The organism is Streptomyces sp. NPDC042100 (assembly GCF_055582325.1).
In genome coordinates this window covers 112,283-168,967 of sequence record NZ_JBVJDK010000007.1, presented here as the reverse complement: position 1 = coordinate 168,967, position 56,685 = coordinate 112,283, and the positions used below count along the sequence as shown (strand labels likewise).

Here is a 56,685-nt window from a genome sequence, read left to right as displayed (position 1 = left end):
TGAGGCCGCGCTGGGCCAGCACCACCTTCGCGGTCATGATCTTCGTGGTGGAGCCGGTCGAGCGGCGGGTGTCCGCGGCCTTCCCGTAGAGCGCGGCGCCCGTCCCGTTGTTCATCACGAAGCCGCCCGCGGCGGTGATGGACGGGGCGGGCGGCGTCGCGGCGTGCGCCTGGCCGGCGAACAGGCCGCCGGTCAGCACGGCCGACGCGGTGACCGCGACGGTCATGGCACGACGCACGCCCAAAGTGGTAGATATCAAAATGTTCTGCCCTTGGTAGAAGTCGGTCTCGCGCGAGGTCCGCGCGGACCTCGCGCACACAAGATGCACGAAGGGATCCCATGGATGTGCCGCGGGGGACGTGAGCTGCCTCACCCGCCCGTTTTACGGCGGAACGTGCGGACCGAGCACAATCCGGGCGGCGTTGGCCGCACCGACATCTCACGGCCGCGACCCGTACACCGGCCGTCCCTAGCCTCGCAGCGCCTGGGGACCCGGGTGCGCCCGCGGACCGGTGGGGAAGGTCCGCGCGCGGTCGACGGAATGCCCGAGGAGGCATCTCATATGCGCAGAGGTACGAGGACCCTGCTGGTGCTCGGCGTGACGGGAGCGGTGACGGCGGCCGCCGCCGTGACCGCGAGCTCGGCGCCGCGCCACGAGGACCGGCACCCGGAGATCCGCAACGTCATCTACCTGCTCGGCGACGGCATGGGGCGCACCCATGTCACCGCCGCCCGCGAGCGGTACTACGGGGCGGCGGGCCGGCTGAACATGGAGCGGCTGCCGGAGTACGGCGCCGTCTCCACGTACGCCGTCGAGAAGGGCACCGACCGGCCCGCGCTGGTCACCGACTCGGCGAGCTCCGCCACCGCCTGGTCGTCGGGGGTGAAGACGTACAACGCCGCGCTCGGCGTCGACGCGTACGAGAAGCGGGTCGCGACCCTGATGGAGCAGGCCCACCGGGCGGGCTTCGCCACCGGCAACGTCTCCACCGCCGAGATCACCGACGCCACCCCGGCCGCGCAGTTCAGCCACGCGCTGCTGCGCGGCTGCCAGGGGCCGGTCTACTCGGACGCCGCCTGCCTGCCCAGGAAGGCCGACGGCACGTACGAGGACAAGCCCGCCGACCCGACCCTGATCACGCCGATCGCCGAGCAGATCGCCCGCAACGGCACCGCCGACGTCATCCTCGGCGGCGGTCTGGCCCGCTTCGAGCCGGACGACCAGCGGGCGCTGCGGGCCCAGGGCTACCAGGTCCTCGGCAGTTTCGGCGATCCGGCGCTGCCCGCGCAGACCGCCGCCAGCCAGCGGGTCGCCACCCGCGCCGACCTCGCGGGGGTCACGCGCGGCAAGGTCGTCGGCCTGTTCAACCGGGGCAACCTGACGGTCGAGCGGGCGAAGGCGGGCCTGTCGGCCGACGCGCCGCAGCGCCAGGAGCCGACGCTGGCGGAGATGACGCGGAAGTCGCTGTCCCTGCTGGACGGGCGGTCGAAGAAGGGCTTCCTGCTCCAGGTCGAGGGCGCCCAGATCGACAAGCGCTCGCACGCCAACGACGCGGCGCAGACGCTCGCCGAGGTCAAGGCCTTCGACGACGCGGTGAAGACGGCCGTCGACTTCGCCCGGAAGGACGGGCACACCCTGGTGATCGTGACGGCCGACCACGAGTGCGCCGGCTTCAACATCGTCGAGAAGGGCTCGTACACCAACGCCGAGGCCCTCGCCCCGCCGGCCAACACCGACCCGGGCAACCCGGCGAACAACTCCCTGCCCTCGCGCGCCGCCTCCGGCGCCAAGGACCCGGCCCGCTCCACCGGCCCCGTCAACGGCGCCGGCGCGGCCGACCCGAGGAACTTCGCCCCGGCCACCTTCCGCACCCCGGACGACCCGGCGGGCGTCCAGGACGGCAGCCCCGAGGCGAGCCTGTGGCTGACCTACCTCTCCGGCAACCACACCGGCGCCGACGTGCCGATCTACGCCTACGGCCCGGGCGGGCGGCAGTTCGCCACCAGCCAGGACAACGTCGAACTGTACGGCAAGATGTACCGCTCGCTCTTCGGCACCGCGCCCCGCGGCCACTGACCCCGACCGCCCGCGCGGGGGGCCGGAACCGCTTCCGGCCCCCCGCGCGGCCCGCCCCTTGGGAGAACCGCCCGATGAGATCGCGTACCCCGGCCGTGACCCTCGCCCTGATCGCCGCGCTCGCCGCCCTCGGCCCGCTCACCGGCTGCGCCCGCTCCGGGGACGCGGGCCCGGCCGCCGGGCCGGAAGCCGCCGAGGCGACGACCGCGCCGCCGGTCACGGCCTTCCCCGCCCCGCGCGCGGCCCCGGCGCCCGCGCCGAGCCTCGCCGCCGCGCCGCGCGCCGGTGACGTGCGGGTGGAGGACGGCCCGTTCACCGACCGGGTGCGCTTCGCCCGGCTCACCCTCACCGACCGGCGCACCGTGACCGGCCGGCTCACCGTGACCTCGGACGTCAGCGACGTCATCGCCCTGGAGCTGCGCGCCGCCTTCTACGACGCCCGGGGCCGCCTCGCCGGGACCGGCACCTTCACGTACGGCGAGGAGCACGAGGGCGGGGCGCACGGGGCCGGGGCGGACGGGAGCCAGGGGGAGCGGCGGGCGGAGGGCGCGGGCATCGACTTCACCGTGTCCCTGCCCGCGTCGGCCCCGGCGCCCGCCGCGGCGGTGCTGTCCGTGCCCGTGCTCGTCAACGAGTAGGGCCGGGACCGGCCGCCGGTCCGGTCCCGGCGGCGGGTCCGGTCCCCGCGGCCTCGGTGGACGCGGCGCCCGGGGCGCCGTCGGCACCGCCGTCGCCCTCGGCGCGCATGGCCCGCGTCTCGCTCTTGAGGATGCGCAGCGACTTGCCGAGGGACCTCGCGGTGTCCGGCAGCCGCTTCGATCCGAAGAGCACGATGAACGCGATCGCCACGAGCAGCAGATGCCACGGTTCCAGTGCGTTGCGGAGCACGGGTCACTCTCCCTCTAGGACTGACGTTTGCCTTATTGCGCAACTGTACAACTGGCTGGATCCGCACGCACCGGCCCCCGGCCTTCGACGCGTGATGGAGCTCACGACGCTTAAGGAGTTGCGCAACCTTTAAAGTTGCCCCATGGGGACGACGAGTGACATGACGGCGGCTCTGCGGAGCGCGGTGCTTCAGGGAGGTCCCGCGGACGGGACCCGTCTGACCGTGTCCGGCCGGCCGGCCGTGCTCCAGGTGACCTTCCCGTGCGCGGTCGCGGACGCGGCCCCCGGGGTCCGGGTCGAAGCGCTGCACGTCTACCGGCTCCACAGCGGCTCCGGGGAGGGGATCCTGCGCTACGGGTACGACCCGGCCAGCCCCTGACGGCTTCCCGCCCCGGGCCTCAGCCCTCCTTCCGGGGCCCGCCCAGGCTCTCGCGCAGGACGGCCGCCTCCTCGTCGAGATGGTGCAGCAGCGCCTGGAGGGCGGGGCTGCGGGTGCGGTGGGCGACCTCCGTGGTGCCGACGGTGCGGCCCACCGAGGGGAGTTCGACCGGGAGCGCGGCGAGCTGCTCGTCGTCGCGCAGGACCAGCTCGGGGAGCAGGGCGACCATGTCGGTCTGGAGCAGCAGGGCCCGCATGGTGAGGATGGACGTGCACTCGACCCGGTCGCCGGGGAGCGCGAGCCCCAGGTCGGCGAAGTGCGCGCCGAGCTCCTGGCGCAGCGCCGTCTGCTCCACGGGCAGGATCCACGGGTGGCCTAGGGTGTCGGTCAGGGTGACGCCGGGGGCGTCGAGCAGCGGGTGGCCGGAGCGCACGGCGAGCCGGATGCGCTCCCGGTAGAGCCGGCGCTGGCGCAGCCCGTCGCCCTCCTTCGGAGCCGGGCCCACCCGGCCGACGATGACGTCGAGTTCGCCCGCGAGGAGTGCCGGGTGGAGGACGTCCGGGGTGCCCTCGCGGACGACGACGGTGAGCCGGGGCCGCTCCCGCTTCAGCCGCGCGACGGCCCGGGGCAGCAGCACGTTCGTCCCGGCGAGGAGGGCACCCACGGTGACCGTGCCGTCCTGGCCCTCGCGCAGTCCGGTCAGGTGCTCGGCGGCGCGCCGCAGCTCGGCGAGGACGGCGCGGGCGTGTTCGGTGAGGGCCCGCCCGTAGACCGTGGGCCGCATCCCCCGGGGGATCCGGACGAAGAGCGGCAGTTCGGCGATGCCCTCCAGCTCGCGCAGGGTGCGGGTGGCGGCGGGCTGGGTCAGGTGCAGGGTCTCGGCGGCCCGCGCCACGCTGCCGTGGTCGACGATCGCGACCAGCAAGGTCAGGTGACGGAACTTCAGTCGGCCGTCCAGGAGGTCCATCGGCGGGGCTCCTCGCGGGAGGGGGTCCGGGGGCCCGCCCCCCTGCCATACCGAACTCGGTAGGGGAAGCGTGCCTTTTGGCATTGGCTCGGCATAGCTCGGTGGGCGCATGATACCGGCACACGCCGGGACACCAGTTCCGAGAGCCCGGCCTGGTCACGCAACGGAGGTCTGCAAGGTGCGCTCACCTGTGCGGCATTACGTAGGGGGCGGCTTCGACGCCACGGGCGAGCCGCTGCCGCTCGTCGACCCCGTCCGGGGCACCGTCGCGGGTGCGCTGCCCTCGGCCCCCCGGGAGCTGGTCGACCGCGCTGTCGGCGCCGCCCGGGCCGCCCTGCGCGGGCCCTGGGCCCGCTGGAGCCCGGCCGAGCGGGCCCGGGTGCTGCACCGGATCGCCGACGGTATCGAGGCACGGTTCGAGGAGTTCGTCGACGCCGAGTGCGCCGACACGGGCAAGCCCCGGGAGCTGGCCTCGACGGTCGACATCCCGCGCGCCGTCGCCAACTTCCGCGCCTACGCCGAGCTGCTGGCCGGCCGCGCCGAGCGGTCCTGGCACACCCCCACGCCGGACGGGCGCGGCGCCCTCAACTACACGGTGCACAAGCCGCTCGGCGTGGTCGCGGTGATCTCGCCGTGGAACCTGCCGCTGCTCCTGCTGACGTGGAAGGTGGCCCCGGCGCTCGCCACCGGCAACACGGTCGTCGCCAAGCCCTCCGAGCTCACCCCCGGCACCGCCTGCCTGCTGGCCGAGGTGATCGCCGGGACGGACCTGCCGCCGGGCGTCTTCAACCTCGTGCACGGCGCGGGCGCGGACGCCGCCGGGCAGTGGCTCACCGAGCACCCGGACGTGGACGCCGTCGCGTTCACCGGGGAGTCCCGCACCGGTTCGACGATCATGCGGGCCGCCGCCGGCCGGCTGGCCCCGGTCTCCTTCGAACTGGGCGGCAAGAACGCCGGTCTCGTCTTCGCCGACGCGGACCTGGAGCGGGCGGTGGAGGGCACCCTGCGCTCGGCGTTCACCCACAGCGGGCAGGTCTGCCTGTGCACCGAGCGGGTGTACGTGGAGCGGCCGGTGTTCGACGCCTTCGCCGAGGCGCTGGCGGCCGGGGCGCGGGAGCTCTCCGGCTACGGCCCGATGGTCTCCGCCGCCCACCGCGACAAGGTGCTCGGCTACCTCGGGAAGGCGGCGGCCGACGGCCGGGTCCTGGCGGGCGGCGGAGTGCCGCGCTTCGGGGACGACCGGGACGGCGGCTTCTGGGTCGAGCCGACGGTGCTGGCCGGGCTGCCCGAGGACCACCCGGCGGTACGGGAGGAGATCTTCGGACCCGTCGTGCACCTGGCCCCCTTCGACACCGAGGAGGAGGCGCTGGCCCTCGCCAACGCGGGCCCCTACGGCCTGGCCGCCACGGTGTGGACCGGCGACGTGAGCCGGGCGCACCGGGTCGCCCCGGCCCTCGACGTCGGCATCGCCTGGGTCAACACCTGGAACCTGCGCGATCTGCGCACCCCCTTCGGCGGCGTCAAGGCGTCCGGCATCGGCCGCGAGGGCGGCGACCACTCCCTCGACTTCTTCTCCGAGCCCATGAATGTGTGCGTGAAGCTGTGAACACCGCCGCCGCGAACACCCGCGAGGCGCCCCCGGCCGGCCGGGCCGTCGACCCGGCCGTCGAGCGGGCCGCCGGACTCCTCGCCGCCGCCCGTCGCACGGGCGTGCCCTGCGCCCCGGTCCGCGAGCTGCTGCCGGACGGGGACCTGGACGCCGCCTACGCCGTCCAGAGCCTGCTCGCCGACCGGCAGCTCGCCGGGGGCCGCCGGATCACCGGCTGGAAGATCGGCCTCACCTCACCGGCGGTGCAGGCGCAACTCGGCGTGGACACGCCGGACTTCGGCCCGCTGTTCGACGACACGGCCGTCCCGGACGGCGCCGAGATCCCCTGGGACGCCGTCCTCCAGCCCCGGGCCGAGGCCGAGGTCGCGCTGGTCCTCGACCGCGACCTCCCGCACGAGCGGCACACCGTGGCCGACGTGATCCGGGCGACGGCCTTCGCGCTGCCCGCCGTCGAGGTCGTCGGCAGCCGGATCCGCGACTGGGACATCACGGCCGTGGACACCATCGCCGACAACGCCTCCAGCGGCGTGTACGTCCTGGGCACCCGCCCCGTGCCGCTGCGGGAACTCGACCTGCGGACCGCCGGGATGGTCCTCGAACGGCGCGGCGAACCGGTCTCCACCGGCGCCGGCGCGGCCTGCCTGGGCAACCCGCTGAACGCGGCCGTCTGGCTCGCCGACACGCTCGCCCGGCTCGGCCGCCCGCTGCGGGCCGGGGACACCGTGCTCACCGGCGCGCTCGGCCCCATGGTCGCCGTCGCGCCCGGGGACGTCCTCGAAGCCCGTATCGACGGTCTCGGCTCGGTCCGCGCGGCCTTCGGCCACCCGGCCACGGAAGGGGACGCCCGATGAACCCCGGCGCACTGGCCGAGGCCCTCGACGGCGCGGCACGGGACGGGCGTCCGCTCGCGGGCGGCGGCAGCGGGCTGACGGACCCGGCCGAGGCGTACGTGGTCCAGGACGCCCTGGTCGCCCGGCGGCTGGCCCGGGGCGAGCGGCTCACCGGCTTCAAGCTCGGCTTCACCAGCGTCGCCAAGATGCGGCAGATGGGGGTCGCCGACCTGATCCACGGACGGCTCACGGACCGGATGGAGGTCCCGGACGGCGGGCGGCTCGACGTCTCCGGCCTCATCCACCCCCGGGTCGAGCCCGAGGTGGCCTTCCTGCTCGGCGACGTCCTGCGGCCCGGCGGTGACCCGATGGCGGCGGTCACGGCCGTGGCCCCGGCCCTGGAGGTCATCGACTCCCGCTACGACGGCTTCCGCTTCTCGCTGCCCGAGGTCATCGCCGACAACACCTCGGCGGCCCACTACGCCGTGGGCGCCTGGCGCACCCCGCGCGCGCTGGGCGACCTCGGCGGACTCGGGGTCCTCCTGGAGCTCGACGGGCGCACCGCCGAGACCGGCTCGACCGCCGCGATCCTCGGCCACCCGCTGCGCGCGCTGGCCGCCGCGGCCCGGCTCGGCGGCCCGCTGGAGCCCGGCACGGTGATCCTCGCGGGCGCCGCGACGGCCGCCGTGCCGCTGCCGCCGGGGACCCATGTGCGGGCCACCGTCGCCGGACTGGGCACGGTCGCCCTCACGACGGAGCCCGCCACGGCCTCCGAGACCGCCGAGACCGCCGAGGAGGACGCGTGATCGTGCCCGGCGCCGCGCCCCCGCGCGGCCGCTTCCCGCACCTGCGGCGGGCCGGCGACCTCGTGTACGTCTCCGGCACCAGCTCCCGGCTGCCCGACGGCAGCTTCGTGGGCGCGAGCGCCGACCCCATGGGGGTCACCGACCTCGACATCCGGGCCCAGACCCGGGCCGTGATCGAGACCATCGGCCGGCTGCTCGGCGCCGCCGGCGGCAGCCTCGCGGACCTGGTCTCCGTCACGACGTACCTGGTCAGCATGAACGACTTCGGCGGCTACAACGAGGTCTACGCCGAGTACTTCGACGAGACCGGACCGGCCCGCACCACCGTCGCCGTCCACCAGCTCCCCCACCCCCACCTGCTGATCGAGATCAGCGCCGTCGCCCACATACCGCAGGACCAGGACAAGGAACCACCCCGATGACCATGAGACCGTTCAACCTCCAGGCCTGGATCGAGGAGCACCGCCACCTCCTCAAGCCCCCGGTCGGCAACGTCCAGATCTGGCAGGACGCCGATCTGATGGTGACGGTCGTCGGCGGCCCCAACCGCCGCACCGACTTCCACGACGACCCGATCGAGGAGTTCTTCTACCAGCTCAAGGGCGACATGGTGCTCCGCGTCATGGACGCCGAGGGGCAGCCGCCGCGCGACATCCACATCCGCGAGGGCGACGTCTTCCTGCTCCCGCCGCACGTCCGGCACTCCCCGCAGCGCCCGGAGGAGGACAGCGTCGGCCTGGTCGTCGAGTTCGCCCGGCCCGAGGGGCAGCGCGACGCCTTCGAGTGGTACTGCGTCGACTGCCACCACCTGGTGCACCGCAGCGAGGTCCAGCTCACCTCGATCGTCGAGGACCTGCCGCCGGTGTTCGAGGCGTTCTACGGCGACGAGGCCGCCCGCACCTGCCGCCACTGCGGCGCCGTGCACCCGGGCAAGGACTGGCCCGAGGAGCTGCGGCCGCGCACCCGCCGCGACGAGGCGGGCCCGGCATGACCGTCGTCGACATCCACGCGCACGTCTTCCCCGAGCTCGGCCGCGCCGAGGCCGAGCGGCTCACCGGCTCCGCGGACGCCCCCTGGCTGCGCACCACGGACGGCCCGGACGCCGGGATGATGATGGCCGGGTCCACCGAGTACCGGCCGGTCCGGCGCACCCTGTGGGACCCGGCGGAGCGCGTCGCCGACCTGGACCGGCTCGGCGTCGACGTCCAGGTGGTGTCCAGCACCCCGCTGCTCTTCGGCTACCAGCTGGAGGCCCGGCGGGCCGCCGACTGGTGCCGCACCGTCAACTCCCACCTCCTCGCGTACGGCGCGCACGCCCCGCACCGGCTGGCCCCGCTGTGCCAGGTGCCGCTCCAGGACACCGAGGCGGCCTGCGCGATGGTCACCGAGGCCATGGCGGAGGGCTTCCACGGCGTCCACATCGGCAACCACCTCGGCGACCGGGACCTCGACCACGGGGCGCTCGTCGAATTCCTCGCGCACTGCGCCGAGCAGGACGCCGCCGTCCTGGTCCACCCCTGGGACCTGCCGGCCGGGCCCCGCTACCGCCGCTACATGCTGGCCTGGCTCGCGGGCATGGCCGGCGAGACCCACCTGACGATCCTGTCGCTCATCCTCTCCGGCGCCTTCGAACGGCTCCCCGCCTCGCTGCGGCTGCTCTTCGCGCACGGCGGCGGCAGCTTCCCGTACCTGCTGGGCCGCGCCGACAACGCCTGGCACCGCCGCGACCTGGTCCGCGCGGACAGCCCGCACCCGCCCTCGCACTACACCGACCGCTTCGCCGTCGACTCCGCGGTCTTCGACCCGGGCGCGCTGCGGCTGCTCGTGGACGTGATGGGCGCCGAGCGGGTGCTGCTCGGCTCCGACCACCCCTTCCCGCTCGGCGAGGAGGAGATCGGCAGGCTGGTCCGCGAGAGCGGGCTCACCCCGGCCGAGCGGGACGCGGTCCTCGGCGGCAACGCCGTCCGCTTCTTCAACCTCGCACCCGCCCACGCCACGAAGGAGGCCGTCCGATGAGGGCCGCCGTGATCGGGTCGGGCAACATCGGCACCGACCTCCTCATCAAGATGATCCGGGGCTCCGGCGCGGTCACCGCCGCCGCGATGATCGGCATCGACCCGGAGTCCGACGGGCTCGCCCGCGCCCGCAGGCTGTCCGTCGCGACCAGCGCCGGGGGCGTCGAAGGGCTCATCGCCCTGGACGAGTTCGACTCCATCGACCTCGTCTTCGACGCCACCTCCGCCGCCGCCCACCACCGCAACGCCGCCGCGCTCGCCCCGTACGGCAAGCGGATCGTCGACCTGACCCCGGCCGCCATCGGCCCCTACGTCGTGCCGCCCGTCAACCTCGACGAGCACCTCGACGCCCCCAACCTCAACATGGTCACCTGCGGCGGCCAGGCCACCGTCCCGATCGTCGCCGCCGTCTCCGCGGTGGCCCCCGTGCACTACGCGGAGATCGTCGCCTCGATCGCCTCCCGCTCGGCGGGCCCCGGCACCCGGGCCAACATCGACGAGTTCACCGAGACCACCTCCCGCGCCCTGGAGCGGGTCGGCGGCGCCGCCCGGGGCAAGGCGATCATCATCCTCAACCCGGCGGAGCCCGCGCTGCTCATGCGGGACACCGTGCACTGCGTCGTCGACGACTGCGACACCGGGCGGGTGGCCGCCTCCGTGCACGCGATGGCCGCGTCCGTCGCCGCGTACGTCCCCGGCTACCGGCTCAAGCAGGAACCGCAGTTCCGCCGCCTCGCCGCCGACGACCCGCTCGCCCGCCTCGCCGGGAGCGCACCGCCCGCCGGCGGGTCCCGGCTCCTCGTCTCCGTGTACCTGGAGGTCGAGGGCGCCGCCCACTACCTCCCCGCCTACGCCGGGAACCTCGACATCATGACCTCCGCCGCGCTGCGCACCGCCGAGCGCCTGGCCGAACGGAGCCCGGCCCGATGACCTCCGTCTACGTCCAGGACGTCACCCTGCGCGACGGGATGCACGCCGTCTCGCACCGCTACACCCTCGACCAGGTCCGGGCCATCGCCGCCGCCCTGGAGGCGGCGGGTGTCGACGCCGTCGAGGTCGCCCACGGCGACGGCCTCTCCGGCTCCTCCGTCACCTACGGCCCCGGCGCGCACACCGACTGGGAGTGGCTGGAGGCGGCGGCCGAGGTGCTCGACCGCGCCCGGCTCACCACCCTGCTGCTGCCCGGCGTCGGCACCGCCGAGGACCTGCGCCGCGCGCACTCCCTCGGGGTCACCTCGATCCGGATCGCGACGCACTGCACCGAGGCCGACATCGCCGCCCAGCACATCGGCCTGGCCCGCGAGCTCGGCATGGACGTGTCCGGCTTCCTGATGATGTCCCACATGGCCCCGCCGGCCGAACTGGCCGCCCAGGCCAAGCTCATGGAGTCGTACGGCGCGCACTGCGTGTACGTCACCGACTCCGGCGGCCGGCTCACCATGGACGGCGTACGGGACCGGGTCCGCGCCTACCGCGACGTGCTCGACCCGGCCACCGAGATCGGCATCCACGCCCACCACAACCTGGGCCTCGGGGTCGCCAACAGCGTCACCGCCGTCGAGGCGGGCGCCCGCCGCGTCGACGCCTCCCTCGCGGGCCAGGGCGCCGGAGCGGGCAACGCCCCGCTGGAGCCGACCATCGCCGTCTTCGACCTGATGGGCTGGGAGCACGGCTGCGCGCTGTTCCCGCTGATGGACGCGGCCGAGGAGCTCGTCCGCCCCACCCAGGACCGGCCCGTGCGGGTCGACCGGGAGACGCTGACCCTCGGCTACGCCGGGGTGTACTCCAGCTTCCTGCGGCACGCCGAGGCCACCGCCCGGCGCTACGGCCTCGACACCCGCGACCTGCTGGTCGAGGCCGGCCGGCGCGGGCTGGTCGGCGGGCAGGAGGACCTGCTCGCGGACATCGCCCTGGACCTCACGGGGAAGTCCCCGGCCACCGCCGCCTCCGCTTACGCTTCGCCCGCCCCATCCACCCCATCCACCTCATTCACCACATCCGCCACCCCCGTCACAACGGAGTGACCGCAATGCCGACCGCAGACACGCCCACGACCCCGGGCACCGGCCCGGACACGACGCTCGCCGACCGCGCCGCCGCCCTCGACGCCGCCGACGCCCTCGCCCACGTACGGGACCGCTTCCTGCTCCCCGAGGGGGTCGTCTACCTCGACGGGAACTCCCTCGGCGTCCTGCCCGCCGCCGTGCCCGCCGCCGTCGAGGACGCCGTGCACCGCCAGTGGGGCACCGACCTCATCCGCTCCTGGAACGCCAACGGCTGGTGGGAGGCGCCCACCCGGACCGGCGACACGATCGGCCGGCTCGTCGGCGCCGCCCCCGGGCAGGTCGTCGCCGGGGACTCCACCAGCGTCCAGCTCTTCAACACCCTGCTCGCCGCCGCCCGGCTGCGCCCCGGCCGCCGGGTGCTGCTGACCGACCCCGACCACTTCCCCACCGACCAGTACATCGCCGACTCGGTGGGCCGGCTGCTCGGCCTCGACGTGCGCCGGGTGCCCGCCCGCGAGGCCGCCGCCGTGCTCGCCGCCGAGGGCGGGGACGTCGCCGTCGCCGCGTACGCCCCGGTGGACTACCGCACCGGCGAGCTGTACGACATGGCCGCGCTCACCGAGGCCGCGCACGCCGCCGGGGCGCTGGTCCACTGGGACCTGTGCCACGCGGCGGGCGCCCTGCCCGTCCGACTGGACAAGATCGGCGCGGACTTCGCGATCGGCTGCGGCTACAAGTACCTCTCCGGCGGCCCCGGCGCCCCCGCCTTCGGCTATGTCGCCCACCGCCACCAGGAGGGCTTCGACCACCCGCTGACCGGCTGGCACGGGCACGCCGAGCCGTTCGCGATGTCCGGCACGTACACCCCCGCCCCGGGGGTCGCCCGCGCCCGGATCGGCACTCCGCCGCTGCTCTCCCTGATCGCCCTGGAGGCCGCGCTGACGGCGTACGAGGGCGTCGACATGGAGGCGCTGCGGGCCAAGAGCCTGTCCCTGACCGGCTTCTTCCAGGAGTGCGCCGACTCCCTCCTCGACGGCCTGGGCTTCACCATGGCCACCCCGCGCGAGCCCGCCCGCCGGGGCAGCCAGGTCGCGCTGCGCCACCCGGAGGCGTACCCGCTGGTGGCCGCGCTCACCGCGCGCGGCGTCATCGGCGACATGCGCGCCCCCGACCTGCTGCGCTTCGGCTTCAACGCCCTCTACCTCAGCCACGCGGACGTCCTGGCGGCGGTGGCCGAGCTGCGGTCCGTCGTGACCTCCGGCGCCCACCTGGCCGCCGAGTACCAGCAGCGTCCGACCGTCACCTGAGGTCCCGGCACACCCACCCACGGCCGGTCCGCGCGATCCCCCAGCCGCCGCCCCCAGGGGCGTCGGCCGCCGCGCGGACCGGACCCCTCGCACGTCCCTCGCACGTCCCTCCCACCGTCTCCACCGCCGAGCACCCCGAGGACCCCCATGCGATCACTGCGTACGAAGACGGCCCTGGCCACGGCGGTCGCCGCCGCCACCGCCGCGACCCTGCTCGTGCCCGGCGGCTCCGGCGCGGGCTCCGCGTCCGCCGCCCCCCGCGCGAGCGACCCGAACATCCCGGAGGTCTGCGCCGACCGGCGCCCCGGCCCGGCGGACCCCGGCGCGTACGGGATGCAGCTGGACGGCGGCTTCCGGCACCCCGCGCTCACCCCGCTGGACGAGGAGAACGAGCACTCCTTCCCCGGCCGCAACGCGGCGTACGACACCCGCTCGTACATCAAGAACATGAAGGTCGAAGCCGCCTACGAGGGAGCGGACTTCACCCCCGACTACTTCCACACCTGGCAGAACATCGTCGACTTCGACGGCCGGCGGTACATGTTCCAGTACGACCGCTCCGAGGGCCGGGTCTACGACATCACCGACGTCAGGAAGGTGAAGGTCGTCGAGCGGGTCAGCCGCGAGGACGTCGGCGGCGACGAGACGAAGGCCAACGGCGACTGGGCCGCCAACGACTACTGGGGCGCCTCCACCATCCAGTGGAACAAGAAGCTCGGCGCGTACGTCATGGTGCAGAGCTTCGAGAACAAGCGGCAGATCCACGAGCTCACCGACGACCCGGCCGAGGACAAGTACGGCAACCCGGAGGGCGTCCGCCAGGTGCGCGCCAAGCCGGGGCTGAAGGGCTTCAAGGTCTTCCGGCTGGACGGCCCCCGCAAGAAGGACTGGAAGCTGCTCGCCACGGTGTCCACCGACGCCACCCAGAAGGACCCGCTGCGCAGCGACCCGAACAGCGCCCAGCAGGGCTCCGGTTCGCTCGACACGCCGTACTGGACGGGCGAGCGGTACATGTTCCTCGCGACGGCGCCGGACGACACGTACTCCCGCACCGAGTACCCGACCAACCTCCACTCGGCCGGCTACCAGTCCTGGGACATGGCCGACCCGGCCCACCCGAAGCTGCTCGACACCTGGCACCTGCCCGGCCAGCGCACCGGCGAGGACGCGGAGTACCGGAAGAACCCGCGCTGCGGCAACCGCACGAGCTGGATGGGCGCGCGGATGCCGCTGTTCGTGCCCAAGCCGGTCGAGAAGGGCGGGCGTTACGCCTTCGCCGCGATGGGCGGCTACGGGCTGACCGTGCTCGACATCTCGGACCCGGCGAACCTGCGGACCGTCAGCCACCTGGACCTGCCGCCGTCCGTCGCGGGCACCGAGGGCGACAACATCGACGTGTCCCAGTACGAGCGGACCGGCATCATCTACTACTCGGGCTACCCGCTGACCGAGGACTGTTACGAGCCCTACAAGGACGTCTACCAGATCGACGCCAAGGACCCGAAGAACCCCCGCGTCGTCGGCGCCCTGCCCCGCCCGGTGCCGCCGAAGGCGTCCGGCATGACCGACTTCTGCCAGCGGCGCGGCAGCTTCGGCCCCAAGCGCACCGGCTCCTACACCAACCCGGGCCGGCACACCCCCGGCGTGCTGGGCTACGGCTTCTACAACGCGGGCGTGCAGTTCTTCGACGTCTCCAACCCGGCCGCGCCGAAGATCGACGCCTACTTCGTCCCCAAGGCGTACGGCACGGAGACCCCCGACTACGCCTACGGCAACCAGACCCACGGCGTGTACGTGGAGTGGGACCGGAACATCGCCTGGGTGCTGACCAACCACGGCATCTACGCGCTGTCCTCGCCGAAGGTCCTCGGCAAGCCGGACCTCGACCGTCCGGCCAAGCCGTTCCGCACCAGCGAGTTCTGACCCTCCCTCCCCGCTCCGCGCAGCCACGCACAGAAGGACACCTGCCATGGCCACTCAGGAAAGACCCGTCCCGGTCGCCGACTCCGCCACCGACGGCGGCGGCCTCGTCCGCTCCCTGACCCCCCGCCAGACCACCATGATCGGACTGGGCTCCGCGCTCGGCACCGGTCTGTTCCTCGGCTCCGGATCGGCGATATCCGCCGCCGGGCCCGCCGTGATCGTCTCGTACGCGATCGGGGCCGTGCTGGTCGCCATCATCGCGGTCCTGCTCGGCGAGATGTCCGCCGCGCACCCGGTGCAGGGCTCCTTCGGCGCCATCGCGCAGACGTACCTCGGGCCGTGGGCCGGCTTCGTGACCCGCTGGATGTACTGGTTCAGCGCCGTCGTCGTCATCGGCACCGAGGTCGTCGCCTCGGCGCTGTACATCCGCTGGTGGTGGCCCGGGGTGCCGATGTCGGCGGCGATCCTCGCCGTCGCGGCGGTGGTCCTCGCGGTGAACGTCATCAACGTGAAGTCCTTCGGGACCACGGAGTTCTGGCTCTCCACGATCAAGGTGACCGCGCTGTGCGCCTTCATCCTGTGCGCGGCGCTGCTGGTCTTCTTCGGCCTCCCGGACACCGAGGCCACCGGCTTCGCGCACCTCACCGACGACGGCGGGTTCATGCCGCACGGCGTCAAGTCGGTCTGGATCGCGATGTCGGTGGTGATGTTCGCGTACGCCGGCTTCGAGGTCGTCGCGATCGCCTCGGCCGAGGCCACCGACCCGCAGCGGTCGATCCGGACCGCGATGCGCCAGCTCGCCTGGCGGCTCAGCGTCTTCTACGTCCTCGCCATCACCCTGGTCGTGGCGCTGATCCCGTGGCAGCGGCTCGCGAAGAGCGACGGCAGCGTCGAGGCGAGCCCCTTCGTGCGGGTCTTCTCCGACGTCGGCGTCCCGGCGGCGGCGACCCTCACCAACCTGGTGGTGCTGATCGCGGCCGTCTCCGCCGCCAACGCCCACCTGTACGGCGCCTCCCGGCTGCTGCACTCGCTCGGCCACGACGGGCTCGCCCCGGCGCCGCTGGCCCGGCTCACCGCGCGCGGCGTCCCGGCGGCGGCGCTGGCCGCCTCCACCCTGGGCATCGCGGCGGCGGCGCTGCTCGCCTTCTACGACGTCGGCGGCATCTTCGGGATCCTCATGTCGATCGCCCTCTTCGCCGTGCTGCTCGTCTGGCTGCTGATCCTCGCCTCGTACGTGGCCTTCCGCCGCCACCGGGACGCGCACCCGGCGGACTTCACCGGCTTCAGCATCCCGGGCGGCAGCAAGCTGGCGCTGGTGGCCGGGGCCGGGGTGCTGGCCGTCGCCGCCACCGCGGTCGAGGTCCCGGACATGCGGCAGGCGGCGGGCATCGGCCTCGCCTTCACCGCGGTGCTCCTCGTCTGCTACGCCCTGACGGTCCTGCGCCGCCGGAGCCGCCAGGGCTGACCTGAGCCCCGCCGGAGGGGGCCGGCGGAGGGGGGCGGCGGCGCCGTGTCACGGTCGAGGGTCCGTGACACGGCGCCGCCGTGCGTCCGGGGGCACCGGGCCTCGGGCACCGGGCGGAGCCCGGCGGTCCCGTCCCCGCGCCCGTACCCTGGCACCATGCGTACCCGCCCCACGCTCACCTGGACCCCGCCCGCCGGTCTGCCGCCGGGCACCACCGACCCGCGGCCGGTCGCCGAGGCGCTGGAGCGGGGCGGGGCGCTGGTGCTGAGCGGGGCGGGCATCTCCACCGAGTCGGGCATCCCCGACTACCGGGGCGAGGGCGGCAGCCTGACCCGGCACACCCCGATGACCTACCAGGACTTCGTCGGCGGTCCGCACGCCCGCCGCCGCTACTGGGCGCGCGGCCACCTCGGCTGGCGCACCTTCGGGCGGGCCCGGCCGAACGCCGGGCACCGGGCGGTCGCCGCGTTCGGGCGGCACGGCCTGCTGTCGGGCGTCATCACGCAGAACGTGGACGGCCTGCACCAGGCCGCGGGCAGCGACGGCGTCGTGGAGCTGCACGGCGGCCTGGACCGGGTCGTCTGTCTCGGCTGCGGCGCGGTCAGCCCGCGCGCCGAGCTGGCCCGCCGGCTGGAGGAGGCGAATCCGGGCTTCGCGCCGGTGCCGGCCGCGACCAACCCCGACGGGGACGCCGACCTCACCGACGAGCAGGTCGGGGACTTCCGGGTGCTGCCCTGCGAGCGCTGCGGCGGGATCCTCAAGCCGGACGTGGTGTTCTTCGGCGAGAACGTGCCGCCGGCCCGCGTCGAGCGGTGCCGCGAGCTGGTCCGCGAGGCCCGGTCGCTGCTGGTCCTCGGCTCCTCGCTGACGGTGATGTCGGGGCTCCGCTTCGTCCGCCAGACGGCCGAGGCGGGCAAGCCCGTGGTGATCGTCAACCGGGACCCGACGCGCGGGGACGCGTACGCGGTGACCCGGGTCGCGCTGCCCCTGGGGAAGACCCTCACGGGGGTGGCGCAGCGGCTCGGCGTCCCGGTGCCGGAGGACCCGTCTCCCTGAAGGGCCACGGGCGCCCGGCGCCGTCCCGGCCGCGCCACCGCCTGACAGCGGCCCGGCCGGCCCGACGCGGGTCCGGGGCCCGACGCGGGTCCGGGGCCCGACGCGGGTCCGGGGCCCGGCCGGCCCGCTGACGCGTACGGGCCCGGTCGCCCCGGGGTCCGGTGACGCGCCTCGCCTCGCGTCTTATGCCCGCCCCGGGGGAAGTGCTATGGCCCTCCCGCGGTGGCCGCCGAGGCCGGGCCGGTAGCGCCCGTCCACCCTCTGAGCAGTCCGTTCGTGCTCCATGACGGCTCAGCGTCGGCACCGTGTCCACCCGTCGGCCATCCCGTGTTCGTCCCGGCGGCTTCCCTGTGCCATGTCACCTGTGCAATGGTCCGGCACACAGGGCGTGGTCATGCCAAGCCTGGCAGTCCCTCCGCGATCCGTCCCGCCGGCCGCACGGTCTCCCCGCTGCCCACGCCCTCTCCCCCACCCCTCGGCCGCGCCCCCCGCGGCCGGATCCCCTCACGGGAGGCGAAGTGAGAATGTCACTTGTCCGACGAAGTCTGGGCGCGGCACTGCCGTTGGCCCTGTCCCTCGCCATGGGCATCGGGCTGCCGGCCCAGCCGGCCGGCGCGACCGGGCACGCCGAGCGGGCCGGACGCGTCACGGCGGGCGGACCGGACCGGACCGGACCGGCGCCTGTCGGGCAGCACACCGCGGCCGAGGCCGAGCACGTGGCGAAAGGCCGCCTGAAGGCATCCCAGCTGCCGCCCCTGGCCGCGAGCAAGGACGCTCTCAAGGCGGACTACGACCAGCCCGCCCCACCGCCCATACCCTCCTCCACGGCGGAGAAGGCACTCGGAGGGACCGTCGGGGACAGGAGCGCCGCGGCGTGCAGCGTGTCCGACTTCACGAGCCGCACCGGCGGCGCGCTGGTCCAGCAGATCAAGGCGTCGACGGTCGACTGCGTCAACACGCTGTTCAACCTGACCGGGAACGACGCCTACAGCGCCTTCCGCGAGGCGCAGATGAGCACCGTCGCCTACGCCCTGCGTGACGGTTCGGCGTCCTACCCCGGCGACCCCAGCACCGGAATGCCGCAGCTCGTGCTCTACCTGCGCGCCGGCTACTACGTCCACTACTACAACGCCGGCGCGGTCGGCTCCTACGGCAGCGGCCTGCAGACCGCCATCCGCGCGGGGCTCGACGCCTTCTTCGCCAGCGCTCGCTCCCGCGACGTCACGGACGCCAACGGAGAGACGCTCTCCGAGGCCGTCACGCTGATCGACAGCGCGGAGGAGAACGCCCGCTACCTCTACGTCGTCAAGCGGCTGCTGGCGGACTACGACTCCTCCTGGAACGCCTCATGGGGGATGCTCAACGCGGTCAACAACGTCTACACCGTGACCTTCCGCGGCCACCAGGTGCCCGCGTTCGTGACCGCGGTCCAGTCCGACCCCAGCCTGATCGACGCGCTGTACGGCTTCGCCTCCGGCCACCTGTCTCTGCTGGGGACGGACCAGTCCTACCTGGCGTCCAACGCCGGCCGGGAGCTCGGCAGGTTCCTGCAGCACGCCCCGCTGCTGCCCAAGGTCCGCCCCTTGGCCAAGGGCCTACTGAACGCCAGCTCGATCCGGGGCGCCACCGCACCGCTCTGGGTCGGCGTGGCCGAGATGACGGACTACTACGACAAGGCCAACTGCTCCTCCTACGGCACCTGCGACCTGCGGTCGCAGCTGATGAACGCCGTCCTGACGGTGACCTACTCCTGCGGCGACGGCATCACCGTCAAGGCCCAGCAGATGACCTCGGGCGAGCTGTCGACGAGCTGCGCCAGCCTGCGCGGCCAGGACGCCTACTTCCACGGCGTCGTCCGTGACAACGGCCCGGTCGCCAACGACAACAACAGCACCATCGAGGTCGTGGTCTTCGACTCCAGCACCGACTACCAGACCTACGCCGGCGCCATCTACGGGATCGACACCAACAACGGCGGCATGTACCTGGAAGGAGATCCGGCGGCGGCCGGCAACCAGCCGCGGTTCATCGCCTACGAGGCCGAGTGGATGCGCCCGAGCTTCCAGATCTGGAACCTCAACCACGAGTACACGCACTACCTCGACGGCCGCTTCGACATGTACGGCGACTTCACCGCCAACATCACCACCCCGACCATCTGGTGGGTCGAGGGCTTCGCGGAGTACGTCTCCTACTCCTACCGCGGTGTCCCCTACACCGAGGCGATGACGGAGGCGGGCCGTCGCACCTACGCCCTGAGCACCCTGTTCGGCACCACGTACGACAACGACACCACACGGATCTACCGCTGGGGCTACCTCGCCACCCGGTACATGCTCGAAAACCACCGCGCGGACATGGACGCGGTCCTCGCCTCCTACCGTTCCGGCAACTGGAACGCCGCCCGGACCTATCTGACCGGCACCATCGGCACCCGCTACGACAACGACTGGTACACCTGGCTGGCGGGCTGCGCGGCCGGCGACTGCGGCGGAGGCACCAACCCGCCCGGCAACCAGGCACCCACCGCCGCGTTCACCACGGCCGTCCAGGGCCTGAACGTCACCTTCACCGACCAGTCCACGGACCCGGACGGCACCGTCGCCGCCAGGTCCTGGGACTTCGGCGACGGCACCGCCTCCACCGCCACCAGCCCCGCCAAGAGCTACGGCGCCGCCGGAACGTACACGGTGAAGCTGACGGTCACCGACGACAAGGGGGCCACCGGCACCGCCACGAGGACCGTCACCGTCAGCGGCGGCGGCACCGTCACCGAGTGCACGGGCACCGACGCCAGGGAACTGGGCCGGAACTGCCGGCGCGGCAACCAGTCCGCCCCCACCGGCGACTACGCCTACCTCTACCTCTACGTCCCGGCCGGCACCACCCAGCTGAAGATCACCAGCAGCGGCGGCACGGGCAACGCGGACCTCTACTACAGCCCTGACGGCTGGGCCGGCACCAACCGCTACACGCAGCGTTCCACGGGAGCCGGCAACAGCCACACCCTGACCATCACCAACCCCCCGGCCGGCGCGAACTACATCAGCCTGTACGCCGTGAGCGGCTTCGGCGGCGTCACCGTCACCACGGCCTACTGACCCACGGCACCACGGGACTCCGCGACTCCACCCCCAGCCCGGGACGGCTCCTTCCGTCCCGGGCGTTCGCCCGTGACGGCGCTCCGGACCCGGCGTCAGGCCCCGCCGGGAAGCGTCCTCCCGGTGCCGTCCGCCGGACGGGGAGGGGCGTACGTACGGGCCACCCACTTCTGGAAGTGCGGGGCCTGGGCCAGCAGCTGGCGGTGCGTCCGCACGGCGCGATGGTGCACCGCCTCCACGATCGACGCGTCGACCAGATCGCGCCGCCACACCAGCAGATGCCGCTGCCACAGCGGATCCCCCGCCAGGGGTTTGATCAGCACCCCGTCCACGGGGCACACGGTGGGCTGCACGGCAGCCACTCCGAGACCCTTGGCGATCATCGACTGCAATTGGTCGAGCACATGGAATTCGTGCGTGACCGCCGGACTGAAACCCGCGGCACGACAGGCGTCGTAAAAGGCACCTGGCCATCCCACACCATCATTGGAGGAAACGAACCAGGCGTCCTCGGAAAGGCCTTCCAAGGGAATTTCGAAGCGATTCCCCAGCGGGTGGTCGGCAGGCGTGGCCACGAAGACCGGAACCGTTCTGATCGCGCGGTGCTCCAAATTCGCCGAATGCTGGATCGGCAGTCCGGGATAGTCGCATCCGAGACCGGCGTCCAATGCGCCGTTCTCCAGCAGACCCAGGAGTTCCCCGGTGGCGTACACGCTGCTGACCGAGACCGTGAGATCGGGGAAGGCGTCACGAAGGGAGTCCAGGAGCAGCGGCACCACGGGCGTGTTGATGGCGCCCAGGCGAAGCCGACGCGCGGTCGCGGGCGTCCGCGCGTGCCGAAGCCGGGTGAGATTGTCCGCGAGCACCAGGATCTCACGGGCCTGACCGACGACCTGCGCACCGTAGGGCGTGAGCTCCATACCGGTGTTGCTGCGAATGAACACGCCCTCGCCAAGCATCCCCTCGATGCGCCGCAATTGCGTGCTCATGGCCGGCTGGGTGAATCCGAGTGCGACAGCCGCCCGGCCGACACCCCCCAAATCCGCTATCGCACACAATACGCGCAAGTGGCGCAACTCAAGCTCCACGAGGGCACCTCACTCCGGATGATCAGAGTTTCATTATGCGCACGCGAGAAGGGAAGGGAATCCCCGGCGCCGCCGCCACCGCGGACCCTAGCCGTCGGCGGGGGCCCCCGCCGTCGTCCTCGGGGCCCCGTGGCGGGAGCGCGCCACGCGGAGGGCGAGGGCGTAGGGGACCAGGACGGCGGCGAGCAGCGCGTAGTAGAGCGGCGGCAGCGGGGCCATCGCGAGCGGCGGGCCGAGCGGGGACAGCGGCAGCAGCAGTCCGATCGCGGCCAGGGCGAGGGCCGCGTACCGGACCGGGCCCGGCGCGATGCCGGGGCGGGCGCCCCGTAGCAGGAGCATGACCAGGGCCTGGGTGAGCAGGTTCTCGGTGAACCAGCCGGCGTGGAAGACGCCCTGGGGGTCGGCCGCGTGCCGGGTGGTGGCGAGGAGCACGGCGAAGGTGGCCACGTCGGCGACGGCGTTGAGCAGGCCGAAGCCGGTGATGAGCCGGAGGAAGCCGCGCGGGCGCAGCCGGGTGGGCGCGTCGGGGGCGGCCGGGTCGGGCCGGTCGTACGCGAAGGCGAGCTGGGCCGCGTCGAAGCACAGGTTCTGCACCAGGACCTGTGCCGGGAGCATCGGCAGGAAGGGCAGCAGGAGCGCGGCGGCCAGCATGGCGATGACGTTGCCGAGGTTGGAGGAGAGCGTGATGCGGAGGTAGGCGGCGATGCCGCCGCCCGCGTACCGGCCGGCGGTGACGGCGTGGTCGACGGCCGCCAGGTCCTTCTCGGCGAGGACGAGGTCGGCGGTGTCGCGGACGACGGCGACGGCGTCCTTGGGGCAGATGCCGACGTCGGCCGCGCGCAGGGCGGGCACGTCGTTGACGCCGTCGCCGAGGAAGCCGGTGACGTGGCCGTCGGCGCGCAGGGCGGCGACGACGCGGGCCTTGTGCTCGGGGGCGCAGCGGGCGAAGACGGTGGTGCTGCGGGCGGCCTCGGCGAGCGCGGTGTCGTCGAGCCGGTCGAGGTCGGCGGCGGTGAGCACGGTGCCGGGGTCGAGGCCGAGGGCGCGGCAGGTGTGGGCGGCGGTGCCGGGGTGGTCGCCGGTGAGCACGCGGACGGCGACGCCGCGCGCGGCGAGGGCGCCGAGGGCGCGGGCGGCGGTGGGGGCGAGGGCGTCGCGCAGGACGACGAAGCCGAGGAAGCCGAGTCCGCGTTCGTCGGCGGGGGTGTAGGGGCGGTGCCGGGCGGGGCGGTCGGCGAGGGCGACGGCGAGGAGGCGGGCGCCGGTGCCCGCCTCGCGCGCGGCGAGGGCGAGGAGGCGCTCCCGGTCGTCGGGGTCGAGGGCGCAGCGTTCCAGGACGCTCTCGACGGCGCCCTTGACGACGAGGGTGTCGGTGCCGAGCCGGCCGGGGCGGCGGACGACGGCGGTGGCGAGGCGGCGGACCGGGTCGAAGGGCAGGGCGGCGACGCCCTCGCAGTCGAGGGGGCCGGCCCGCTCGGCGGCGTCGAGGACGGCGTCCTCCAGGAGCGGCGCGTCGAGGGCGTCGGGGGTGGGCAGCTCGGCGAGCTGGAGCGTCCACCAGGCGTTGACGGCGGCCCAGTGCAGGACCTCGGGGTCGTCCCGGCCGTCGGCGCCGATCGCGCGGGCGACGACGGGCCGGTCCTGGGTGAGGGTGCCGGTCTTGTCCAGGCACAGCACGTCGACGGCGCCGAGGTCGTGGAGCGCGGGCAGCCGCCGGACGATGACCTTGTGCTCGCGGGCGAGCCGGGCGGCGGCGCGGGCGAGGACGGTGGTGACGACGACGGGCAGCATCTCGGGCGTGAGGCCGACGGCCACGGCGACCGCGAAGGGCAGCGTCTCCAGGCCCCGCCCGTGGAGCGCGGCCCCGGCCATGAGGACCAGCGGCGGGGTGAGCAGCATGAAGCGGACGAGGGTCCAGGAGATGCCGTGCACCGCCTGGTCGAAGGCTCCGGCGGGGCGCCGCCCGGGGGCCCGGTGGGCGGCGGCGAAGCGGGTGCGGGCGCCGGTGGCGACGACCACGGCGGTCGCGCTGCCGTAGGCGACGCTGCTGCCGAGGAAGCAGGTGCCGTCGTGGGGGTCGGCGTTCGGACCGTCGTGCGGGCCGTCGACGGGCTGTTTCGGGACGGGCTCGGACTCGCCGGTCAGGGCCGCCTCGTGCAGCCGCAGCCCGCCGGAGCGCAGCAGGCGCACGTCGGCGGGGACGAGGTCGCCGGGACCGAGCCGGATCACGTCGCCGGGGACGAGCTCGGCGGCGGGGACCTCGCGGGGGCGGGGCTCCGCGGCTCCGGGTCCGGGGCGGCGCAGGACGGTCGCGGTGCCGGCGACCGAGGCGCGGAGCCCGGCGGCGGCGCGGTCGGCCCGGTGCTCGCCGGAGGAGCGGAGCAGGCAGCTGACCGTGACGAGGAGCAGGATGACGGCGCCCGTGCCCCAGGCGGCGACGGCGACCGAGACGAGCCCGAGGCAGAGCAGGACGGCCGTGAAGGGGTCGCGGAGGCTGCGCAGGAACCGCCGCGAGCGGGCGACGGGGCGCAGGGCGGGCGGCACGTTCTCCCCGTACCGGGCGAGCCGCCGCTCGGCCTCGGCGTCGGTGAGGCCGCGCGGGCCGGTGCCGAGCTGCCGCAGCACCTGGAGCGTGGTGGGCGGTACGGCCGGGGCGGCCGTCTCAGGCACCGGTTCCGCTGCGCCGGGCGAGGGTGGGGGTCCGGTCGGTGCGGGCGGTGAGCTGCCCGACCATGACGCGGACCACGGTCACGACCTCGGGGTCGTCCACGAAGTAGACCTGCCGCCGGCCCTCGCGGCGGGAGCGCACCAGACCGGCGAGCTTGAGCTTGGTCAGGTGCTGGCTGACGGCGGGCAGGGCGCCGCCCACCCGCTCGGCGAGCCCGGTGACGTCGCTCTCGCCCTGGGCCAGCGCCCAGACGATGTGGAGCCGGGAGGGCGAGGAGAGCAGCCCGAACGCGGCGGCGGCCTCGGCCAGCACCTCGGCGGAGGGATCCGCGAAACCACCCGCGCCTGCCGCCACCGCCACGCTCCCTGTCCCCGTGCGTCCGAGTCCGTCCGCGTCCATCCGCGTCCATCCGAAGGTTCCCAGTCTAGGGCGGGGCCGGAGCCCCGGCCCCACCCCCGGCGCCGCGGGCCGCCGGGGCTCAGCCCTCGTCGCCGCCGTCGTCCTCCTCGTCCCCCTCGAAGAAGTCCCCGATCTCGTCGACGACCTCGGCGGCGACCATGCCGCCGACGACGCCGACGGCGAGTCCGGCGGCGCCGGCCGCGACGGCGGTGCCGATGCCGGGTCCGGAGCGGTGTCCGTGGTCGTCGTGCTTGTCGTGGCCGCCGTGGCCGCCGTAGGACCCCTCGTAGCCGTGCTGCCGCCCGTACGGGTCGTGGGTGCCGTACGCGCCGTGCGAGCCGTGGCCGCCGCGGCTCTCGACGAGGCGGCGGATCCAGCCGTCGACCTCGGTGTTCCAGTCGGGGCGGCCGGCCTCGTGGTGTCCGACGGTGTACCGGGTGAGTACGTCCTGGCCGCCGGAGAAGAGCCCGCCGCGCTTGTCGGCCTCCAGGACCACCTCGACGCCGGCCGGCCCGGCCAGGAAGGTCAGCTCGATCTCGTTCACCTCGTGGGCGTAGCGCGGCGACGGGGTGAGCTCGATCTCCTGGTAGAAGGGCAGCTGCTGCCCGGTCCCGCCGATGTGCCCGCGCTCCAGGTCGGCGGACTTGAAGCCGAAGCCGAGCTGGCCGAGCGCCTCCAGGACGGCCTCCTGGACGGGCAGCGGGCGGACGGCGAGCGGGTCGAGGTCGCTCTTGTCGCGGGCGGAGGCGACGCCGAGCTCGGTGCGCACGCCGAGGACGATGCCGAGGCCCTGCCCGTACAGCTCGGTGACGGGGGTCTCCCAGGGGACGGGGAAGGAGAACGGCACGGTGCGCCGCTCGCCCGCCGCGAGGGTGAACTGGCCGCCGCCGACGTGCCGGTGGAAGACCACGGCACCCTCGGACTCGCCGTCCTCGTGCTCGGTCTCGACCCGGGCGACGAGCTCCAGGGTGACGTGCTCGATGGTGAAGTCGACGTCACCGCCGGTCAATTGCACCTGTCCGCCCAGGATGCCGCCCGGCACGACCGGACCCGGGTCGAGGACGGTGTCCACGGCGGGACCACCGACGCCGAGCGAACCGAGCAGACGCTTGAACACCATGGGGAGTTCACTCCTTGACATGTCTCACGGACCATCACATCGCTTCTACAATGCTGTAGAAGCATAGATCGTCGCGAGCCCTCCCCCGCCCCACCGGGCCCTCCGTCACCCGGCCGACCGAAAACCGCCCCCTCCCTCAGCCGCCGGCCGCCACGCCGTGCCGGAGCCAGGACGCGCGACAGGGCCGCCCCGGGCGGCGGGCTCGCGGGGCGGCGGACCGGGGTTGGCGGAAGATTGACCGATTCACGGGATATCGATGGCGTACGCCTCCCCTACTCTCTGGCCCATGCCCCCCACACCCCCGCGCCACCCCGCGCTCCCCGTGCTCCCCTACCGCAAGCCCACCCCCGGCCGCGACTACTGGGTGCTCGACGACGTCCTGCCCGACCCCGACGCCGTACGGGCCCGGAGCCTGGCCAGGACCGACTGGACCGAGGGATACCCGCACAAGCCCGAGAGCTGGCCGGGGCTGCGCACCATGCCCGCGCTGGAGGACGCCGAACTCGCCCGTGTGGAGCGGCTGGTGGTGCGCGCGACCGGCGCCGCCAAGGTCTGGGCGCTCCGGGATCCCGCGACCGGCGGAACGTTCAACCACAACTGCGTCCAGGTCGTCGGCGAGGGCGAGTGCGACCCCCGCCCGCACACCGACTCCCGCAGCATGTGCCGCTACGCCGCCGTCCTCTACCTCAACCCGGACGCGCCCAAGACCTGCGGCACCAGCTTCTACCGCCAGCGGCTGCCCGACGGCGGCCTCGGCGGGAACACCGTGTCCGCGCCGCACGACAACCTCGCCCAGGCCCTCGGCACCCGCTTCGTCCCCGAGGACTCCTTCACCGAGGACGTCGCCGTCCCGCACCGCTACAACCGCCTCCTGCTGTACAGCGCCAACCTCATCCACAGCGCCACCGGTTACTGGGGCACGACCCTGGCCGACAAGCGGATGACGGCGGTCTTCTTCTGGATGGCCTGACCGGCGGCCGGCGGCCGCCCCCGCCCCGTACCGGCCCGCTGCCCCGATGGGCGGGCCGGGCGGGAGCGGGCAGGCTGAGCGGGTACGCGGCGCTCCCGAGCGAAGGACCCCTCCCTGTCCGGCACGAAGTCCGCACCGGGGCCTCAGCTCCGCGCTCCGGCGTACGCGCGCCGGATCCGCGAGACGATCACGGACGCGGGGTCTCCTCACGCAGCCCCCACGGGCTCCCGTACGCGCCGAGCAGGTCGAGGAAGGGCCTCGGCGGCAGCGCCTCGGGGCCGAGCACGCCCTCGCCCTTCCAGGCGCCGGTGGCGAGGAGTTCGAGGGCGACGACCGGATTGACGGCGGTCTGCCAGACCACGGCCTGGGAGCCGTACTCGCGCATCGACCACTCGTTGTCGACGACGTGGTAGAGGTACACCTCCCGCGCGGCGCCGTCCTTGACGCCCTTGACCCAGGTGCCGGCGCAGGTCTTGCCCTTCATCCGGTCGCCCAGCGTGGCCGGGTCGGGCAGGCAGGCGGCGACGACGTCGCGCGGGGAGACGGCGACGGGCCCGTCCGGGCCGGGCACGGTGACCTTCGCGGTCGCGTCGAGCCCGAGCTCGTGGAGGGTCTTCAGCTTGCCGATGAAGTCGTCGCCGAGGCCGTACTTGAAGGTGACCCGGCGCGCGTCCACCCAGCGCGGGATCAGCAGCACCTCCTCGTGCTCGACGTTGACGCACTCGACCGGGCCGATGCCCTCGGGGAAGTCGAAGACCTCCGGCTCGCTGAACGGCGCCGTGGTGAACCAGCCGCGCTCCCGCTCGTACACGACGGGCGGGTTGAGGCACTCCTCGATGGTGGTCCAGATGCTGAAGGAGGGCGCGAAGCCGTAGCCCTCGACAGTGAGGTTCGCGCCGTCGCGGACGCCGATCTCCTCGATCTCGTCGAAGAGCTCGTCGGCGGCGTAGCGGGCGAAGACGTCGGAGAGCCCCGGCTCCACGCCCATGCCGACCAGGGCGAGGCGCCCGGAGCTCCGCCACTCCTCGGCGAGCGCGAACTGCTCGTCGCCGAGCCGCACCCCGCACTCCTCGTACGGCGCGGTCGGATGCGGCCCGGACAGGGACATCGCCATGTCCAGGTAGTGCGCGCCGCCCGCGAGCGCGGCGGTGAAGAGCGGCATCACGAAGCGCGGGTCGGTCGCGTTGAGGAGCACGTCGCAGCGTTCCTCGGCGAGCACGCGGCGCACCGCCTCGCTGTCGGAGGCGTCGAGTCGGCGGGCGCTGAACCGGCCCCCGGCCCGCTCGCCGAGCGCGGCGACGGCCGCCTCGGCGCGGGACTCGTCGTAGTCGGCCACGACCATGTGGCCCAGGAAGTCGCGGCGGGCCGCGATCCGGGTGACGGCGCTCCCGACGCCGCCCGCTCCCACGAGAAGAACGCGCATGTCACACCCCTCTGCTGGACGCTCCCGGCGGCGGTCGCCGGGGCACACGCCGATGCAACACGAGCGGGCGCCTTAAGGTCTACGCTGTTGGCATAAGCGCGGGGCACCTCGGCGTCCGCACGAGCGAAGGGGGCGCCCCATGCCCAAGAAGGTGGTCCCGGAGGCGGAGCGCCGCCGCCGGCGCCCGACGCGCCAGGGCACGGTCCTGTCGGAGGAGCTGATCGTGGCGACGGCGCTGCGGATGCTCCGCGAGCACGGCGCGCCCGGCCTCACCGCCCGCCGCCTAGGCGCCGCGCTGGGCGCCGACCCGAGCACCCTGTACCGCTACTTCGCGGGCCTGGACGACCTCACCCGGGCCATCGGCGAGGTCCTGATGGGCCGCGCCCTGGACAGCTGGACCCCGACGGGGGCCTGGCGCGCGGACCTGCGCGCCCTGGGCCTGGCCATCCACGCCTCGTACCTGGCCCACCCGCAGGCGGCCCTGCTGACCGCGAGCCGGGTCACCGGGCGGCCGCGCGAGATCGCCGTGGACGAGGCGGTCCTGGGCATCCTGCGCGGCGCGGGCTTCCCGGACGCGGACGCGGTCGGCGTCTACCACGCCTTCATCGACCTGGCCCTGGCGTTCGCGGCGCTGGACGCGGGGGCCCTGACCATCAAGGACGAGGCGCGGGCGGCGGACGAGGACATGTGGTCCACCACGTACGCCCGCCTCCCCGCCGCCACCCACCCCCACATCGCCGCCACGGCCCCCTTCCTGGCCGACCGCATGAACCACAGCGCCTACCCGCTCCTCCTGGACACCCTGCTGGACCACACGGAGAGCCGGCTGGGGGCGGGGGCCGTCCGCCCGGGTGCTCCCCCGCGTCCGGCCCCGTAGCCCGGACCCGGCGGGAATTGTCAGACACCCCCTAGCGGCCCGGGGCGTTCAGGATGCCGAGCCCGAGCGCGGTCGGTGTGTGCAGCACGGTGTTGCGATGGCGCGCGCTGACGACGAGGCCCGCGGCTCGCAGGGTGCCGGCGTGCTCGCTGGCGCTGGCGGTGGCGATGCCGAGGTGCCCGGCGAGTTCCGTGGTGGTGCGGCCGGGACGTTCCGCGATGGCGTGCAGCACGGCCGCCCGGGTGCGCCCCAGGAGGGCGGAGACGGCGGGGAGGGGGTCGTGGGGGGCCTTCGGCGCCAGGACGAGGAAGTCCCGTACCGGGTCCAGGTCCGCGGCGGGGTACGTGAGGAGCGGCTGCGGGAGGGCGGTGGGTGCGATGACGGGATCGGGGCCGGCCAGCGCCGTCGGGACGAGCACGAGGCCCCGGCCCTCCAAGTACACGTCGTCGTCGCAGTCCACGAGCACCTCCAGGACGGGTGCCCGCCATCGCAGCCGGGGGCCCAGGCCGGCGAACAGGGCTTCGACGCCCTCGCTCGCCGCCCTCGTCCGCACCGCGTGGTCGGCGACCGTACGGGCGTGCAGCCGGGGCCACCAGGGGGCGAGCGCCGTCTCGTACACCTGCAGCAGGGTGTCGAGGAACTGGCCCAGCCCGCGGGGGTCCTCCGCCAGGTGCCGGGTCCAGGCGGGCAGCTCCTGGCGTTCGCCGATGTCGGCGAGTTCGGCCGTCACCTGCCGCCGGGAGAGCGAGCGCAACCGGTCCACCAGCGCGTACGGATCCCCGGCGTCGACGGGAGACACGAAGTCCGGTACCCAGCCCGTCACCGGGACCAGATCGATCACCTTGCGCGCTTCCGGGGCCAGCCGTGCCGCCACGCGGCCACGCCAGGCTCCGTAGCGCGCCGCGTGGTCGCGGTTCTGCAGGATCCGCAGCGCCATGCTCAGCTCCAGCAACGGCCTGGGCGAAGGGTCGACGCGGGTACGCGCGAGGTCCTGGACGGTGAAGTGGATGCGTAAGCCCATGGTTCAGATCGTCGCGTCGAGCCGATGTTCGGCCTAGACCGAATGTGGTCGCCTTCCGCCCCGGCCGCCGCCCAGTCTGTATCCACGAGCAGCCCGGCGACCTCACCTCACGGGGGTGGAGAGGTCGCCTGGCCACGACCACGAAGGAGACGGACATGCGGATCGGACGCGGGACCCGGAGCGTGACGGCCACGGTCGCACTGCTGGGAGCGCTGGCGGGCCTCGGCGGAGCGACCACGGCGACGGCGGCGGCCCCGCCGAGCCAGACGGCCGGCTGTAGCGGCTGGTCGACCTCGCACGTCAACCCGGGCACCTACGCGTATATGAACGGCACCTACAACCTGAAGGTCGCGCCCTACGCGAGCTGCGGAAACGTCACCTCCGTGGCCGACGGGACCAAGTTCTGGATCTGGTGCGTCACCTGGAACGAGCACGGCAACCCCTGGTACTACGGCCGGATCGCCGGTACGGACACCAAGGGATGGATGTCCGGGGCCAACCTGGAGAGGTGGAGCGGCGACACGGGCTACAGCGACTGCTGACCGGTATCCATCGGTCCGGCACCGGCCACGCCGCGACCGCCAGGGCCCGCCGCCCGCTCCTCGTCGCCGCGCAGCACGCAGAACTCGTTGCCCTCCGGGTCCGCCAGGACCCGCCAGCCCGTTCCGTCGGGCTCGCGGTGGTCGGCGACGAGCGTCGCGCCGAGGGCGAGCAGCCGGTCCGCCTCGGCGTCCCGGGTCGTGTCCGGGCGCAGGCAGAGGTGGATGCGGTTCTTGGCCGTCTTCGGCTCCGGGACCTGGTTGAAGTAGAGGACCAGGCCCGTGCCCAGGGTCACCTGGGTCTCCCGGTCGCCGGGGCGCGCCGCGGGCTCCATCGGGGCCCCGGTGGCCTGGCTCCAGAAGCGGGCCAGGCCATGGGCGTCGGCACAGTCGATCGCGACGTTCTGCACTGCGGAGATCATGCCCGCCACTCAACCCCACGGCCCCGTCCGGACGCCAGGGGGGCGCCTGGTCTGTGGCCCGGCTAAGCGGACGGCTCCGCCCGGTCCTCCTGGGGCCCCGCCGCCGCGCCGCGCCCCAGCAGCCGTTCCGCGCGGTACGGCGAGGTGTCCAGCTTCGCGAGGACGCCGACGCTCGCGATGTTGGGGAGGATCAGCTGGTAGAGGCGGGCGATCTCCTCGGAGAGGCCCCGGCCGTCCGGCAGGGCCTCGGTGACCAGTTGGACGCCGGTCCAGGCGCCGACGGTGAGGCGGGCGATCTCGGCCGGGACGGCGTGCGGCAGCAGTTCGCCGCGCTCCTCGGCCTCGGCGAGGAGGTCCTGGCCCACGTCGATCCAGTCCGGCCAGCGGGTGCCGAACAGGCTGCGGGCCTTGGGGTCGACGGAGAGCTGGACGGCGGCCCGGAGCATCGGCTCCCGGGGCAGCCGGTGGGCCAGGAGGAGGCCCAGGTCCACCCACTCCTGGAGTTTGTACGTCTGCGGAAGGATTCCCTCGCGGGTGACGGCGCGGGCCAGCACGCCGTGCGCCATCGACTCCTTGGTGGGGAAGTGGAAGTACAGGGCGCCCCGGGTGAGTCCGGTGCGCTCGACGAGGGCCGCGATGGTGGCGGCCTCGTAGCCGACCTCGTTGAAGAGGCTCGCCATGGATTCGAGGATGGACTCACGCGTGCGGATCGCCCGCTCCTGCCGCGCCACTCGGCCGCCCCCTCGGACTCTTCCGCTGTCTCTTCCGCTGACTCCCGCGCACAAAGGCTCGGTATGTTATCAAGCGTTCGCCCGGTGTTCGTACACGCCTGCGATACGCGTACGCGTGCGGATACGGGTGCGGAAACGGGGGTGCGGCGCCGGCGGCGGGGGATCCGCCGGCGCCGCGTCCCGCGCGGTCCGTCACTGGTTGACGAAACCGCCGTCCACCGGCAGCACCGTCCCGGTCAGGAACGGGCACCGGTCGCTGAGGAGCCAGGCCGCCGCGGCGGCGATCTCCTCGGGCGCCGCCGTGCGGCCCTGCGGGGTCATCGAGTTGACCGTGCGCTCCAGGCCGGGATTGCGCCGGAACCAGTCCTCGGTGATCTCGCTGCGGGTGGTGCCCGGGGCGACGGCGTTGACCCGGATGCCCTGCTGGGCGTATTCGTCCGCGGCGGCCCGGGTGAGGCCGACGACGGCGTGCTTGGCGGCGATGTAGGGCGCGGCGGCCGGGATGGCCACGAGCCCCGCGACGCTGCTGTTGTTGACGATCGCGCCGCCGCCGTGCCGGAGCATGGCGGCGATCTCGGGCCGAAGGCAGTTCCAGATCCCGCGCACGTTGACGTCCATCACCGTGTCGTAAACCTCGTCGGACATCAGGTGCAGGGGCGTGCGGTCGCCGCCGATCCCCGCGTTGTTGAAGGCCGCGTCGAGCCGCCCGTGGCGCGTCTCGGCGAAGTCGACGGCCCGGGCCGCGTCCTCGGCGCGCGTGACGTCGCAGACGACGTACGCGGCTTCGGCGCCCTTGGCCCGTATCTCCTCGACGAGCGCGGCGAGCCGGTCCTCCCGGCGCGCGGCGAGGACGACCGCCGCGCCCTCCTGGGCGAAGACCCGCGCGGCGGCGGCGCCGATGCCGCTGCTCGCGCCGGTGACGAGGACGGTCTTCCCGGCGAGGAGGTCGGAACGGACGGGCTGGGCGGGCTGGGCGGGCTGGACAGGACGGACGGGGTGGGCGGGGTGTGAAGGAGTCATGCCCGGGTGCCTACCCCGTCCACCGCGTCGCTCAGTCACCCCAGGCCCCCAGACCTCCCAGGCCTCGCAGGTCGCGCGCGTACTTGGCGACGAGCGGGCGGCCCAGGCCGGGTATGTCCCCGTGGCCGGCCACGGCGCCCGCGCGGACGACGGCGCGGAAGCGGTCGGAGGGGATGACGGAGCCCGGCACGGACTCCTCGGGCTCCCGGAAGCCGTGCAGGATCTGGAGCGCCGTGTACTGCCGCTGGGCCTCGGGCAGGGCGCGCATGGCCGCCTCGAAGCGCACGTACCAGTCGGCGTGGTCCTCGATCCGCTCGACCCGGTGGCCCTCCTCGGCCAGCCAGTCGACGATCCGGTCCAGGGAGACCCCGTCGTCGTTGGGGTTGACCAGGCTGAAGGTGCGGTAGCCGGAGGCGTCCTCGCCCGCTCCGCCCGCGCCGAGGGCGACCACGGCGGCGGCCGTGAAGTCGACGGGCAGGCCGTCGTAGTGGGCCCGCTCGCCGTCCGCGCGGTAGAAGCTGCGCGGCGCGATCCCGGTGGCGAGCACGCTGAACAGCAGGCGGCTGAACATGTCGGGGACGTTGAGCTGTCCCCCGTACCGGCTGTGCGCGAGGATCATGTTGGAGCGGAAGGTGGTGACGGGCAGGCCGCACAGGTCGTGGGCCTCGCGCAGCAGCACCTCGCCCGCCCACTTGCTGGTCGCGTAGCCGCCCGCGTAGCCGCCGTCCACCGCCATCTCCGGGAGCACGGCGCGCACGTCGGCGGTCTCGTCCAGGGCGGGTTCGCCGGGGAGCGCGGTGGCGACGGCGACGCTGGAGATGTACGTGAAGGGCTTCACGCGGCGGGTGAGGGCGAGCTGGACGAGCTCGGCGGTGCCGACCACGTTGGCCTCGAAGAGCTGCGGGTAGGGCAGCACGTGGTTGACGAGGGCGCCCGCGTGCACGATGGCGTCCACCTCGCCGGCGAGCCGGTCCCAGGTGGCCTCGTCCAGGCCGAGGCGCGGCTCGGCCATGTCGCCGGCCACCACCTCCAGGTGCCTTTCGGCCAGCTCCCCGTATGTCCGTACGAGCTCGGGGTCGCCGCTGTCGAAGGCCGCGTCGAGCCGCCGGCGGGCCGAGGCGGCGTCCTTGCCTCGGACGAGGGCGATCAGGCGCCCGCCGGCGGGGGCGAGCCGTTCCAGCCACTGGAGGGCGAGGAAGCGCCCGAGGTAGCCGCTGGCGCCGGTGAGGAGCACCGTCCTCGGCTCGCCCTCGGGGCGGGGCAGGTCGCGGGCGCCGTCGAGGACGCGGGCGTCGAGGAAGGCGTCGAGGGTGAGGTCCTTGGCGTGGACCTCGGTGCTGTCCTCGCCGTGCACGGAGGCGAAGGTGGGGCGTTCGGCGGTGGCGCCGCGGCGGGCCTCGATGTGCTCGGCGAGGTGCCGCAGGTCGTAGGCGGGGCTGATCAGCATGTCGACGGGGACCCGGACGCCGAAGGTGTCCTGGAGCAGCTTGGAGAACTGCACGGCGGTCAGCGAGTCGCCGCCCAGGTCGCGGAAGTGCGCGGCGGGGTCGACCTCGGCGAGCGAGCCGGCGATGAGGGCGCGCACGGCGCGCTGGAGGGTCTCCAGGACGGGCCGGTCGGCGCCGGCGGCGCGGATGTCGGCGAGTTCGGCGTCCTCGCGGGCGGCGGTGTCGGCGTAGAGCGCTTCCAGCCGCTCGCCGTACCGTTCCACGAGCCGGGGCCAGAGCAGCTTGCGGTGGTCCGAGAGGAGGCCGTTGGCCTGGCTGAAGGGCTCCGTCTCGATGAGGACGTCGCGGGGTATCTCGTACGAGTTGAGGCCGGTCTCCTTGGCGAGATCCTGGAAGGACTCGGCGAGCCGCTGCCGCAACTCGGGTGCGTCGGGACCGAATTCGGCCAGCGCCTCGGGGGTGGGAACGACGACGGCGAGCAGATAGGAGCGCTCGCTGTTGCCGTAGACGAAGACCTGGCGGACCAGCGGGCCCGCGGCGAACACGGCCTCCAGGCGGGCGGTGGCCACGAACTCGCCCTGGGAGAGCTTGAGGACGCTCTTGCGGCGGTCCACGATGGCGATCCGGTCGGGGCCGAGTTCGGCGGCGATGTCGCCGGTGCGGTAGTAGCCGTCCTCGTCGAAGAGTTCGGCGGAGAGCTCGGGCTGCTTGTAGTAGCCGGGGATGATGACGTCGGTCTTGAGCAGCAGTTCGCCGCGCGGGTGCGGCGTGTCGGTGCGGAAGTAGCCGAGTTCGGGGACGTCGGCGAGCTTGTAGTCGGTGACCGGCGGGCGCAGCAGCACCCCGTCGACGGAGACGCCGGCGGCCTCGGTGGAGCCGTACACGTTGTGCAGCTCCAGGCCGAGCAGCGCCTCGGTGAAGGCGGTGAGTTCGGCGGAGAGCGGGGCGGAGCTGCTGCTGGCCCAGGTGACCCGGCCGCCCAGGACGTTCTCGCGCAGGTCGGCGCGCACCTCGGTCTCGGCGGTCGCGCGGTCGGCGCCGGCGGCCGTGCGGCGCTCGACGTCGGCACGGAAGCGCTGGTGGAGCATCTCGCACACGCGCGGGACGAGGGAGAGTTCGGTGGGCCGGGCCAGGGCGACGTCCTCGAAGAAGGTGGACAGGTCGCTGCTGGCGGTGAAGTAGCTGGTGCCGCCGCGGGCCATGGTGGCCTTGAGGGAGGAGTGGCCGGCGACGTGGCTCATCGGCGCGTAGTGGAAGGTGACCGCGTACGACTCGTCGAAGAGCTTCGACCAGGCGCCGCCCCACATCGCCGCGGCCAGCCGCTCGGTGTACATGGCGCCCTTCGGGGTGCCGGTGCTGCCGGAGGTGTAGATGAGCATGGCGAGCGGGTCCTCGCCCTCGACCCCTTCGTACAGGGGGGCGTCGGGCAGGGCGGTGCCGCGCTCGACGAGGATGGTCAGCAGGTCGACGGTGACGTCGGGCCGGACCTCGGCCAGCCGGGCGCGGGCTGCGTCCAGGGCCTCGCGGTGGGTGTCGGCGCCGGGGTGGGCGTCGAAGACGACGAGGCGCCGGACGGCCTCGCTCGTGCTCACCAACTCCACGGCGACGTCGAGCCGTTCCAGGCTGGCGGCGAGGATGAAGGGCTCGGTCTCGGCCACGATGGAGCGCAGCTGCGCGGGCGCGGAACTGGTCTGCAGCGGTACGGAGACGGCGCCGAGGTGGATGCAGGCGAGGTCGAGGGTCGTGTAGTCGCGGCTGGTGAAGCCGAGCAGGGCGACCCGGTCGCCGGCGCCCAGCGGGTGCTCGGGGTGGTGGTGCCACTCGCCGGCCACGGCGCGGACCCGGGCCCACAGGTCGCGGTAGCTGGTGGTCTCGTAGCGGGGCAGCAGCCGGATGGAGACCCGTCCCGTCCCGGCGTCCGTCGCGAGTTCCTTGACGCGCTCGCCGATGGCGGGCCGGTCCGCGTGGCGCTGCATGACAGCCGCCACCACTTGCGCAAGTCGCATTCTGGTTCTCCGCGTCACGTGATCGGGTCGATTTCAGGGAATCAGGGGAATCAGGGGAATCAGGGGCAATCGGGGAATGGCCGATGGGACGGCCGGCGGGCGCGCGCCAGTATTCCGGCGGGAATACCGGCGGCCTCGGGGGACCGCCGTACGAATGACGCCCGAGCCGTTCCGTCCAGCCGTCCGTCACTCGATGCTAGACACAACGGTTCGGGCGTCCCGAGAATCGGCCGACTATCTGTCAGGTCACCCACGGGTATGGCCGTTGGGTGCCGCCTTCCCCTTACGGACGTGGTAAGAGTGGAGCGGCGCACGGGAAGTGCGTCCCCGATTCCGCCGCGACCGGGCACCTGTGGGGTGCCCGGCGGACCGCGCGCGGGTCCCTTTTCCGCTCACCGCTCCCCTTCTTCTCCCGGAGTGCGCATCGTCATGCAGGATCGTGCCGCGAAAACACGCCGACTATTGATCCGCTCCGCCGCCGAGGTCTTCGACCGGGGCGGATTCGCGGGTTCTTCCATCGGGCAGATCTGTGCCCTGGCCGGGGTCAGCCAGGGCGCCCTGCACTTCCATTTCCGGAACAAGCAGGCGCTCGGCGAGGCGGTCCAGTCGGCCGCCGTCGAGATCCTGCTGTGCGTCAGCGGCCAGGTCCCGTCCTGGCATCCGGCCCCGCTCCAGCTGCTGGTCGACACCTCGCACGCGCTGGCCCGGCGGGTCGCCGGGGACCTGGTGCTGCGGGCGGGCTTCGGCCTGGGGCACGACCCGGGCTGGGAGGGCGCGGCCAGCCCCTGGCGGCACTGGCGGGACTGGGTGCGCGGGGTGCTGCGGCTGGCCCGGCGGCAGGGCAGTCTCGCGCCGGGGGTGGACCTCGACGACGCGGTCGCCGCGATCACGGCGGTGATGGCTGGTGTGGAGGGCCTGGAGCGGGACCGGGCGGGCGCCCGGCCCGCGCAGTCGGTGACCCCGTTCTGGCGGCTGGTGCTGCCGCAGTTGGCGGCGGACGGCGTACGGGACCGGATCGACGCGGCGGGCGGCGCGCGGACCGAGCCGGCGGGCGGCCCGGCGGGCACGCGGGGCGACGGGCCCGGGGTGCGGGGCGACGCGGCGGGCGGGCCGCCCCGCGCGGGCGGCGAGTCACCGTCGGCGCGCCGCCGGCCCGAGGGGCGGCACGACGGGCGGCACGCGCCGCACGCCTGTGGCGCGATGACCGACGGTGAGCTGTGCGGGGTGCCCGTGCCCTACAGGGAGCTGAGCGGTTCGGCCTCGTAGGCGCGGTGCAGCAGCGCCAGGAAGCCGGGCGCGTCGGGCAGCTCGGCGGCGCCGATCCGGCGGACCGGGACGCCCGGCGTCCAGGAGTTCATGACGGCGGCTCCGGCGAGTCCGGGCAGGTCGGCGGGGGTGAGCTCGCGGGTCCGCTGGGGGACGCCCAGCAGGTCGAGCTGCCGCCGGACGACGCTCATGGTGATCCCGTCGAGCATCGCCGCCTCGGGCCACACCACGGTGTCGCCGTCCCAGAAGGCGAGGTTCCAGATGGACGCCTCGCTGAGCCGGCCGCGGCGGTCCGTGAAGGCGACGTCGTCGTGGCCCTGGTCCGCCGCCTGGCGCAGGAAGTAGGTCTTGGCGGGTTCGCCGACGTGCTTGACGGACGGCAGGAACCGCTCGTGCTCGACCACCGCGAGGGACAGCGGGCCCTCGGGGCCGGTCGCGGGCGGGCCGGTGCGGATGAGGAGTTCGGGCCGCTCCTCGGGCCCGGCGACGGTGAACTCGCCGGACGGCAGGTAGACCGTGGCGGTCAGCGAGACGTCGGCGGGCGCCTGGGCGAGGGCGGCGCGCAGCAGGGCCCGCACCCGGTCGTCGGGCAGGGCCCGCCCGAAGAGCGCGAGCGAGCCGTGCCGCAGGCGCGCCAGATGCAGGTCGAGGGCGCGGATCCGGCCGCCTCGGACCTGGGCGGCGGTGAAGTGGGCGTAGCCGGCGAAGGCGAGCGGGGCGAGATCCGGAGCGTCCGCCTCCTGGTCGTTGCGCCTGGTCGTGGTGGGGTTCGACTGGGTGGTCGTCATGTCGTGCCCAACGACGCGGTACCGGGCCGGACACCCCTCCGGCGGGGTCCGCCCGGGTCCGTCAGCGGCCGGTGCCGGCCGAGAACGTACGGCCGGGAGCCGGGTCCTGGCGGCCGGCGCCGGCGCGGGCGGCGCGCAGCTCCATCCCGTCCAGGAAGATCTCCAGGCCCGTCTCGAAGTCCTCCTCGGTGGCCCGCAGCGGGGACTGCTCGGCCTTCTCGCCGCCGGGCAGCAGCTGCTGCGCCACGTGCTGGATGCAGACGCCCTGGACGTACGACCAGAGCGCGATGGAGCAGGTCCGCGCGAGGTCCGGGTCGTCGGTGAGGTCGCCGAGGGCGTCGACCATCCAGTCGAGGCAGGAGGTGTCCGAGAAGTGCCGGGCGGAGCTGGAGGTGACCAGGGCCCAGGGGTGGGCGCAGTACACCTCCCAGTCCAGCCGGGCGGCGAGCCGCATCGCGTCGCGCCAGTCCGGCGGCGCGGGCTCGGGGTAGGGGTGCTCGTCGCACGCCGCCTGGGTGATCAGGGTGAGCAGCGCGTCCTTGTTCGCCACGTGGCGGTAGAGCGACATGACGCCCGAGTCCAGCTCGGTCGCGAGCCGTCGCATCGAGATCGCGGCGATGCCCTCGGCGTCGGCGATGCGGACCGCGGCTGCCACGATCGCCCCGCGCGACAGGCTCGGCGAACTCACGTGCCTGCCTTGTGTCTTGATGGCCATGCGTTATTATAACCAGCAGCTTGCGTACGACGTACGCACGAAATTCGCGTACGATGTACGCACGCCGTTCGCCCGCGACGCGCGCCCCCTTTCGCGTACGCCGTATGCAGCGGTCCCGAACCTCTTCGCACCTTCCACTGAAAGGTTGCCCCCCGTGACTTCCCCCGACTTAGTCGCGGAGCGTGCCGACCGACGGGCCTGGCTGGGCCTCGTCATCGTGCTCGGCCCGGTCGCACTCGTCGCGATGGACGGCTCCGTCCTGTACCTCGCCATGCCGAGCATCACGTCCGCGATCACGCCCAGTACCGACCAGGCACTGTGGATCCTGGACATCTACGGCTTCGTGGTCTCCTCCCTGCTCATCGCCTTCGGCAACCTCGGCGACCGCTACGGGCGCCTCAAGTTCCTGCTGACCGGCGCCGTCGTCTTCGGCATCGGCTCGGCGGGCGCGGCCCTGGCGCCGACCCCGGAGATCCTCATCGCCTGCCGCGCCCTGATGGGCCTCGGCGGCGCGACCCTGCTGCCCGCCGGCCTCGCCATCATCAGCAACCTGTTCCACGACGCCCGGCAGCGCTCGCAGGCCATCGGCATCTTCGCGGCCACCTTCGCCGCCGGATTCGCGGTCGGCCCGGTCGTCGGCGGACTGCTGCTCAGCCGCTTCTCCTGGGGCTCGGTCTTCCTCATCAACCTGCCGGTCGTGGTGCTGTTCCTGGTCTTCGCGCCGGTGCTGCTGCGCGAGGTCCGCACCACCAACCCCGGCAAGGTGGACGCCCTCAGCGTCGTCCTGTCCGCCGTCGGCATCCTGCTGGCCGTCTTCTCGGTCAAGACGGCCGCCGCCGAGGGCTTCTCGCTCGTCCAGGGCGTCACCGGCATCGTCGGCGTCGCGCTCCTGGTGTGGTTCGTGCGCCGCCAGTTCGACCTGGAGCACCCACTGCTCGACCTGCGGCTCTTCAAGGACCGCGTGTTCACGGTGGCGATCCTCACCGGTCTGCTGACGCTCGTCGCCTGGGCCGCCGCCGGCTACCTGAGCGGCATCTACCTCCAGTCGGTGCTCGGCTACAGCGTCCTGTCGGCGGCCCTGCTCGCCCTGCCCGGCGCCGCCGTCCTGACCGTGGTCTGCATCCGGACCAGCACCATCGCCGAGCGGCTCGGCACCCGGTCCGCGCTCATCGCCTCGCACTTCTTCATGGGCGTCGGCCTGCTCCTCCTGCTGCTGACGACCACCGAGCACGGCGTGGCGGCGTTCATCGCCTCCACGATCATCGCCGGCGTCGGCTACGGCCTCTCCTTCAGCCTGGTCGCCGACACCGCCGTCGCCGCGGTGCCGCCGGAGCGCGCCGGTTCGGCCGCCTCGCTCGCCGAGACCAGCAACGAGCTGGGCAACGCGCTGGGCATCTCGCTGCTCGGCTCGCTGGCCGCGGTCTGCTTCCGCCTGTTCGGCCCGGACGTCGCGGGCACCCTCGACGAGACGCTGGACAAGCCGGGCCTCTCCCCCGCCCTGGTCGCCGAGGCCGAGGAGGCCTTCCTCACCGGTCTGCACGTGGCGGTCGGCGTGGCGAGCCTGCTCTGCCTGGCCCTCGGCGTCCTCGCCGTGCGCTGGATCCCGAAGGAGCGCGAGGACGAGCCCACCGAGGCGGAGTCGCTGACGGCCGCCCCGTAACGCGTCACGCGTCCCGCGCGGACACTCCCGGCCCTGCGGACCGGCCCCTCATCGACGGGGGCGGAACACAGGGCCGAGTCGTGCGCGCGGTCAGCCGTCGGCGGCACCGAGGAGACCGGACCCGAGGCCAGAGCCGGACCCGGGGCCGGGGTCGCGGCCGGACCCGAGGCCGGCAGCGGCGTCGAGGCCGGAATCGAGGGTCCCCCGGCCCGCCACCGGGCCGGTCCGGAAGTCGACCCGGAAGGCCTGTTCACCCTCCTGCGAGCCGGTCACCCGCACCGCGCCCGGGCCGGGCAGCGGCTCGGCCGTGAGCCAACAGGGGCGGTCGAACTCGACGTAGCGCTGGTACGCGGCCTCGATCACGAGGGGCTCGAAGGGCGCCGGGGCCCGCAGGGCGCGCGCCGCCTGGTCGGCCGCCTCCAGCAGCGCGAGCCCGGGCACGTGGTCGACGGGGTGGTCGAAGAGCAGCCGGTCCGCCGGGTCGTTGCGCAGCAGCCAGCGGCCGGGCCGGTCACCGGCGGCCAGGGCCACCTCTCCCGGGGAGGCGCGCCCGACGAGCCGGGGGTCCAGCGGCTCCGGTATCTCCCAGGCGCCCCACTCCAGCTCCCGCCGGGGGCCGCGCAGCCGGGCGTAGACGCGCTCCGATATCCAGGCGAACGCGCTCTCGGCGCGGGCCAGGATACTTGCACCCGAAAGGATCTCGAAGCTCATGTGCAGTGTTCCGGCCGTCCGTCGGCCGGATTCGCCGGCGCGCACCGCGACCCGGACCTCCAAGGCGGCGCACCGGCCCCGGGGCAGCCGCAGCCCCGGGGTGACGGACAGGCCGAGGGCGCTGAGCATGGTCTGGTGGGACAGCGGCACGCCGTACGCGGCGTGGGCGACGACCAGCCCCGACTGCCGCACGGTCTGGGCGAGTATCCGCGGGTCGTACGGTAAGTCGCCCTGGACGGCGGGCCATCTGACGGCCAGGGCGATCTCGCGCTCGGAGCGGCGCTCCCAGCCGGTCACGAGCAGGTGCTCGGGCCGACGCAGGTGCGCGCAGGCGCCCAACGAGGGCACGGCGGGCACGGCGGGCGCGGCGGGCGGCAGGGGCGGGCATGGGGTGAGAGTGGTTTCGGTCATAAGTAAATGTAGACCCAAGCAACAGTAAAGGGCAGCCCGTCTCACCCCCCGGGCTTGCCGGACCCCCTCCCGGACGCCTCCCCATGCCCCGCCGGAGGCCCCGCGCCGAAGACGAACGCCTTGTCAGCTTTGGCGCGAATGTGCGGTCGCCCCGGACGCGCGCCGTATAAAGAAACCGGACGGAAGTCCTCTTTCTCTGGGGCAGGGGGTCACGGGGCACGATGGGGAACCTGCGGGAACACGGGAGCGCGGCGTCTGGGCGGGGATCGGCGGGGCTCGATCCGGAGTCCTTGCGCCGCCTGTTCGGCTCGCTGCACCGCAACGGGCAGCGGGTGAAGGCCGAGCAGTACGTGCGCGGACTGCTGTCGGTGGCCGGACGCAAGACGCTACGGAGCCTGGCGGCCCAGTTCGACGGGGCCTCGGCGCAGCAGAGCGTGCACCACTTCATCACCAGCTCCCCCTGGGAGTGGACGCCGATCCGGCACGCGCTGGCCCGGCAGGCACAGCGGACGCTGGCCCCCGAGGCGTGGGTGATCCGCTCGACGCTGATCCCCAAGGCGGGCCCGCACTCGGTCGGCACCGACCCCCAGCGCACCGCGCTGGGGACGGTCAACGGGCAGCGGGCGGTGGGCACCTGGCTGGCCTCGGAGCGCCTGGCGGTGCCGGTCGACTGGCAGTTGTGCCTGTCCGCCCGCTGGACCGCCGAGCCGCTGCGCGAGCGGGCGAGCGTCCCGCCGGACGCCACCGCCTGCGGGGTCGAGGAGGGCGTGCGCCGGGCCGTGGCGGCCCTGACGGAGATCCGCTGCACGGCGAGGCTGCCCGTCGTGGTGGACGTCCCGGAGGCGGACGGGACGGCGGTCGCGCGCTCGCTGGCGGCGACGGGGCTGCCCTTCCTGGTGCGGATCGACGCGGCGGCGCCCGTACGGCTCGACCGCTCCGCGCTGCCCCGTTACGGCGATCTCCAGCGCACGGCGGGCGAGTTGGCGGAGTCCCTGCCCCATCTGCGGCAGCGGGTGGACCCGGGCGACGGGCCGACGACGGGCGCGGCGGTGCCGGTGGTGGTGGCGCGACCGGGGCGGCAGGCCCTGACGCTGCTCGGCGAGTGGCACCCCGGCGGGCGCCGGCTGTGGCTGAGCAACCTCTCCTCCTCGCTGCTCACTCCGGCGCTGCGGCTCACCCGGATACCCCGGGCCGTGGAGCGGGACTCCGCCGAGATAGCGGACGGGGTCGGGCTGCGGGACTTCGCCGGGCGCTCGTTCCCCGGCTGGCACCGGCACATCACGCTGGTCTCGGTGGCCCATCTGGCGGTCGCGACGGCCCGCGACCGGGCCCGGCGCGGGACCTCGGCGGTGATGTCAGCCACATCAACGGGACTACCGTTCGGTAACTTGACACTCTCCTCCTGCTCGTGATGGATCACCCCGCCCGCCGCCCCCTACTGTCGGGCCGGGCTCACCCCGTGCTCCTGTTCGATCACCGTGGATGCTCGCGAGCGCGGGCTGGATCAGTAGTGAGGAGATTCATGCTCAGCCTCGACCCGCGTCCCCCCGCTCCGACGCGAGGGACCCACCCCGCCCCCACACCCGTCCCCACCCCCGCCGCCTTCCCCTTCCCCTCCGGCACCCACGACGCCGTGCTCTCCGAGTTCTCCTCGACGCTCTTCACCTCGCTGTCCCGCAACGACCAGTGCAGGAAGGCCGTCCAGTACCTGCGGGGCCTGCTGGAGACCCCGGGCCGCAAGTCCGTGCGGAACATCGCGGCCCTGCTCGGCGAGCAGGCCTCCGAACAGAACCTCCACCACTTCATCTCGGCCTCCACCTGGGACTGGATCCCGATCCGCCGGGCGCTCGCCGACCACTGGGTGGACGCCCGCCCGCCGCAGGCCTGGGTGGTGCAGCCGGTCATCATCCCGAAGACCGGCCGTCATTCGGTCGGCGTGGACCGGCACTTCTTCCCGACCCTCGGCCAGATGCTCAACGCCCAGCGGGCGGTGGGCGTCTGGGCCGCCTCGGACACCACCAGCACCCCGGTGAACTGGCGCCTCCACCTGCCCCAGGCGTGGCTCAAGGACGACCTGCGCCGGAGCCAGGTGGCGATCCCCGACGACGTCCCGGTGGAGACCCTCAGCGAATCCGTGGTCGAGGCCTGCCTGGAGGCCGTCACCCACTGGCAGTTGCCCGTGCGCCCCTTCGTCCTCGACTCCTGCGAGGTGCACGCCGTCCCCATCTTCGAGAAGCTGCACGCCACCGGGATGCCCCTGCTCGTGAGCGTCTGCGAGGACCAGCCCCTCACCGTCGCCGACCCCGCGCTGCCCGGCGCCGGGCGCGCCCCGCTCACCGCCGAGCAGATCATGATCATGGCCAAGGACCTGCGGCGCCCGGTCACCCTCGCCTCCCCCGAACCGGGCGGCGCGCCCCGCACCCACTGGGCCGCGACCGTGCGGGTCACCGGCCCGGCCCTGCCCGGCGCCCCCTCCGGCCGGGGGGAGGTGCTGCTGCTCGGCGTGGGCGAGGAGGGCGGCCGCTGGCCGGCCAAGCTCTGGCTGACGAACCTCACCGGGGCCCCGCCCGCCTCCCTGGTCCGGCTGACCAGGCTGGCCGACCGGGTGGACCGGGACTTCACCGAGATCGCCGACCGGGTCGGCATCCGGGACTTCTCCGGGCGCTCCTTCGGCGGCTGGCACCGCCACATCACCCTCGCCTCGGCCGCCCACGCGGTCGTCGCCCTGGCCAGGAGCGACGCCCACGCGCGCACCGCCTGACCGGCGCCACTCCCCCAGACGCGCACCGCTTTCCCCGCGACCGGCGGGCCGACGGTTTCCCCACCGTCGGCCCGCCGGTCCCTTCTTATGCCCACGCCATTCAACTACCGCACCGTCACACGCACTTGACATATCCACGGCCACTTGACGGATAGCGCGTCACCTGACGGATACCGCCCCCGTTTCCCCCGGCGCAACGAAATCCGTCGGACGATCGATCACGAGCGGGAATGCGCGCCCTGCCCTTTTCTCCTCCTCTCTCCCGCGCTCTCCCACACTCCCCCCTCTCTTCTCTTTCCCTTCTTCGCGTCCCGCATCGCCGTATGCCGCCTCGCGATTGGAGAATCCGATGGACGACGCCCTGCTCGACATTCGTTATGAGACCGCTTTACAGCAGCCTCCGTGGGAGGACGAGTCCCATGTGCTCCGGGTACGGAAGGAGCTCGCCGCCCTGCCCCCGCTCGTCGCCGACGAGGACGTGCGCACCCTGCGCTCCATGCTGGCGCGGGTCGCCGCGGGCGAGGCCCACGTCGTGCAGGCGGGCGACTGCGCCGAGGACACCGCCGAGTCCACCCCGGGCCATGTCGCCCGCAAGGCCGGACTGCTGAACGTGCTCGCCGGACAGCTCCAGATGGCCACGGCGAGACCGGTCGTCCGGATCGGCCGCATGGCCGGCCAGTACGGCAAGCCGCGCTCCAAGCCCACCGAGCGGGTCGGCGACCTCGAACTCCCCGTGTTCCGGGGCCACATGGTCAACAGCCCCGAGCCCGACCCGGAGTCCCGGCGGCCCGACCCCGACCGGCTGCTGTCGGGCTACGAGGCGGCCCGCGCCGTCATGGCCGGCCTGGGCTGGCTCGACGCCCCCGGCCGCACCCGCATCGGCGCCCCCGTGTGGACCAGCCACGAGGCGCTGCTGCTCGACTACGAGGTCCCCATGCTGCGCCGCCAGTCCGACGGGCGTCTGCTGCTGACCTCCACGCACTTCCCGTGGATCGGCGACCGCACCCGGCAGCTCGACGGCGCCCATGTCGCCCTGCTCGCCGAGGTCGTCAACCCGGTGGCCTGCAAGGTCGGGCCCGACATGAGCCCCGAGCAGCTGCTGGCCCTGTGCGAGCGGCTCGACCCGGAGCGGGCGGCCGGCCGGCTCACCCTCATCGCCCGGATGGGCGCCGGGAACGTCGCCGAGCGGCTGCCCTCGCTGGTCGCCGCCGTCCGTGCCGAGGGACACCCGGTCATCTGGCTCACCGACCCCATGCACGGCAACACGGTGAACACGCCCTCGGGCCTCAAGTCCCGCTATCTGGAGACGGTCGCCCGCGAGGCCGACGCGTTCCGGGACGCGGTCGCCGAAGGCGGCGGGGTCGCGGGCGGTCTGCACCTGGAGACCACCCCCGACGACGTCACCGAGTGCGTGCTGAACCCCTCCGAGGTCGACCTCGTCGGCACCCGCTACACGAGCTGCTGCGACCCTCGGCTCAACCCGGGCCAGGCCCTCTCCGTGGTCTCGTCCTGGTGGACGCCCGCCCACACGGCCCGGCCCGCGGCCGCGTAGCCGCGCCGGGGACGGCCGCGCGGCCCCCCCGCGCCGCCCGGCCGTCCCCGCGCCGCCCGGCCGGCCCGGGCCCCCGGGCCCCGGCTCCGGTCCCGGCCCCTCCCTGCTTCGCACCCATCACCTCCCCCAAGGAGAGAACAGTCATGGCGGGCATACCCCCCATCGAGCCGTACGCGCTGCCGAGCGCGGACGAACTGCCCGGCAACACCGCCCGCTGGTCCGCCGACCCGGACCGCGCGGTGCTGCTCGTCCACGACATGCAGCGCTACTTCCTGCGCCCCTTCCCCGCCCCGCTGCGCGACCCGCTGGTGCGCAACGCCGCGCTGCTGCGCGAGCGGGCCGTCGCGACCGGGATGCCGGTGGCGTACACGGCGCAGCCCGGCGGGATGGACGACGGGCAGCGCGGTCTCCTCAAGGACTTCTGGGGTCCCGGGATGCGCGTGGACCCGGCCGACCGGGAGGTGGTGGAGCCGCTGGCACCAGGACCCGACGACCAGGTCTTCACCAAGTGGCGCTACAGCGCCTTCTTCCGCTCCGGTCTGCTGGAGTGGATGCGCGAACAGGGCCGCGACCAGCTCGTGGTGTGCGGCGTGTACGCGCACGTCGGCGTGCTGATGACGGCGGTCGAAGCGTTCACCAACGACATCCAGCCGTTCTTCGTCGCCGACGCGGTGGCCGACTTCTCCGCCGCCTACCACCGGCAGGCGCTGGTGTACGCGGCCGAGCGCTGCGCGGTCGTCGCCACCACCGACGGCGTCCTCGCCCAGCTGGGGGCCGCGTCGGCCTCCCTGACGGCGGGGGCGAGCGCGTGAGCACGACGCCCTTCGACCCGCTGGCCGCCGTCCTGGCCGCCGACCCGCCGCCGTACGCCCTGCTGCACCGGCCCGAGAGCGCCGGGGACCGGACCGTGGACGTCCTCCTGGGGCGGATCTCCACCCCGAGGACGCTCGCGGACCTGCCGCTGCCCGAGGGCGAGCCGGGGCCTGCCGAAGGTCCCCGGCACGAGCTGCTGACCCTCGTCCCGTACCGGCAGATCGCCGAGCGCGGCTTCGCGGCGCCCGACGACGGCGAGCCGCTGATCGCGATGAGCGTCACCGAGCAGGCCGCCGTCCCGCTGGACGAGGTGCTGCGCCGGCTCCCCGACCTGCCGATCGACCTGGCGGGCGGCGACTTCGACGTCCCGGACGACACCTACGCCGAGACCGTGCGGCGGGTCATCGCCGACGAGATCGGCACCGGCGAGGGCGCGAACTTCGTCATCAAGCGGTCCTTCGTCGCCGACATCACCGGCTACACCCCGCACAGCGCGCTGTCGTTCTTCCGGCGCCTGCTGCGCGGCGAGTCGGGCGCCTACTGGACCTTCGTCGTGCACACCGGCGAGCGGACCTTCGTCGGCGCCACCCCCGAGCGGCACATCAGCGTCCGGGGCGGCAACGCCGTGATGAACCCGATCAGCGGCACCTACCGCTATCCGGCCGGCGGCCCCGTCCTGCCCGAGGTGATGGACTTCCTCTCGGACCGGAAGGAAGCCGACGAGCTGTTCATGGTCGTCGACGAAGAGCTCAAGATGATGGCCCGGATCTGCGCGGGCGGCGGCCGGGTGGTGGGCCCCTACCTGAAGGAGATGGCCCGCCTCGCGCACACCGAGTACTTCATCGAGGGGCACACCGAACGGGACCCGCGCGAGATCCTGCGCGAGTCGATGTTCGCCCCCACGGTCACCGGCAGCCCGCTGGAGAGCGCCAGCCGGGTCGTCGCCAAGTACGAGCCGGAGGGCCGCGGCTATTACAGCGGCGTGGTGGCCCTGATCGGCCGCGACGCCCGGGGCGAGCGGTCGCTGGACTCCTCGATCCTGATCCGCACCGCCGACATCGACCGCGCCGGCCGGGTGCGGATCGGTGTGGGCGCCACCCTCGTGCGGCACTCCGACCCGGACTCCGAGGTGGCCGAGACCCGGGCCAAGGCGGCCGGACTGCTCGCCGCGCTCCGGGAGTCCGGCCCGGCCGGCGCCCCCGGCACCGGGGCGGGCACGCCCGGCTTCGACCACCACCCCGACGTCCGCGCCGCGCTGGAGAGCCGCAACGGCCCCCTCGCGGGCTTCTGGTTCGCCGGCCACGCCGAGCGGTCCCGGCCGGTGCCCGAGCTGACCGGGCGGCGGGTCCTCGTGGTGGACGCCGAGGACACCTTCACCTCGATGATCGACCACCAACTTCGCTCACTGGGCCTGGAGGTGACGGTCCGTCGCTTCGACGAGCCGTACGCCTTCGAGGGCCATGACCTGGTGGTGATGGGCCCGGGTCCGGGCGACCCGAGGGAGCTGACCCACCCGAAGATCGCCCACCTGCGCGGGGCCGTCGACACCCTGCTCGCCGAGCGGCGCCCCTTCCTCGCGGTCTGCCTCAGCCACCAGGTGCTCAGCCTGCGCCTCGGCCTCCCGCTGGCCCGCAGGGACGTGCCCAACCAGGGCGTCCAGCAGGAGATCGACTTCTTCGGCGCCCGCGAACGCGTCGGCTTCTACAACACCTTCGCCGCGCGCAGCGCCGGGGACGAGTTCGACCACCCGGAGGCGGGCCCCGTCGAGGTGAGCCGCGACCCGGTCACCGGCGAGGTGCACGCGCTGCGCGGGCCGCACTTCGCCTCGATGCAGTTCCACGCCGAGTCGCTGCTCACCGAGGACGGGGTGCGGCTGTCCGGCGGGCTGCTGCGGGAGGTGCTCGGCGCCCGGCGCTGACGCCCCGGACGCCGGCGGCCGGGGCAGGGGCTCCCTCACCCCCGTCCCGGCCGCCGCCCGCTCAGCCCGCCGTGCGGGCCATCCACGCCTCGACCTCGTCGGCGGTGCGCGGCAGACCGGCGGACAGGTTCTCGTGCCCGTCGGCGGTCACCACCAGGTCGTCCTCGATGCGGACGCCGATGCCGCGCCACTCCTCCGGCACGGTCAGGTCGTCGGGCTGGAAGTACAGCCCCGGCTCCACGGTGAGGACCATGCCGGGTTCCAGGACGCCGTCCACGTACTCCTCGTTGCGCGCGTGGGCGCAGTCGTGGACGTCCAGGCCCAGCATGTGGCCGGTGCCGGCCATGGTGAAGCGGCGCTGGAGCCCGAGCTCGTAGGCGCGCTCGGCCGGGCCCTCGATGAAGCCCCACTCGACCAGCTTCTCGGCCAGGTGGCGCTGCGAGGCGACGTGGAAGTCGCGGTAGGCGGCGCCCGGCTTCACGGCGTCGAAGCCCGCCTGCTGGGCCTCGTACACCGCGTCGTACACCCTGCGCTGCACTTCGGTGAAGGTGCCGCTGATGGGCAGGGTGCGGGTGACGTCGGCGGTGTAGAGGCTGTGCGTCTCCACACCCGCGTCCAGGAGCAGCAGTTCGCCGGGGCGGACCGGGCCGTCGTTGGAGGTCCAGTGCATGATCGTGGCGTGCTCGCCGGCGGCGGCGATGGTGCCGTAGCCGACGTGGTTGCCCTCCAGGCGGGCCCGGCGGTAGAAGGTGCCCTCGATCCAGCGCTCGGAGGTGGCGATCGCCTTGGACAGCTCGCGGATGGCGTCGTCGAAGCCGCGCACCGTGGAGTCCACGGCCTTGCGCATCTCGCCGAGCTCCCACGCGTCCTTGACCAGCCGCAGGTCGCTCAGGACCTCTTCGAGCTCGTCGTCGCGATCCTCGTCGGTGGTGACGGCGGCCTCCAGGGCCGGGTCCAGCGCGCGGACGATCCGGGTCGGGACCTCCGTGTCGGCGGCCAGGTCGGCGGCGAGCCCGCGCACGTCGCGGCAGGGCAGCCCGAGGACCCGCTCCGACTCGGCGAGCGAGCGGCGGCGGCCCATCCACAGCTCGGCGTGGTAGCCCAGCCAGAACTCGTCACTGTCCCGGCCGTCGCGCGGCAGCGTGTACAGGACGGCGTCGTGGCCGCCCGCCGCGCGGGGCTCCAGCACCAGCGCGCACTCGCGGGCCTGGTCGCCGGTCATGTGCACGTAGCCGGTGTACGGGCGGAAGGGGTACGTGTCGTCGTTGGAGCGGACCTTGAGCCTGCCCGAGGGGATCACCAGGCGCTCGCCGGGGAAGCGGGCGGACAGCGCCTCGCGGCGGCGGGCCGCGTAGGGGGCCTGCTCGTCCGTTTCGAGATCGTGCCGCTCGGTGTCGGCCCAGCCCGTGCGCATCAGCGCGGACAGTTCCTCGGAGATCCCGTCGTACAGACCGTTCTTCCGGCCCTTGGCCACGGTGTGTCCCTTCGTCGCGGTGGGTGCTGGTCGTGCCGGGCGGCGCGGGGCGGGGCGCGCCCCGCCCCCGTTCGCCGGGGCGCGCCGCGTGCCGCCGTGCTCGGCGTCGTGGTGGACGGTAGTACCCCGGAGCGGGCGTGGGGGCCGGAGCGTGCCAGTGGCACTGATCGGCCATCGTGGGGCGGGGAGGGCCGATAATGCGAGGCATGACGAACGCGCGACTCGGCGAGGCACTGCGGCTGCTCGGCATCGACGAGGCGGCGGTGCGGGTCTATCTGGCGCTCCTGGAGCGGGCCCCCGCGCCACTGGGCGAGATCGGCGGCGCGGCGGGGCTCGGCGGCGCGGCGCTGGCCGCCGCGTACGACGGGCTGGTCGAGGCCGGGCTGGCGAGCGCCGCCGAGGGGGCCGGGGACGTGGTGGCGCCGGTGCCGCCGGCGGCGGGCCTGGAGATCCTGGCCCGGCACCGGGCGGCGGAGCTGGAGGAGTCGCGGATCGCCGTCGGTGGCGCCTTCGACTCGTTCCGGCGGCACCGGCTGGCCGCGTACAACGACGACCTGGTGGAGGTCGTGACCGGCGAGGCCATCGGCCGGCGGATGCGGCACGCCTGGGCGAGCGCCCGGGAGCAGATCCGGCAGTTCGAGTCGCCGCCGTACGTGCCGCTGGTCGGCGTCACGGAGGACTCGCTGGCGACGCTGGCGCGGGGGGTGCGGCAGCGGGTCGTGTACGCGCGGGAGGCGCTGGAGCACCCGGGGCACCTGAAGGACGTGATCGAGCCGTGCATCGAGGCCGGGGAGCAGGCCCGGGTGCTGCCGTCGGTGCCGGTGAAGCTGCTGATCATCGACGAGGCGTACGCGCTGGTGTCGCTGTCCATCCGCGAGGCGGACGTGGTGAACACGATGCTGGTGGTGCAGCCGTGCGGGCTGCTGTCGGCGCTGGTGGCGCTGTTCGAGCAGTCCTGGCGGAACGCGCTGCCGTTCCACGGCCACGACGCGCGGCCGGGCGGGCTCGCGCCGTCCGACCGGCGGCTGCTGCGGCTGCTCGCGGGGGGCGCGAGCGACGAGGTGATCGCCCGCGAGCTGGGGATCAGCCGCCGCACGCTGTTCCGGCGGCTGCAGGTCCTGATGGCGCGGCTGGGCGCGGCGAACCGCTTCCAGATGGCCTTGCAGGCGCAGCGCTCCGGCTGGCTGTAGTCGGTGCGGAGCCGGTCCGGTGCCGGGTGTCCGGGTGTCCGGGTGGCCGGGTGTCCGGTCCGGTCCGGTCCGGCCTCCGGCGTCCGGCGTCCCGTCAGGCGTCCGGCCCGGCGGCGTCCCGTTCGAGGACCAGGCGGGTGAGCGCGACGCGGCTGGACAGGCCGAGTTTGGCGAAGATGTGGCGCAGGTGGCTGTCCACGGTGTGCGGGGAGAGCGAGAGGCGCGCCGCCGCCTCCCGGTTGGTGAGGCCGTCCGCGACGAGCCGGGCGACGGTGGTCTCGGAGCGGGTCAGCCGGCTCCAGGCGAGGGCGGCGAGCGGGGACGGCCCGGGCGCGGGCGGGACGTCCGGAGTCCTGCCGAGGTGGACGGCGATCCGGTCGGCGTCCCCGCGCGGGCCCGCCGTCGCGAACAGCTCGTGGGCCTCCCGGCCCGCCTCGGCCGCCTCGGCCGCGTGCCCGGCGCGCCGCAGCGCCGCGCCCAGGTCCTCCAGGGCGGCGGCGCGCAGCGGTACGCGGGGGCTCTCCCGGTACGCCTCGGCGGCGGCCCGCAGCGGGGCCGGGTCCCCGGCGAGCAGCCCGCGCGCGTGGCGGGCGGCGCCGGCCAGGGAGACGTGACCGGGGTTGCGGCGGGCCAGCGCCCCGGCGGCGTCCGCGACGCGTCCGGCGAGCGCGCGGTCCCCGGCACGCAGGGCGAGCCGGACCGTCCGGGGGGCGGCGCCGGGCTCCCGGGTGAAGAGCGGCACCGGCTCCGGCAGGCCGTCCAGGAGGGGGACCAGGGCCTCCAGGGCCCGCTCGGGGCGGCCCTCCGCCTCCCGCAGCAGGGCGGTGCACCAGGCCAGGTCCTCGGTACGGGAGCCGATGCCGTCCGCGTCGAGGCGCCGGGCGGCGTCGAGGCGGGCGCGCGCCGTCTCCACGTCGCCCGTGTGCAGGGCCAGCCGGGCGAGGAGGGTGAGCAGGGGCACGCCCATGGCCAGGGTGGTGAGCCGTTCGGCGGTCCGCAGGCCCGCCTCGGCCTCGGCGAGGGCGTCGTCGAGCAGTCCCCGGGCCAGCCACAGTTCGGCCCGGTGGTAGTGCCACAGGGGCCCTGACCAGGCGGTGCCGAAGCGGTGGGCCTCGCGCTGCCCGTACGCGTAGACGGCGGCGGCCTCGGTGAGCCGGTCGGCGGCCGTCAGGGCGGCGCCGAGCCACAGCCGGGGATGGAGCCGCGCGGCCTCGCCGCCCTGCTCGTCGGCCGTCCCGACGGCCTCTTCAGCGAGGGCGACGGCGCCGGAGAGGTCGCCGGCGGCCTGGGCGGCCATGCTGCGGGCCGCCGTGCCGAAGACCGCCGAGGGGTGTTCGGCGGCGCTCCGGGCGAGCCGCACCGCCCGCGCGGCGGCGCGCTCCGCCTCGCCGGGCCCGCCCGCGTTGAGCAGGGCGTGCGCCTGTACGGCGAGCACCCGGGCGCGCACCGCGTCGGGCACGCCGGGCAGGGCGAGGGCCCGTTCGGCGCAGCGGACGGCGGCGCGGTCCCGCCCGGCGTGCTTGAGGGCGGAGGCGAGTCCGTACAGCAGGGTGGCCTCGGTCTCGGGGGGCACCCCGGCCGCGAGCACGGTCTCGGCGAGCTCCCGCGCCTCGGCGATCCGCCCGGCGGCGGCGAGCAGTCCGACCGCCTCGGCGGCGAGCTGCGGGTGGGCGGGGTGGTCGGCGCCGATCGCGGCGAGGGTGCGCAGGGCCAGGCCGGCGGCGGTGCCCGGGGCGGTGCGGGCGAGCTCGGTGACGGTGGCGCGCAGCGCCTCGACGGCCGGTGCGGTCCAGCGCGCGCCGCCGCGCAGGAGGTGTTCGGCGACCTCGGCGGCGGGGCGGCCCTCGGCCCGCAGCACGGCGACCGCCTCGCGGTGCAGCACCTCGCGGACGGGCCCGGGGAGGGCGGCGAGCACGGATTCGCGGATCAGGTCGTGCCGGAAGGCCAGTTCGGGGCCGCTCTCCAGGAGCACGTCCTGCCGCAGCGCCTCCTCGGCGGCGGCGACCAGGGCGACGGCCGGGCGGCCCCAGAGCCCGGCGGCCTCGTGCAGCGTGAACGGCCGCCCGAGGACGGCGCCCGCTCGCAGCAGCCGGTGGGCGTCCTCCGACAGCCCGCGCAGGTGCCGCCGGACGGCGTCGGGGAAGCCGGGCGGGAGCGCGGGGGCGGGCGGGGGTACGGGGGCGGGCGGGAGCGCGGGGGCGGGCGGGAACCCGGGCGCGGGCGGGAGCGCGGCGGGCCCGTCGGCGGGCGGACCGCCGGCCACCAGGGCCTCCACGAGGAAGGGGTTGCCCCCGCAGCGGTGGGCCAGGGCGAGGAGCCCGGGGTCGGGTGCGGTGCCGAGGAGGTCCCGGCACAGGGCGTGGACCGACGCGTCGTCGAGCGGGCCGGGGACGAGGTGTCCGGCCCCTTCCTGGAGGAGCAGGTCCACGGCGCCGCGCCCGGGGGTGCCGGGCGGCGTGGTACGGGCCGCGAGGAGCCACAGGACGGGCGAGGCGCGCAGCGCGGGGACCAGCAGGCGCAGGGCCAGCGCGGTGAGTTCGTCGGCCCACTGGACGTTGTCGAGGGCGATCAGGAGCGGGCCCCGGGCGGCGTGGCGCTCCAGCAGTTCGCCGAGCCGGTCGACGAGCCGGAAGCGGTGGGCGACGTGGCCGCCGAGCCGGTCCGGCCCGGCGGCGGTCCGGGGGCCGTGCGTGGCGTGGCCGCCGAGCCGGTCGAGTCCGTCGACGGGCCGGGGGCCGCCGTTCCCGAGGGCGCCGAGCAGGGTGCTGAGCGGGGCGGCGCGGTCGAGTTCGGTGGCGCGGCCGGCGGCGGTGGCCATGCCCCGGGCGGCGGCGTCGGCGAGGGCGGCGGTGAGCAGCCGGGTCTTGCCGATGCCGGGCGGGCCCTCGACGACCAGGCAGCCGCCGGTGCCGGACGTCGCGGCGTCGAGTGCCGTGCGGACACGGGCCAGTTCGGCGTCCCTGCCGATCATGCGCACCCCGGGCATCCGCGTGTCCTCCCCCGCCTCGCGCCCCACGCTACCGGCCGCCCTCGCCGGGCGGCGCCCGGCTTTCCCCGCGCCCTCGCCGCCCACCGCGCCGTTGGCTCGAACACGTATGGCCGGACGGCCGGTTCGGGCCGGTTCGGTTCGGTGCCCAAGATCCCGGGATCACGTGATGTGCGGCCCCGCCCCGCCCCGGGAGGCTGCGTACACCGCCCCGGACGACCGGGGCTGGGGCCTGTGAGAGCGAGGGAGCAGCCGGTGACCACCGGACAGTACGAGAAGAACGCGACGGCCCGGGGCGGGGCGGGCACGGCGAGCGGGCGGCGGGCCCGGCTGGTCCTGGCGCTGGTGTGCGCCTGCCAGTTCATGGTGATCCTGGACTCGTCCATCGTGAACGTCGCCCTGCCCTCGGTCCGCGCGGACCTGGGGTTCACCGACACCGGGACCGCCTGGGTGGTGAACGGCTATCTGCTGGCCTTCGCCGGGCTCCTGCTGCTCGGGGGCCGGGCGGCCGACCTGGCGGGCGCGCGCCGGGTGCTGACCGCCGGTCTGCTGCTGTTCTCGGTGGCGAGCCTCGTCGGCGGTCTCGCGCCCACGCCCGGGGTGCTCGTCGCGGCGCGCGTGGCACAGGGCGTCGGCGCGGCGCTGACGGCCCCGGCGGCGCTCGCGGTCATCCACACGCACTTCACCGCACCGGGCGCGCGGGCGCGGGCGTTCGGTGCCTGGGCCTCCTCGGGCAGTGTGGGCGGGCTGGCGGGCGCGATCGTCGGGGGCGCGTTCACGACGGGTCTGTCCTGGCGCTGGGTCTTCCTGGTCAACGTCCCGGTCGGCGCGCTGCTGGTGGCCGTGGCCCTGACGCGGCTGTCCGCCGCGCGCCCGGCCCGCCGGGAGCCGGTCGACGTGCTCGGCGCGCTCACCGGCACCCTGGGGCTGGCCGCGCTGGTCTTCGGCGTCACCGGCATCGGGGACGAGGGCTGGAGCTCGGGCCCGGTCGTCGGCCCGGTCCTCGCCGGGCTGGCGCTGCTCGCCCTCTTCCTGGTGGTGGAGTCGCGGGCGTCCCACCCGATGGTGCCGCTCCGGCTGTTCCGGAGCCGGGCGGTCGCCGCGGGCAACGCGATGCTCCTGCTCTTCGGCGGGATCGCCATCGCCCTGTGGTACTTCACCGCTCTGTTCCTCCAGAACGTCCTCGGCTTCTCCGCGCTCCAGGCGGGGCTGGGCCAGACGCCCGCCGCCGTCGGCTTCATGGTGGTCGCCCGGTACGCCTCGGGGCGGCTCGCGACCGCCGGGGCGCGCGCCCTGATCCTGGCGGGCGGCGGCTGCTTCGTGGCGGGCTTCCTGTGGCTCTCGGCCGCCGGCCCCGGCAGCGGGTACGCGACCGGGGTGCTCGGCCCCACGCTGCTGGTCGCGGCCGGCATCGGGCTGACCTTCCCCACCCTGATGGCCGTGTCGACGGCCGGCGCCCCCGAGGAGTACGCGGGGACCGTCGGCGGACTCGCCACCACCGCGAACCAGGTGGGCGGTTCGGTCGGCCTCGCGGTGCTGGCGACGGCCGCGGGCGCGGAGGCGGCCGACGCGGCGCCGGGCACTCCGGCGGCCTCGGCCGCTGCGGCCGGATACGACCTGGTGTTCCTCGTCGCGGCGGGGCTGGCCGTCGCGATCGCCCTGATCGCCCCGCTGCTCCCGGGACGGACGGTCCGCCCGGAGCCGGCGGAGACGCCCTAGGGTGGGGCGGGTCCGCCCGGAGGACCCGCTCCGCCGGGTCCGCCCGCCGGGTCCGCCCGCCGGGTCCGCCCGGCCTCGCCGAAGAAGGAGCCGCGATGCGTGTCGCCCTGTTCCTCACCTGTGTCGACGACACGCTCCATCCGGACACCGGCCGGGCCGTGGTGCGGCTGCTGACCCGCCTCGGCGTGGACGTGGACTTCCCTGCCGGGCAGACCTGTTGCGGGCAGGCCCACTACAACTCCGGCTACCGTCATGAAGCCGAGCCGCTCGCCCGGCGCTTCGCCGAGGTCTTCGGCGGCTACGACGCGGTCGTGACCCCCTCCGGCTCCTGCGGGGCGATGGTGCGCGAGCTGTACCCGAGGCTGGGAGAGCGGGCCCGCGCGGAGGGGCGCGGCGGCGCGCTGGCGGCGACGCTGGCGCCGGTGGTGCCGAGGACGTACGAGCTGACGGAGTTCCTGGTGGACGTGCTGGGGGTGACGGACGTCGGCGCCTGGTATCCGCACCCGGTCACCTACCACCCCACCTGTCACGGGGCGCGCGGCCTCGGGCTCGGCGACCGG

At 74.4% G+C, this 56,685-nt stretch carries 47 protein-coding genes (2 of these 47 only partly in view); 29 read left to right on the top strand and 18 right to left on the bottom strand.

The annotated features are described in order from the left end of the window. Positions 1 to 226 carry the 5' end (the start) of a D-alanyl-D-alanine carboxypeptidase family protein gene (locus ACZ6J5_RS17780; protein ID WP_469392853.1) on the bottom strand. 635 nt of this gene lie to the left of the window's left edge, so only the first 226 of its 861 coding nucleotides appear in the window; the start codon lies at positions 224 to 226; its stop codon lies off the left edge, out of view. Positions 227 to 562: 336 nt separating this feature from the next. Here ACZ6J5_RS17780 and ACZ6J5_RS17775 point away from each other — a divergent pair, with 336 nt between their 5' ends. Beyond that, a complete protein-coding gene (locus ACZ6J5_RS17775; RefSeq protein ID WP_469392448.1) occupies positions 563 to 2,077 on the top strand; it encodes an alkaline phosphatase in 1,515 nt (504 codons plus the stop codon). A gap of 74 nt (positions 2,078 to 2,151) precedes the next feature. Then, complete coding sequence (locus ACZ6J5_RS17770; protein WP_469392446.1) at positions 2,152 to 2,715, top strand: hypothetical protein; 564 nt, start codon at positions 2,152 to 2,154, stop codon at positions 2,713 to 2,715. Here ACZ6J5_RS17770 and tatA read toward each other — a convergent pair. Beyond that, positions 2,705 to 2,965 (bottom strand): Sec-independent protein translocase subunit TatA, encoded by a 261-nt coding sequence (gene tatA, locus ACZ6J5_RS17765; RefSeq protein WP_469392444.1) that lies wholly within the window; start codon positions 2,963 to 2,965, stop codon positions 2,705 to 2,707. The two genes, ACZ6J5_RS17770 and tatA, sit on opposite strands and share 11 nt — an antisense overlap. 142 nt (positions 2,966 to 3,107) lie before the next feature. Between tatA and ACZ6J5_RS17760 the strand changes: the two genes are divergently transcribed. Beyond that, positions 3,108 to 3,344 (top strand): hypothetical protein, encoded by a 237-nt coding sequence (locus tag ACZ6J5_RS17760; protein WP_469392442.1) that lies wholly within the window; start codon positions 3,108 to 3,110, stop codon positions 3,342 to 3,344. 19 nt (positions 3,345 to 3,363) lie between these two features. Here the strand turns inward: ACZ6J5_RS17760 and ACZ6J5_RS17755 are convergent, their stop codons facing one another. Further along, the gene (locus ACZ6J5_RS17755) at positions 3,364 to 4,311 is read right to left on the bottom strand and encodes a LysR substrate-binding domain-containing protein (RefSeq protein WP_469392440.1); all 948 of its coding nucleotides are present in this window, start codon (positions 4,309 to 4,311) and stop codon (positions 3,364 to 3,366) included. 190 nt (positions 4,312 to 4,501) lie between these two features. On the opposite strand from ACZ6J5_RS17755, the gene ACZ6J5_RS17750 reads away from it, so the two are divergent. The 13 genes from ACZ6J5_RS17750 to ACZ6J5_RS17690 all read left to right on the top strand — a co-directional run bounded on the left by ACZ6J5_RS17750 (position 4,502) and on the right by ACZ6J5_RS17690 (position 20,429). Further along, positions 4,502 to 5,917, top strand: coding sequence for a 2-hydroxymuconic semialdehyde dehydrogenase (locus tag ACZ6J5_RS17750; protein WP_469392438.1), 1,416 nt, complete (start codon positions 4,502 to 4,504; stop codon positions 5,915 to 5,917). After that, the gene (locus tag ACZ6J5_RS17745) at positions 5,902 to 6,771 is read left to right on the top strand and encodes a 2-keto-4-pentenoate hydratase (protein WP_469392436.1); all 870 of its coding nucleotides are present in this window, start codon (positions 5,902 to 5,904) and stop codon (positions 6,769 to 6,771) included. Before ACZ6J5_RS17750 ends, ACZ6J5_RS17745 begins: the two co-directional genes overlap by 16 nt. Then, positions 6,768 to 7,556, top strand: coding sequence for a 2-keto-4-pentenoate hydratase (locus tag ACZ6J5_RS17740; RefSeq protein ID WP_469392434.1), 789 nt, complete (start codon positions 6,768 to 6,770; stop codon positions 7,554 to 7,556). Before ACZ6J5_RS17745 ends, ACZ6J5_RS17740 begins: the two co-directional genes overlap by 4 nt. Beyond that, a complete protein-coding gene (locus tag ACZ6J5_RS17735) occupies positions 7,553 to 7,978 on the top strand; it encodes a RidA family protein (RefSeq protein WP_469392432.1) in 426 nt (141 codons plus the stop codon). The genes ACZ6J5_RS17740 and ACZ6J5_RS17735 overlap by 4 nt, the downstream gene beginning before the upstream one ends. Then, the gene (locus ACZ6J5_RS17730) at positions 7,975 to 8,547 is read left to right on the top strand and encodes a 3-hydroxyanthranilate 3,4-dioxygenase (protein ID WP_362481986.1); all 573 of its coding nucleotides are present in this window, start codon (positions 7,975 to 7,977) and stop codon (positions 8,545 to 8,547) included. The genes ACZ6J5_RS17735 and ACZ6J5_RS17730 overlap by 4 nt, the downstream gene beginning before the upstream one ends. After that, complete coding sequence (locus tag ACZ6J5_RS17725; RefSeq protein ID WP_469392430.1) at positions 8,544 to 9,572, top strand: amidohydrolase family protein; 1,029 nt, start codon at positions 8,544 to 8,546, stop codon at positions 9,570 to 9,572. The genes ACZ6J5_RS17730 and ACZ6J5_RS17725 overlap by 4 nt, the downstream gene beginning before the upstream one ends. Beyond that, complete coding sequence (locus ACZ6J5_RS17720; protein WP_469392428.1) at positions 9,569 to 10,501, top strand: acetaldehyde dehydrogenase (acetylating); 933 nt, start codon at positions 9,569 to 9,571, stop codon at positions 10,499 to 10,501. The genes ACZ6J5_RS17725 and ACZ6J5_RS17720 overlap by 4 nt, the downstream gene beginning before the upstream one ends. After that, positions 10,498 to 11,595 carry a 4-hydroxy-2-oxovalerate aldolase gene (dmpG, locus tag ACZ6J5_RS17715; protein WP_469392426.1) on the top strand — a complete coding sequence of 366 codons (1,098 nt, stop codon included), beginning with the start codon at positions 10,498 to 10,500 and terminating at the stop codon, positions 11,593 to 11,595. Before ACZ6J5_RS17720 ends, dmpG begins: the two co-directional genes overlap by 4 nt. 5 nt (positions 11,596 to 11,600) lie before the next feature. Further along, complete coding sequence (gene kynU, locus ACZ6J5_RS17710) at positions 11,601 to 12,884, top strand: kynureninase (protein WP_469392424.1); 1,284 nt, start codon at positions 11,601 to 11,603, stop codon at positions 12,882 to 12,884. A 147-nt stretch (positions 12,885 to 13,031) separates the two neighbouring features. Further along, the gene (locus tag ACZ6J5_RS17705) at positions 13,032 to 14,807 is read left to right on the top strand and encodes an LVIVD repeat-containing protein (RefSeq protein WP_469392422.1); all 1,776 of its coding nucleotides are present in this window, start codon (positions 13,032 to 13,034) and stop codon (positions 14,805 to 14,807) included. A gap of 46 nt (positions 14,808 to 14,853) precedes the next feature. Continuing rightward, positions 14,854 to 16,272 (top strand): amino acid permease, encoded by a 1,419-nt coding sequence (locus tag ACZ6J5_RS17700; RefSeq protein ID WP_469392421.1) that lies wholly within the window; start codon positions 14,854 to 14,856, stop codon positions 16,270 to 16,272. 156 nt (positions 16,273 to 16,428) lie between these two features. Continuing rightward, positions 16,429 to 17,328, top strand: coding sequence for an NAD-dependent protein deacetylase (locus ACZ6J5_RS17695; protein WP_469392419.1), 900 nt, complete (start codon positions 16,429 to 16,431; stop codon positions 17,326 to 17,328). Between the two features lie 524 nt (positions 17,329 to 17,852). Beyond that, positions 17,853 to 20,429, top strand: a complete 2,577-nt coding sequence (locus ACZ6J5_RS17690) for a collagenase (RefSeq protein WP_469392417.1) — start codon at positions 17,853 to 17,855, stop codon at positions 20,427 to 20,429. Between the two features lie 95 nt (positions 20,430 to 20,524). Here ACZ6J5_RS17690 and ACZ6J5_RS17685 read toward each other — a convergent pair whose 3' ends face one another. The 4 genes from ACZ6J5_RS17685 to ACZ6J5_RS17670 all read right to left on the bottom strand — a co-directional run bounded on the left by ACZ6J5_RS17685 (position 20,525) and on the right by ACZ6J5_RS17670 (position 25,704). Further along, a complete protein-coding gene (locus ACZ6J5_RS17685; RefSeq protein ID WP_469392415.1) occupies positions 20,525 to 21,517 on the bottom strand; it encodes a LysR family transcriptional regulator in 993 nt (330 codons plus the stop codon). A gap of 87 nt (positions 21,518 to 21,604) precedes the next feature. Next, a complete protein-coding gene (gene mgtA, locus ACZ6J5_RS17680; protein WP_469392413.1) occupies positions 21,605 to 24,187 on the bottom strand; it encodes a magnesium-translocating P-type ATPase in 2,583 nt (860 codons plus the stop codon). Further along, positions 24,180 to 24,539: an ArsR/SmtB family transcription factor gene (locus ACZ6J5_RS17675; protein WP_469392411.1), complete on the bottom strand. Its 360-nt coding sequence runs from the start codon at positions 24,537 to 24,539 to the stop codon at positions 24,180 to 24,182. Before ACZ6J5_RS17675 ends, mgtA begins: the two co-directional genes overlap by 8 nt. A gap of 124 nt (positions 24,540 to 24,663) precedes the next feature. Further along, a complete protein-coding gene (locus tag ACZ6J5_RS17670) occupies positions 24,664 to 25,704 on the bottom strand; it encodes a sporulation protein (RefSeq protein ID WP_469392409.1) in 1,041 nt (346 codons plus the stop codon). A 286-nt stretch (positions 25,705 to 25,990) separates the two neighbouring features. Between ACZ6J5_RS17670 and ACZ6J5_RS17665 the strand changes: the two genes are divergently transcribed. Next, positions 25,991 to 26,674 carry a DUF6445 family protein gene (locus ACZ6J5_RS17665; protein WP_469392407.1) on the top strand — a complete coding sequence of 228 codons (684 nt, stop codon included), beginning with the start codon at positions 25,991 to 25,993 and terminating at the stop codon, positions 26,672 to 26,674. Positions 26,675 to 26,861: 187 nt separating this feature from the next. On the opposite strand, the gene ACZ6J5_RS17660 is transcribed toward ACZ6J5_RS17665, so the two are convergent. Then, complete coding sequence (locus ACZ6J5_RS17660) at positions 26,862 to 28,097, bottom strand: saccharopine dehydrogenase family protein (protein WP_469392405.1); 1,236 nt, start codon at positions 28,095 to 28,097, stop codon at positions 26,862 to 26,864. A 139-nt stretch (positions 28,098 to 28,236) separates the two neighbouring features. Here ACZ6J5_RS17660 and ACZ6J5_RS17655 point away from each other — a divergent pair, with 139 nt between their 5' ends. After that, positions 28,237 to 28,974, top strand: coding sequence for a TetR/AcrR family transcriptional regulator (locus ACZ6J5_RS17655; protein WP_469392404.1), 738 nt, complete (start codon positions 28,237 to 28,239; stop codon positions 28,972 to 28,974). Positions 28,975 to 29,005: 31 nt separating this feature from the next. On the opposite strand, the gene ACZ6J5_RS17650 is transcribed toward ACZ6J5_RS17655, so the two are convergent. Further along, positions 29,006 to 29,995 (bottom strand): MarR family transcriptional regulator, encoded by a 990-nt coding sequence (locus ACZ6J5_RS17650; RefSeq protein ID WP_469392402.1) that lies wholly within the window; start codon positions 29,993 to 29,995, stop codon positions 29,006 to 29,008. 155 nt (positions 29,996 to 30,150) lie between these two features. On the opposite strand from ACZ6J5_RS17650, the gene ACZ6J5_RS17645 reads away from it, so the two are divergent. Further along, positions 30,151 to 30,537 carry a hypothetical protein gene (locus tag ACZ6J5_RS17645; protein ID WP_469392400.1) on the top strand — a complete coding sequence of 129 codons (387 nt, stop codon included), beginning with the start codon at positions 30,151 to 30,153 and terminating at the stop codon, positions 30,535 to 30,537. Here ACZ6J5_RS17645 and ACZ6J5_RS17640 read toward each other — a convergent pair. The 4 genes from ACZ6J5_RS17640 to car all read right to left on the bottom strand — a co-directional run bounded on the left by ACZ6J5_RS17640 (position 30,522) and on the right by car (position 36,161). Continuing rightward, entirely contained in the window at positions 30,522 to 30,956 is a 435-nt protein-coding gene (locus ACZ6J5_RS17640) for a VOC family protein (protein ID WP_469392398.1), read from the bottom strand. The two genes, ACZ6J5_RS17645 and ACZ6J5_RS17640, sit on opposite strands and share 16 nt — an antisense overlap. 62 nt (positions 30,957 to 31,018) lie before the next feature. Further along, positions 31,019 to 31,687: a ScbR family autoregulator-binding transcription factor gene (locus tag ACZ6J5_RS17635; RefSeq protein WP_469392396.1), complete on the bottom strand. Its 669-nt coding sequence runs from the start codon at positions 31,685 to 31,687 to the stop codon at positions 31,019 to 31,021. A 192-nt stretch (positions 31,688 to 31,879) separates the two neighbouring features. Next, a complete protein-coding gene (locus ACZ6J5_RS17630; protein ID WP_469392394.1) occupies positions 31,880 to 32,707 on the bottom strand; it encodes a glucose 1-dehydrogenase in 828 nt (275 codons plus the stop codon). A 31-nt stretch (positions 32,708 to 32,738) separates the two neighbouring features. Next, positions 32,739 to 36,161, bottom strand: coding sequence for a carboxylic acid reductase (car, locus tag ACZ6J5_RS17625; protein ID WP_469392392.1), 3,423 nt, complete (start codon positions 36,159 to 36,161; stop codon positions 32,739 to 32,741). A 429-nt stretch (positions 36,162 to 36,590) separates the two neighbouring features. Between car and ACZ6J5_RS17620 the strand changes: the two genes are divergently transcribed. Then, positions 36,591 to 37,427, top strand: coding sequence for a ScbR family autoregulator-binding transcription factor (locus tag ACZ6J5_RS17620; RefSeq protein ID WP_469392390.1), 837 nt, complete (start codon positions 36,591 to 36,593; stop codon positions 37,425 to 37,427). On the opposite strand, the gene ACZ6J5_RS17615 is transcribed toward ACZ6J5_RS17620, so the two are convergent. Next, positions 37,397 to 38,215 carry an aminotransferase class IV family protein gene (locus ACZ6J5_RS17615; protein WP_469392388.1) on the bottom strand — a complete coding sequence of 273 codons (819 nt, stop codon included), beginning with the start codon at positions 38,213 to 38,215 and terminating at the stop codon, positions 37,397 to 37,399. The genes ACZ6J5_RS17620 and ACZ6J5_RS17615 overlap by 31 nt on opposite strands. Positions 38,216 to 38,276: 61 nt before the next feature. Beyond that, positions 38,277 to 38,903, bottom strand: coding sequence for a TetR/AcrR family transcriptional regulator (locus ACZ6J5_RS17610; protein ID WP_469392386.1), 627 nt, complete (start codon positions 38,901 to 38,903; stop codon positions 38,277 to 38,279). 181 nt (positions 38,904 to 39,084) lie between these two features. Here ACZ6J5_RS17610 and ACZ6J5_RS17605 point away from each other — a divergent pair, with 181 nt between their 5' ends. Further along, entirely contained in the window at positions 39,085 to 40,590 is a 1,506-nt protein-coding gene (locus tag ACZ6J5_RS17605; RefSeq protein WP_469392384.1) for an MFS transporter, read from the top strand. A gap of 90 nt (positions 40,591 to 40,680) precedes the next feature. Here the strand turns inward: ACZ6J5_RS17605 and ACZ6J5_RS17600 are convergent, their stop codons facing one another. Continuing rightward, positions 40,681 to 41,712 (bottom strand): ScbA/BarX family gamma-butyrolactone biosynthesis protein, encoded by a 1,032-nt coding sequence (locus ACZ6J5_RS17600; protein ID WP_469392382.1) that lies wholly within the window; start codon positions 41,710 to 41,712, stop codon positions 40,681 to 40,683. Between the two features lie 221 nt (positions 41,713 to 41,933). Between ACZ6J5_RS17600 and ACZ6J5_RS17595 the strand changes: the two genes are divergently transcribed. From ACZ6J5_RS17595 to ACZ6J5_RS17575, 5 genes are all read left to right on the top strand, one after another. Then, positions 41,934 to 43,124, top strand: coding sequence for an IS701 family transposase (locus ACZ6J5_RS17595; protein WP_469392380.1), 1,191 nt, complete (start codon positions 41,934 to 41,936; stop codon positions 43,122 to 43,124). 110 nt (positions 43,125 to 43,234) lie between these two features. Then, positions 43,235 to 44,473 (top strand): IS701 family transposase, encoded by a 1,239-nt coding sequence (locus ACZ6J5_RS17590; RefSeq protein WP_469392378.1) that lies wholly within the window; start codon positions 43,235 to 43,237, stop codon positions 44,471 to 44,473. A 349-nt stretch (positions 44,474 to 44,822) separates the two neighbouring features. Next, positions 44,823 to 46,025, top strand: a complete 1,203-nt coding sequence (locus ACZ6J5_RS17585; protein ID WP_469392376.1) for a 3-deoxy-7-phosphoheptulonate synthase — start codon at positions 44,823 to 44,825, stop codon at positions 46,023 to 46,025. 143 nt (positions 46,026 to 46,168) lie between these two features. Continuing rightward, positions 46,169 to 46,837, top strand: coding sequence for an isochorismatase family protein (locus ACZ6J5_RS17580; RefSeq protein ID WP_469392374.1), 669 nt, complete (start codon positions 46,169 to 46,171; stop codon positions 46,835 to 46,837). Beyond that, positions 46,834 to 48,756, top strand: a complete 1,923-nt coding sequence (locus ACZ6J5_RS17575; RefSeq protein WP_469392372.1) for an anthranilate synthase family protein — start codon at positions 46,834 to 46,836, stop codon at positions 48,754 to 48,756. Before ACZ6J5_RS17580 ends, ACZ6J5_RS17575 begins: the two co-directional genes overlap by 4 nt. Positions 48,757 to 48,817: 61 nt before the next feature. Here the strand turns inward: ACZ6J5_RS17575 and ACZ6J5_RS17570 are convergent, their stop codons facing one another. Then, positions 48,818 to 50,230 carry an aminopeptidase P family protein gene (locus ACZ6J5_RS17570; protein ID WP_469392370.1) on the bottom strand — a complete coding sequence of 471 codons (1,413 nt, stop codon included), beginning with the start codon at positions 50,228 to 50,230 and terminating at the stop codon, positions 48,818 to 48,820. A gap of 206 nt (positions 50,231 to 50,436) precedes the next feature. On the opposite strand from ACZ6J5_RS17570, the gene ACZ6J5_RS17565 reads away from it, so the two are divergent. Next, entirely contained in the window at positions 50,437 to 51,420 is a 984-nt protein-coding gene (locus tag ACZ6J5_RS17565; protein ID WP_469392368.1) for a helix-turn-helix transcriptional regulator, read from the top strand. 94 nt (positions 51,421 to 51,514) lie between these two features. Here ACZ6J5_RS17565 and ACZ6J5_RS17560 read toward each other — a convergent pair whose 3' ends face one another. Continuing rightward, entirely contained in the window at positions 51,515 to 54,406 is a 2,892-nt protein-coding gene (locus tag ACZ6J5_RS17560; RefSeq protein WP_469392366.1) for an AAA family ATPase, read from the bottom strand. A 255-nt stretch (positions 54,407 to 54,661) separates the two neighbouring features. On the opposite strand from ACZ6J5_RS17560, the gene ACZ6J5_RS17555 reads away from it, so the two are divergent. Continuing rightward, entirely contained in the window at positions 54,662 to 56,125 is a 1,464-nt protein-coding gene (locus ACZ6J5_RS17555) for an MFS transporter (protein WP_469392364.1), read from the top strand. A 95-nt stretch (positions 56,126 to 56,220) separates the two neighbouring features. Further along, on the top strand, positions 56,221 to 56,685 hold the 5' portion of the coding sequence (locus ACZ6J5_RS17550) for a (Fe-S)-binding protein (RefSeq protein ID WP_469392363.1). Its footprint extends 291 nt past the window's final position; only the first 465 of its 756 coding nucleotides appear in the window; the start codon lies at positions 56,221 to 56,223; the stop codon falls past the right edge of the window.

Bases quoted from the DNA above. Each gene is read 5' to 3' on its own strand.
- ACZ6J5_RS17775 (WP_469392448.1), top strand. From the start codon at position 563: ATGCGCAGAGGTACGAGGACCCTGCTGGTGCTCGGCGTGACGGGAGCG.
- ACZ6J5_RS17770 (WP_469392446.1), top strand. From the start codon at position 2,152: ATGAGATCGCGTACCCCGGCCGTGACCCTCGCCCTGATCGCCGCGCTC.
- ACZ6J5_RS17760 (WP_469392442.1), top strand. From the start codon at position 3,108: ATGGGGACGACGAGTGACATGACGGCGGCTCTGCGGAGCGCGGTGCTT.
- ACZ6J5_RS17755 (WP_469392440.1), bottom strand. From the start codon at position 4,311: ATGGACCTCCTGGACGGCCGACTGAAGTTCCGTCACCTGACCTTGCTG.
- ACZ6J5_RS17740 (WP_469392434.1), top strand. From the start codon at position 6,768: ATGAACCCCGGCGCACTGGCCGAGGCCCTCGACGGCGCGGCACGGGAC.
- ACZ6J5_RS17730 (WP_362481986.1), top strand. From the start codon at position 7,975: ATGACCATGAGACCGTTCAACCTCCAGGCCTGGATCGAGGAGCACCGC.
- ACZ6J5_RS17725 (WP_469392430.1), top strand. From the start codon at position 8,544: ATGACCGTCGTCGACATCCACGCGCACGTCTTCCCCGAGCTCGGCCGC.
- ACZ6J5_RS17720 (WP_469392428.1), top strand. From the start codon at position 9,569: ATGAGGGCCGCCGTGATCGGGTCGGGCAACATCGGCACCGACCTCCTC.
- dmpG (WP_469392426.1), top strand. From the start codon at position 10,498: ATGACCTCCGTCTACGTCCAGGACGTCACCCTGCGCGACGGGATGCAC.
- kynU (WP_469392424.1), top strand. From the start codon at position 11,601: ATGCCGACCGCAGACACGCCCACGACCCCGGGCACCGGCCCGGACACG.
- ACZ6J5_RS17705 (WP_469392422.1), top strand. From the start codon at position 13,032: ATGCGATCACTGCGTACGAAGACGGCCCTGGCCACGGCGGTCGCCGCC.
- ACZ6J5_RS17700 (WP_469392421.1), top strand. From the start codon at position 14,854: ATGGCCACTCAGGAAAGACCCGTCCCGGTCGCCGACTCCGCCACCGAC.
- ACZ6J5_RS17695 (WP_469392419.1), top strand. From the start codon at position 16,429: ATGCGTACCCGCCCCACGCTCACCTGGACCCCGCCCGCCGGTCTGCCG.
- ACZ6J5_RS17690 (WP_469392417.1), top strand. From the start codon at position 17,853: ATGTCACTTGTCCGACGAAGTCTGGGCGCGGCACTGCCGTTGGCCCTG.
- ACZ6J5_RS17670 (WP_469392409.1), bottom strand. From the start codon at position 25,704: ATGGTGTTCAAGCGTCTGCTCGGTTCGCTCGGCGTCGGTGGTCCCGCC.
- ACZ6J5_RS17665 (WP_469392407.1), top strand. From the start codon at position 25,991: ATGCCCCCCACACCCCCGCGCCACCCCGCGCTCCCCGTGCTCCCCTAC.
- ACZ6J5_RS17660 (WP_469392405.1), bottom strand. From the start codon at position 28,097: ATGCGCGTTCTTCTCGTGGGAGCGGGCGGCGTCGGGAGCGCCGTCACC.
- ACZ6J5_RS17655 (WP_469392404.1), top strand. From the start codon at position 28,237: ATGCCCAAGAAGGTGGTCCCGGAGGCGGAGCGCCGCCGCCGGCGCCCG.
- ACZ6J5_RS17650 (WP_469392402.1), bottom strand. From the start codon at position 29,995: ATGGGCTTACGCATCCACTTCACCGTCCAGGACCTCGCGCGTACCCGC.
- ACZ6J5_RS17645 (WP_469392400.1), top strand. From the start codon at position 30,151: ATGCGGATCGGACGCGGGACCCGGAGCGTGACGGCCACGGTCGCACTG.
- ACZ6J5_RS17640 (WP_469392398.1), bottom strand. From the start codon at position 30,956: ATGATCTCCGCAGTGCAGAACGTCGCGATCGACTGTGCCGACGCCCAT.
- ACZ6J5_RS17630 (WP_469392394.1), bottom strand. From the start codon at position 32,707: ATGACTCCTTCACACCCCGCCCACCCCGTCCGTCCTGTCCAGCCCGCC.
- car (WP_469392392.1), bottom strand. From the start codon at position 36,161: ATGCGACTTGCGCAAGTGGTGGCGGCTGTCATGCAGCGCCACGCGGAC.
- ACZ6J5_RS17620 (WP_469392390.1), top strand. From the start codon at position 36,591: ATGCAGGATCGTGCCGCGAAAACACGCCGACTATTGATCCGCTCCGCC.
- ACZ6J5_RS17615 (WP_469392388.1), bottom strand. From the start codon at position 38,215: ATGACGACCACCCAGTCGAACCCCACCACGACCAGGCGCAACGACCAG.
- ACZ6J5_RS17600 (WP_469392382.1), bottom strand. From the start codon at position 41,712: ATGACCGAAACCACTCTCACCCCATGCCCGCCCCTGCCGCCCGCCGCG.
- ACZ6J5_RS17595 (WP_469392380.1), top strand. From the start codon at position 41,934: ATGGGGAACCTGCGGGAACACGGGAGCGCGGCGTCTGGGCGGGGATCG.
- ACZ6J5_RS17590 (WP_469392378.1), top strand. From the start codon at position 43,235: ATGCTCAGCCTCGACCCGCGTCCCCCCGCTCCGACGCGAGGGACCCAC.
- ACZ6J5_RS17585 (WP_469392376.1), top strand. From the start codon at position 44,823: ATGGACGACGCCCTGCTCGACATTCGTTATGAGACCGCTTTACAGCAG.
- ACZ6J5_RS17580 (WP_469392374.1), top strand. From the start codon at position 46,169: ATGGCGGGCATACCCCCCATCGAGCCGTACGCGCTGCCGAGCGCGGAC.
- ACZ6J5_RS17565 (WP_469392368.1), top strand. From the start codon at position 50,437: ATGACGAACGCGCGACTCGGCGAGGCACTGCGGCTGCTCGGCATCGAC.
- ACZ6J5_RS17560 (WP_469392366.1), bottom strand. From the start codon at position 54,406: ATGCCCGGGGTGCGCATGATCGGCAGGGACGCCGAACTGGCCCGTGTC.